Raw genomic sequence first — 56,883 nt, 5'->3', positions numbered from 1 at the left:
GATGACACAAGAAGACTCCGACAAGGCGATCCTGGCGCTGGCACTCGACCATCAGATCGTCACGCGGCTGACCAGCCTCGTCGCAGTCGACAAGACGCCGAGCCGGCCCGAGGGCGCGCCGCTGAAGCTCAGTGAGCTGCCGCTCAACCTGCCCGCGGGATGGGAGTTCGAGAAAGTGTTTGGCGAACGGCCGCAACTGACGCCGACACAGCTGCGCGAACGTCACGCCGATGCGCGCAATCAGCCGACGACGCGAAGGCCGGCGCCTGCTGCGCCCGACGCGATCCGTCTGCCCAAGACCGCGACCTCGGCCGAGCTGAAGATGATCGCGGGTTTCATCCTGATCGTGCTCGCCTTGATCCTGTCCGTGTTCAACCGGCGTCGGACCTTGCTCACCGACGCCGCTTGAGAGAGGAGCCCCCCGAACTCCTCTGTTAGCGCGCGCGGCTGCCCGTCCCCTTCAACGGCCGCGCGCGCCTTTTTTGATCGTCATTGCGAGGAGCGAAGCGACGAAGCAATCCAGACTGCCGCCGCGGAGACAGTCTGGATTGCTTCGCTTCGCTCGCAATGACGGGAGACGAAACACAATGCCCCGCTTCATCTCTCCGCTGGTCCTCGCGCTTGTCGGCCTCATCCTGTTCAGCGACGGCGCCTATATCCACGCCAAGGCGTGGCTGGCGCAGGTGCTGCTGGAGCGCGCTTTCGACCGCAGCATTGCGACGGGCGTCGCGGTGAAGCCCTGGTCATGGGCCGACACCTGGCCGGTCGCGCGGATCGAGGTGAAGCGGATCGGTGCCAGCGCGATCGTGCTGGAAGGCACGAGCGGCCAGGCGCTTGCTTTCGGACCCGGCCATATCCAGCACACGGCTGATGCGGGCGAACGCGGGATTGCCGTCTATGCCGCGCATCGCGACACGCATTTTCGTTTCCTGAGGGATGTTGCCATGGGTGACGTCATCGACGTCACGCGCAGTGACGGTCGACACTTTCGCTATCGCGCGGATTCCTCGGCCGTGGTTCGCTTCGATGCATCGGGAATCGACACCGCGGCACAGGGTTTCGAGCTTGTTCTCGCGACCTGCTGGCCATTCGATGCCGTCACATCCGGCCCCGAGCGCTACATCCTGCATGCGACATTGATTGAAGCCGACGAATAGATCGCCCACTGGGTCGACAACACACCGATGCACGCTTCATTCCACCACACGGCATACCAGCCGCGCAGTTGCCAAAGGACTCGCCATAGAACAGAGTGACGCGACACCAAACAAGAACAACAGGTGAGGTCACGCCATGGAAGCTCAGGTGCCTGCCGGGTCCGTCTCTCAGCGCCCCTGGTCTCCGCCGCCTGATGCGGGAGACGTCGTCAAGGGCATCCATGCCATGCTGCACCCGCACAACATCGTGCTGGTGGGCGCGACCGACAAGCCCGGCAATTATGCCGAGCGCATCTGGAACAATCTGATCAAGTACGGCTACGAGGGTGGGCTTTATCCGGTCAACGCCAAGCGCGACACCGTCTGGGGCGTTCCCTGCTACAAGGATTTTGCGAGCCTTCCCGAAAAGCCCGATCACGTCCTGGTGCTGGTGCCGGCGCGCTTTGCCGTGCAGGTGATCCGCGATGCCGCTGCGGCCGGCGCGCGATCGGCCACCATCGTCACCTCCGGCTTCAGCGAGTTGCAGGATGACGAAAGCCAGAAGCTCGCTGCCGAATTGCAGGCGGCGGTGCGCGAGACGGGGCTTGCCGTCACCGGCCCGAACTGCCTCGGCAATCTCAGCGCCGGGGAAAAGCTCTTCACCAATATCGACGATCGCATCGTCACCATGGACCAGGGCGCGGTGGCGATCGCCGGCCAGTCCGGCGCCATCGTCATGGCGATCCGCCAGGCGCTGGAAGACCGCGGCGTCGGTGTCGGCTACATGGTGACCACGGGCAACGAGGCCGGGCTCGAGACGCCTGACCTGATGCGCTATTTCGCCGAGGATCCGAGCATCAGGGTGATCGTCGTCTACCTCGAAGGCGTGCGCAACACCAAGGCCTTCCGCGACGCCTGCAAGGCGGCGCGCGCGGCGAGCAAGCCCGTGATCGCGCTCAAGCTCGGCGCCTCCGAAGGCGGCCGCGCCGCGGCGATGGCGCATACCGGCGCGCTCGCCGGCTCGATCGAGACGTTCGACGCGATCGCGACGCGCGAAGGGGTGATCCGGGTCGGCGGCCTCGACGAATTGATCGAGACCACCGAGTGCTTCGTCCACGCCGGCTTGCCCAAAGGCGACCGGCTCGCCGCCGTGACGCTGTCCGGCGGCAAGCGCGGCATGCTGATCGACGCCTTCTATGCCGCGGGCCTGAACTTTGCGCCGCTGAGCCCGCATGTCAGCGCGGAGCTGGCGAAGATGCTCGGCCCCGGCTCGATCGTCGGCAACCCGCTCGACGCCGGCTTTGCCGCGGTGGTCGATCCCTCCGTCTACATGAAGTCGATCAAGCTGATGATCGACGACCCCGATATCGACATCGTCATCGTCGACGCCGAGCTGCCGAAGGCGCCGCACGAGCTGCGCGAGCGCAACTTGCGCATCGTCAACGAGATGGCGAGCAAGGCGGGCAAGCCGGTGATCTATATCAGCGCGATGTCGATCGGCTTCACCGACTACACCAAGGACTTGCGAAAGTCGCTGCCGCATCTCGCGGTGATGCAGGGCATGGACCGCGCGGTGACCGCGATCAAGTCGCTGCTCGCCTACGCGAGACTGCGCAAGGAAGTGCCCGATATCGCCTCGAGCTCGAAGCCCGCCGCGCGCGCCGTGCTGGAGAAGACGTTGAATTCGGCGCGAGGTGCCGCGCTCGACGAGGTCGCCTCGAAGAAGCTGCTGAAGGCCTATAGCATTCCGATCTCGAAGGAGGCGATCGCAACGACCGCGGCGGACGCCGTGAAGATTGCCAAGCAGATCGGCTTTCCGGTCGTGGCAAAACTCGTCAGCGCGGAGATCCTGCACAAGTCCGACATCGGCGGCGTGGTGCTGAACCTCAACAGCGCAGCCGAGGTGAAGAAGGCGTTCGCCGACATCACCGCGCGCGTGGCGAAGCTCAAGGGCAGACCGAAGCTCGACGGCATCCTGATCGCACAGCAGGTCAAGGCCGAGCTCGAGCTCGTCGTCGGCGCCTCGCTCGATGCCGAGATGGGGCCGGTCGTGCTGTTCGGCACCGGCGGCATCGACATCGAGCTGATGAAGGACGTCGCGCTTGCCGGCGCGCCGCTCGACGAGAGCGAAGCACGGCTCCTGATCGGCCGCACCAAGGCCGGCATCAAGCTGCGCGGCTATCGCGGCAAGCCGGCCCTGCACGAGGCATCAGTGGTCAAGGCGCTGGTCGGGCTGTCCAACCTGATCGCGGATGCGGGCGATCGGATCGCCTCGATCGACATCAACCCGTTCCTGATCAACACCAGGACCGGCGTCGCCGTCGATGCCCTGATCGTGCTGAACAACGCTGCGGCCAGGCGGGCGGGTAGTAGGGCGGATTAGCGCCAGCGTCATCCGCCAATTTACACGACTGCTGAGGCGAAAGTGGTGGGTTACGCTTCCGCCTTCGCTCTGCGAGCTTCGGCGGACAAGTCGTTAACCCGGCTCAGTTAGCATCGCGGCCTTCTTCCAACCATCCCGCTTTGGCCCTAAACTGAGCCTCATGGCACGCGCGAGCAATCTTGTGATCGGAACGGCAATGCTGGCCGCGATCGCCGTGGCGTTCGGCGGCCTGCTCGGCGTGCAGAAATGGCGCACCATCCAGAGCCGCAGCCAGTTGCGCGTGGTGTTCGAGGGCGGCTCCGCCAACGGCCTGCGCCGCGGCGGACCGGTCAATTTCGACGGCGTGCCCGCCGGTCAGATCCTGTCGATCAAGCTGGAAAGCCCGCGCAGGATCGTGGCGCTCGTCATGCTCGACAATTCCGCGCCGATCCGCAAGGACACCGTCGCCGGCATCGAGTTCCAGGGGCTCACCGGCATCGCCGCGATCTCGCTGATCGGCGGCGTCCCCTCCGCACCGCCGGTGCCGCTGGACGCGGACGGCATCCCGGTGCTGACGGCCGATCTCAGCGACGCCGAAACCATCGTCGAAACCCTGCACAGCGTCGACCGCACCATCGTGAACAACGCCCCGGCAATCAAGGAAGGCCTACACACGTTCGAGACCTATACCGCCGACCTCAGGAGCAAGGGCGGCGAGATCGATTCCGTCATGGCCAAGGTCGACAGCGCGTTTGCGGGCTTCGACAAGGCGGTCGGGAAGATCGAAGGCGCGGTGCCGGGCTTCGTCGACGGCAAGGCCGACGAGCTGTTCGAGAAGATCCAGGGGCTGCACGAGCTCGCCGGCACCATGAAGAAGAAGTCGGCGGCCTATCTCGAAGACATTCGCCGTTCGCTGCTCGACGTCAGCGAGGCCGCCAACAAGATGAGCGGCACGCCGGCGCCGCCGCGGCCCCCGCGCCAGCCCGAGCAGAAGAAGCGGTAGCGCTCTTCCTTACCCTCCCCTGGAGGGGGAGGGTCGGCTCGCAGCGCGATAGCGTTGCGAGACGGGGGGGTGATCTCTCAACGCGGGCAGTGTGAACTGCGGATAGACCGTCACCCCACCTCGGTTCGCATTCCGCTTCGCTGCATGCGAACCGATCCTCCCCCTCCAGGGGAGGATGGCAATCCCGTCCTGGCCGATCAATCGCGCTTACCATGCGTAGCGCACGAGACCCTTGCCGGCATAGGCGCGCGTGACGTTCGAGAACTCGCCCTCGAAGGTCGTCGACGCGGACCAGCCGTTCATCCAGTTTATCTGCGCCGATGCCGTGGTCAGCGCCGAGTCGCGCGCCTGCGCGGCGCCGTTCACGACGAAGGCCGATCCCGGCAGCGCCTGGAACACCGCACCGACCGTGCGGTCCGGATTGTAATCGTGCGCCCAGGCGAGACGGCCGCGCAGGGTCATCAGGCCGCCGGCCGCGGCAAAGGAGCGGTCCGCGCGCAGGCCGAGCTCGGAGCGGGTGCTGGTTACGTCCTTGGCGGCATAGTTGAGCGCGAAGACGTTGCTGCCGACCACGGCCGACTCTGCATAGGATGGAAGGCTGAACATGGTGGCCTGGAGCGCGGCATAGGGTGTGATGCCGACCCATTGCATGGCGTAGCGATAGCCGCCCTCGACGCGGCCTGAAAACGCGTTGGTATTGAACTGGGCGCGCAGCTGGTCGAACCCGGCGGCGGTGACGATGCGATTGGTGGTGACATCCTGCCAGCCATAGGCCAGCGCCGCCGTGACATAGGCGGGACCAGCGGTGTGACGCACGAAGGCGCCGGCCTGGAACAGATCGGATCGGCCCCAGCCGAGGCCGCCAACGCCGAAGCTGGTGCCGCCGCCGGCAAGCGCGAAACCGGCCATGGTGGACGGCGAGACGCGGTAGTCGAGACCGACGGCCGTGCCGTAGACGCTGCTAGTGGTGTCGTTCGAGCCGAGAGCAGCGCGGCCGTCGGTGGTCTGCGAGCCGCCATAGCCGGCCGCCCACACGTCCCAGCGCTGCTCGAAGGTCGCCCCCGGCGCCTTGCGGTGGATCGAGGCGAAGGCGTCGCGGGCGTCCTTGCGGCGTGCGGCATAGGCATTGGCGCTCGCATCATCGGCATATGGCACCGCACCCGACATGCCGCTCCGTCCCGAATTGTAGACATCGGTGAGCAGGCCGAGGAACAGGTTCATCGCGTTGAACGTCGTCTGCTGCGAGCCTGTCGCGGACTCGCCGGAGGCTTGCGTCAGGCCATTGGGACCAAGGCCCGCGAATTCGGCGCGCAGAGAGCCATTGGCGTTGAAGAAATTCTGAAGCGTGGTGGCGACGTTCTTCTGGTTGATGTCGAGTGCGTATTTCGCACCATAGTCGAGCGTGAAATTGAGATAGACAGTGCCGCTGGGATCGACGCTGGTCGTTCCGATAAGACCACCGGGCGCGGCAACACCGGCAAAATTGCCGATTGCGGCGCCGGAAAACTGCATGATCGTGTACTGGGGCAATATCGTGCTGCCGGCGTAGAGCGAGACGCCGACATTGCCGTTCAGGGTGACGTTGCCGAAGACGTTGGCGAAGCTCGCAGTGGATCCGCTGCCGACCTGAACGAGGTACAGCGCACCGGACTGGAAGGCGAGGTCGCCTTGAACCCACATGCTCGAGCCCGGCCCGCCATCGCCGGGCGCATAGATGCCGCCATTGGCGATCATTGTATTGCCGACGATCCCCGCGCCGAACAGCGCGCCGCCCGCGTTCACGGTGGTGAGGCTCGACTGCGAGATGTTGCCGTCGACCCGCAGGATGCCACCGTTCACGGTGGTCGTGCCGGTATAGGTGTTCGTGCCCGAGAGGATCAGCGTGCCGCTGCCGACCTTCTCCAGCGAGCCCGGTCCAGCAGGGCCGCAACCGCAGGGATCGTAATCGCCGATGACGCCGCTGACTTCGGTCGAGCGGTTGTTGCTCCCCACCGTGAGCGTATTGCCGCCGCCGATATAATAGAAGCCGCTGCCTTCGATCGAACCCGCGGTGATGCGGCCGTCGCCGTTCGGGCCAATGCTGACCCCGAAATCGACGATGCCTGTTCCGGTGGTGATGAAGCGGGCATTGCCGCCGGTCGAATTGTCGAAGAACTCGGTCTTGCCGCCGTCCTTGGTGATGATCGTGGCATTGCCGGCGGTCGTGAACGCGCCGAAATTGGTGAGACCATCGGCTTCATTGATGATGGTTGCATTGCCGGCGCTCGCCGTATCGGAGCCGGCCAGCGAGCCGAATATGGTCCCGCTGAAATCCTTGTTCACGATCGTTGCCGAGCCCGCCGAGGCCTGTTCGAGAAAGGTGGTGCCGCCGCCGTTCTGGTTGGTGATGTTGGCCGCGCCGGCATTGGTCCGTGCGAAGAAGCCGACCAAGCCGCCGTCATTGACGATGGTCGCTCGACCAGCCGTCGCCGTGTCGGAACCTCCCAGGTTGGGATCGCCGAAATACAGCTGGCCGTTATTGGTGATCGCGATCGAGCTGGCGGAGCTGGCGTTGAGAAACAGCGTCGTGCCGGAGAAGGCGTTTTGGATCGAATTGATCCCCGACGTGTCGGCATTGACGACGCTGAAGAGGCCCTCGTTGGTGACAGCGCCAATGATGCTGGCGGCATGGGTCGCGTCGCCGAGCTGCAGCGAGCCGCAATTGCAGATGAAGGTGCCGCCGCTATAGGTGTTGGCGCCGAGCAGCGCCAGGAGACCAGGCCCCTGCACCGTGATGCCGCCAACGCCGGTGATGCGCGAGACGATCGCCGCCGACGGATCCCCGGTCCCCGTGACATCGCTGGTGACGAACGTGGTGCCGCCGGGGGCCAGCCTGAGGTCGCCGCCCTGAATCGTATAGATCGAGCCGTCGCCGGTGAGGTCGAAGCCGACGAGACTGGTCAGCTGCACGCCGCTCGGCGTGACCGTGACCGTTCCACCCGTTGCCGGCATCGAAGGGCCGCTGCTGCCGAACATCGTTCCGGCCGAGAACGGATCGTAGGCGGTGCTGATCGAGCCGGAGAAATCCGTCCAGTTGCTGGTGGTGGCGTCCCAAACGCCGCCGCCGCCATTGACGGCACCGTTCGGTGTGGTCTGCGATCCATTGAAATATTGCTGAGCTCCGGCCGGGGTCGTCACGACAGCCGCGCCCAAAGCGAGGCTCACCCCGAATGCCGCACCAATGGCCATGTTACTCCGACGCGAGCAACCCAGCCCGCTCGATGGCAACCAAGCCCTCACGCTATTCCCCTTACCCCGGCCGCTCCCAGCGGCGCCCGGTGGAACTTAGGCCATGAGAACGGCCAGTAGAACTACGGTGTATCGAGAATCCGCCAAACGGGCTGCGTCTTGGGCCGATTCAACGGTCCATGTTGCAACCGCGCCACGGTTTGCGGAATGCCATTTCCCATTCCGCGCATGCACCGACGCCTCAGGCAGTCGATGCATATGGACCGCCCTTCACATCGATGGCCGATCATCCCCGCGGCCAGCTCCGCTCAACCTGTCCTGCCGGCGATCGCCAGGAGTTGGACGCCGCCAATCCATTCGGAATGCCATCGATCGGACATTCATCGGTGCCCGGCGTCGCGCGGGTCATTGCCTCGACCATGTCGGCGATCTTGCGGGCGTTATCGAGCACCTCGGCCTTGGTGTGCAGGCGGGGCATCTTGTAGTTGACCACCGCGACGCCGACGGTGTCGTTGCTGCTGGAGATATCACCGTGAAGCATGTGGAGCGCTCCTGTCTCTATTCGTGGGAGGCGTGAATTAGTGGCTGATCATCCAGGGGCGCGCGGTCGGAAAGCCCTTGGCACCGCTCCTGGTCTTGGTCATCAGCCGCGCGGGCTTTTTCCTGTCGGTCGGGCTCTTGTCCTTCACGGTCTTGCCCGATGAGCAGCAGCCGCAGCCCGGGCCGTGCGAGGCCTTGTATTGCGCCAGCGTCTGCGGCGCGTGGGTGCTGCGCTCGTTGACGGCGTGCGCCTTGCGCTTGTCCGCCGGCATGCAGAAGAAGTTCGGCGCGGTCAGGATCACGCGGGGCGCCATGGTCTCGCAGTGTGGGCAGCTTTGAGGATCGTCGCATTCCGCCATCGGGCGCAGGTCCTTGAAGGGACCGCAATCGTCACAGAGATATTCGTAGACCGGCATCGCATCACCTACGCTGCTGCTTGTTCACAACTCGCTACCCGTTCGCGGGGAGACAGCCCCTCACCCCAGCCCTCTCCCCGTGAGAACGGGGAGAGGGGGCGCGGCGTCATTTGTCCGGCGAGATCGGCATCTGGATGTCGCCAGTGATGTGCTTGATGGGACCTGCCGCCGACGGCATCACGTCGAAATCGAAGATCTCGGTCGGCAGCCACAGCGTGGCGCAGGCGTTGGGCACGTCGACGACGCCCGAGATGTGGCCCTGGCACGGCGCGGTACCGAGGATCGAATAGGCCTGGGCGCCGGAATAGCCGAACTTCTTCAGGTACTCGATGGCGTTGAGACAGGCCTGGCGATAGGCGATGTGGACGTCGAGATAATGCTGCTTGCCGGCCTCGTCGACCGAGATGCCTTCGAAGATCAGATAGTCCTTGTAGTTCGGCGTGATCGGCGACGGCTTGAAGATCGGGTTCTTGATGCCGTACTTGGCGACGCCGTCCTTGATCACCTCGACTTTCAGGTGCAGCCAGCCGGCCATCTCGATCGCGCCGCAGAAGGTGATCTCACCGTCGCCCTGGCTGAAGTGCAGGTCGCCCATGGAGAGACCGCCGCCGGGGACATAGACCGGGAAGTAGATCTTCGAGCCGCGCGAGAGATCCTTGATGTCGCAATTGCCGCCATGCTCGCGCGGCGGCACGGTGCGCGCGCCTTCGGCGCCGATCTTGGCCTTCACATCGCCCTTGGCGCGGCCGCCATGGGCGGTCGGCGCGAACGGCGGATTGGCCAAACCGGGCACGCGGGTCGGGTTGGTCGAGATCAGCTCGGCCTCGCGCTTGTTCCAGGTATCCAGCATCTTCGGATCGGGCAGACACCCGATCAGGCCGGGATGGATCAGGCCGGCAAAGTTAACGCCGGGCACGTGGCGCGACGAGGTGTAGAGACCCTTGATGTCCCAGATCGACTTCTGCGCCAGCGGAAAATGATCGGTGAGGAAGCCGCCGCCATTCTGCTTGGAGAAGAAGCCGTTGAAGCCCCACAGGCTCTCCTTGAGCGGACCGACGTCGAGCAGGTCGACGACCAGAAGATCGCCAGGCTCGGCGCCCTTGACGCCGATCGGGCCGGACAGGAAATGCACGATCGACAGGTCGATGTCGCGCACGTCGTCGGCGGAATCGTTGTTCTTGATGAAACCACCGGTCCAGTCATAGGTCTCGATGATGAAATCGTCGCCGGGATTGACCCAGGCCACGATCGGGATGTCGGGGTGCCAGCGGTTATGCACCATGTCATTGTCGTAAGCCGACTTGGTGAGATCGACCTTGATCAGTGTCTCTGGCATCGAGATGCTCCCCTTTTACACAGTTGGTTAAACGGACAGATATTTCGAGACCTGGGCGGCATCGACGGCATCGCGCGGATCGTCGCGCACGATCTCGCCGTTCTCGATCACCAGCACGCGGTCCGCGATGTCGAGCGCGAAGCTCAGCACCTGCTCGGAGACGACGATCGAGAGCCCCTTCTCGTCGCGGATGCGCTTGAGCGTGCGCGCCATCTCCTTGATGATGGAGGGCTGGATGCCTTCGGTCGGCTCGTCCAGCAGCAGCACCTTCGGCTTGGTGGCGAGCGCGCGCGCGATCGCGAGTTGCTGCTGCTGGCCGCCGGAGAGATTGCCGCCGCGGCGGCCTTTCATCTCCAAGAGCACCGGAAACAGCTCGTAGATGTCGTCAGGCACCTCGGACCCGCCCGACACGACGAGCCCGGTCTCGATGTTCTCCTTCACCGTCATGGTGGAGAAGATCATGCGGCCCTGCGGCACATAGGCGAGGCCCTTGGCGACGCGCTCGAAGCTCTTGAGGTTGCCGAGCTCGGCGCCGTCCATGCTCACCGAGCCGCTTTTGGCCGGCAGGATGCCCATCAGCGACTTCATCAGCGTGGTCTTGCCCATGCCGTTGCGGCCCATGATCGCGACGATCTCGTTCGCCGCGACCTTGACGTTGAGCCCGTGCAGCACCTCGCTCTGGCCGTAGGCGACGTGGAGATCGGAAATAGCCAGCATCAGCGTGCTCCTAGGCTCGGTGCTTCGTCACCTCTCCCCACCGGGGAGAGGTCGGCGCGTAGCGCCGGGTGAGGGGGCGCAGGTCCGACGAGGGAGAGAAACCCCTCACCCGAATTGCTACGCAATTCGACCTCTCCCTATGGGAGAGGTGGACGGAGATCGCCGCGCGTGCTTGCCACTTAATCGCCATCCGTCAATGCCCCAGGTACACTTCAATGACCTTGGGATCGTTCTTGACTTTCTCCATGGTCCCTTCCGAGAGGATCTGGCCCTGATGCAGCACGGTGACCTTGTGCGCGATGTCCTCGACGAACTTCATGTCGTGCTCGATCACCAGCACCGATCGGTTCTTGATGATGCGGTTGAGCAGCTCGGCGGTCTTGGCGCGCTCGGAGACGCTCATGCCGGCGACCGGCTCGTCGAGCATCAACAGGTCCGGATCCTGGATCAGCAGCATGCCGATCTCGAGCCACTGCTTCTGTCCGTGGCTGAGCTCATCGGCATAGGTGTTGAGCTTGTCCTTGAGGAAGATCATCTCCGCGACCTCCTCGACCCGGTCCTTCACCAATTGGTCGCGCTGAAAGGTCAACGAGCCGAACACGGTGCGGCCGCGCGGGAACGAGATCTCGAGGTTTTCGAACACGGTGAGATCCTCGAATACGGACGGCGTCTGGAACTTGCGCCCGACGCCGGTCTGCACGATCTCGTTCTCCTTCATTTTCGTGAGCTCCTTGCCACGAAACTGAATCGAGCCCGAGGTCGCCTTGGTCTTGCCGCAGATCAGGTCGAGCACCGTGGTCTTGCCGGCGCCGTTGGGGCCGATGATGACGCGAATCTCGTTCTCCTCGACATAGAAGGAGAGATCGTTGACCGCCTTGAACCCGTCGAACGAGACGGTGAGGCCGGAGACCGCGAGCAGGAAGTCCTTGGGCTGATGACCGATGAGCATGATCTACCCCCTCACTCTGCCGGCGCGCCGTCGGCGACGGAATTGTCGGTCCAGCCCGCCTTCGCCTTGCGCGAGGCGAACAGCCGGTCGATGCGCGGCTGCACGTAATCAGCCCAGAGCCCGGACAGACCGTTCGGGAAGGCAAGCACGACCGCGATGAACAGCGCGCCGAGGCCGAACAGCCAGAGTTGCGGGAAGGATTCCGACAGGCTGGTCTTGGCGAAATTGACCAGGATGGCGCCCCAGATCGCGCCGAAGATCGACATGCGCCCGCCGACCGCGGTGTAGATCACCATCTCGATCGACGGCACGATGCCGACGAAGGACGGCGACATGAAACCGACATTGAGCGCGAACATGGCGCCGCCGATTGCGGCGAAAACCGCGGCCATGCAGAAGGCGAAGATCTTGAAATTGGCGACGCTGTAGCCGGAGAAGCGGACGCGGTCCTCCTGCTCGCGCATCGCCACCAGGATGCGACCGAGCTTGGTCAGGCGGATGAACTGCGCGATGCCGATGCAGGCAAACAGCAGCACCACCTCGACGAAGTACAGGATGATCTTGGCGTGGTCGGGCCGGATGTCCCAACCCTTGAGCGTGCGCAGATCGGTCATGCCGTTGATGCCGCCGGTATAGCCCTGCTGTCCCACGATCAGGATGGTGAGGATGGCGGCGACGGCCTGGGTGATGATGGCGAAGTATGTGCCGCCGACGCGGCGCTTGAACATCGCGGTGCCGATGATCAGGGCGAACAGGCCGGGGACCAGGATGATGGCGAGGATGGTGAAGGTGAGGCTGTGAAACGGCTGCCAGAACAGCGGTAGCGCCGTGATCTGATTCCAGTCCATGAAATCGGGGATGCCGGGCGTCGACTGGATCTTGGTGTTCTCGACGCTGGAGGCCTCGAGCTTGAGGAACATCGCCATGCAATAGCCGCCGAGGCCGAAGAACACGCCCTGCCCCAGGCTCAGGATGCCGCCATAACCCCAGCACAGCACGAGGCCGAGCGCGACAAAGGCGTAGGTCAGGTATTTCGCAACCAGGTTGAGGCGGAACACGTCCAGCGTCAGCGGCAGGATCACGAACAGCACGGCGGCGAGCGCAATGAAGCCCATGAGCTCGGATCGATTGAAGAAGCGTGAGTTGATGACCATGACTTGCCTGCTTCCAGATTATTTGCGGACCTTGAGGGCGAACAGACCCTGCGGGCGCAGCATCAGGATGCCGACGACCGCGAGCAGCGTGAGCACCTTGGCCATCGAGCCCGACATGAAGAACTCGAGCGTCGATTGCGTCTGCGAGATCGAGAACGCGGAAGCGATGGTGCCGAGCAGGCTGGCGGCGCCGCCGAACACGACGACCAAAAATGTGTCGACGATGTAGAGCTGGCCCGACGTCGGCCCGGTCGAGCCGATCATGGTGAAGGCGCTGCCGGCGACACCGGCGATGCCGCAGCCGAGGCCGTAAGTGTAGCGATCGACTTTCTCGGTGTTGATGCCGACCGCACCGGCCATGATGCGGTTCTGCACGACCGCACGTACCTGGCGGCCCCAGCGCGACATATAGAGAACATAAGCGACGGAGATGGTGATCAGCACGGTGAGGCACATCACGAAGACGCCGTTGATCGGCACCTCGATGCTATCAGTGACGTGGAGCGAACCGAGCATCCATTGCGGCAGCTCGACGCCGACCTCGCGCGCGCCGAACACCGAGCGATAGGCCTGCTGCAGCATCAGGCTGAGGCCCCAGGTCGCGAGCAGCGTATCGAGCGGGCGCTTGTAGAGGTGCCGTATCAGCACCCATTCCACCAGCATGCCCAGCGCGCCGGACGCGAGGAAGGCCAATATCATGGCAAGGAAGAAGTAGCCGCTGAACAGGCTCGGCAAATAGGCCTGGAAGAGATTGGAGGTCATCCAGGTGACGTAGGCCCCGAGGATCATGAACTCGCCATGGGCCATGTTGATGACGCCCATCTGGCCGAAGATGATCGCAAGGCCGAGCGCCATCAGGACGTAGACGGAGAACAGGATCAGTCCGGCAAACCCCTGCATGACGAAGATCGAGCCGAGGTCGCCAATCGAATAGTCGCCGAACATCCATGTCCTCCGTCGGAAAGGGTCCCGCGTCGCGAGCAGGTTCGCGACGCGGGGTCTTGAGGCATGGACTTGCGATCCACGCCAGGGAGCGGTTTGGCCTTGAGGGAAAGTGCGACGGGCGCCGCTTCTTACTGGTAGCCCTTCGGGAACGGATCCGGCTCGACGAGATCGGCGGTCTCGTAGATCAACTCGAACTGGCCATCGAGCTTGGCGCGGCCGACGCGGGTCTTCGACCAAAGGTGATGGTTCTCGTGGATGCGCACATAGCCTTCCGGCGCACCCTTGAACTCGACGCCGGGCGAAGCCGCCGCGATCTTGTCGACGTCGAAGGAGCCGGCCTTCTCGACCGTCAGCTTCCACAGCCAGGGGCCGAGATAGGCAGCCTGGGTGACGTCTCCGATCACGGTTTTCTCGCCCCACATCTTCTTGAACGCGGAGACGAAGGCCTTGTTGTTCGCATTGTCGAGCGACTGGAAGTACTTCATGCAGGCATAGGCGCCCGCAATGTTCTCACCGCCGATGCCGTCGATCTCGTCCTCGGTCACCGAGATCGTGAGCAGCGGCTGCTTGGCGAGGTCGACGCCGGCCGCCTTGAGCTGCTTGTAGAAGGCGACGTTGGAACCGCCGACGACGTCGGTGAAGATCACGTCCGGCTTGGTCAGCTTGATCTTGTTGATCACCGAGTTGAACTGCGTCGAGCCGAGCGCGTAGTACTCCTCGCCGACGACCTTGCCCTTCAGCACGTTCTCGACATGCTTGCGCGCGATCTTGTTCGAGGTGCGCGGCCAGATGTAGTCCGAGCCGATGAAGAAGAACGACTTTGCGCCCTTCTCCTTGGCGATCCAGTTGAGGCCCGCCAGAATCTGCTGGGTCGCTTCCTGGCCGGTGTAGATCACGTTCTTGGACTGCTCGAGGCCTTCGTAGAAGGTCGGGTAGTAGAGCATGCCGTTATACTGCTCGACCACCGGCAGCACCGCCTTGCGCGAGGCCGAGGTCCAGCAGCCCATGATCGCTGCAACCTTGTCGTTCACGAGCAGCTTCTTCGCCTTCTCGGCGAAGGTCGGCCAGTCCGATGCGCCGTCCTCCTGGATGAACTTGATCTTGCGGCCGAGCACGCCGCCGGCCGCGTTGATCTGCTCGATCGCGAGCTTTTCGGCCTGGATCGAGCCGGTTTCGGAGATCGCCATGGTGCCGGTCGCCGAATGCAGGATGCCGACCGTGACCTCGGTGTCGGTGACGGCCAGACCCGTGGTATTGACCGCCGAGGTCGCCGGGGCCTGCGCAAAGGACGCCCGCGGCAGCATCGTGATGGCAGGGACGGCCGCCATCCCCATCAACAATTTGCGCCGTAGCGGCGACAACAGGCCTTTGTTTGCTTCGTCTGACATGAGCACCCCACTTTTGTTCGAGACCACGCGATTGGTGCCCGTGAGGATGGCTCGAATTTATGCAGCGCACGCATACGCAAGATCGCGTATATTGCACCGCAAAATGCCGACGTAGGCTTCTGGTACGGAATTTGCGAGGGGTCCGGGTCCGTATCGGGAGTGGGGTTAAGTGGCAGGGCGGCAGCGAATAGACCGCGTCAGGCGCCAGTACAATCAATGGGTCGCCAACCAGACGCTGGAAGATTACGCCCTGCGCTTCACCGCCAAGAGCGCGCGGCGCTGGTCCGCCGCCCGCGTCGCCAACACGGCACTCGGCGCGATCTCGTTCCTGGCGATGGAGGCGATCGGCGGGACCATCACGCTGAACTATGGCGTCACCAACGCGACTGCGGCCATCGTCGTGGTTTCCATCGTCATCTTCGGCTGCGGGGTACCGATCGCGTATTATGCCGCCAAATGCGGCATCGACATCGACCTGCTGACGCGAGGGGCCGGCTTCGGCTACATCGGCTCGACCGTCACCTCGCTGATCTACGCGTCCTTCACCTTCATTTTCTTCGCGATCGAGGCCGTGATCCTCGCCTCCGCGCTGGAGATGTGCTTCGGGATTCCGCGGCCGGTCGGCTACCTCATCAGCGCCGTCGTCATCATCCCGCTGGTGGCCTACGGCATCACGTTGATCAGCCGCTTCCAATTGTGGACGCAGCCGCTGTGGGTGATCCTTCACATCATTCCGTTCGCGGCTATCGCCTGGCACAATCCGAACTCGTTTACGGAGTGGCGCAAGTTCTCGGGCGACCACGGCGACCTCAACGGACATTTCGACCTGCTGCTGTTCGGCGTTGCCGCCTCGGTCGTGTTCTCTCTCGTGGCGCAGATCGGTGAGCAGGTCGACTTCCTGCGGTTTCTGCCGCGCGACCGGCGCGCTTCGAGGGTGTCCTGGTGGATGGCGCTGATGAGCGCGGGACCGGGCTGGATCGTGCTGGGCGCGCTGAAGCTCCTGGCCGGCTCGTTTCTCGCCTTCTTCGCACTCAGCCACGGCGTGTCGCCCGAGGAAGCCGCCGAGCCGTCGCACATGTATCTCGAAGCCTTCCGCTATGTGCTGTCGCAGCCCGAGCTGGCGCTGGCGTTGACGGGAACGTTCGTGATCCTGTCGCAAGTCAAGATCAACGTCACCAACGCCTATGCCGGCTCGATCGCCTGGTCGAACTTCTTCTCGCGCTTGACCCACAGCCATCCCGGGCGCGTGGTGTGGTTGGTGTTCAACGTCATCGTCGCCCTGCTGCTGATGGAGATCGGCGTCTACAAGGCCCTGGAGCAGACGCTGGCGCTCTATTCCAACGTCGCGATCGCCTGGGTCGGCGCGCTGGTCGCCGACCTCGTCATCAACAAGCCGCTCGGATTGCGGCCGCAGCAGATCGAGTTCAAGCGCGCCCATCTCTACGACGTCAACCCGGTCGGCGTGGGCGCGATGACGATCGCGACCATCGTCTCCATCAGCGCCTTCTACGGCCTGTTCGGCCCGACCGCGAAGGCGTTGTCGGCCTTCATCGCGCTTGCCGTCGCCTTCATCGCCGCGCCCCTGATCGCCTGGGCCACCGACGGCAAATACTACATCGCGCGGAAGCCGAAGCGGAGCTGGCAGAACATCGAGGCGATCCAGTGCTGCATCTGCGAGCACTCGTTCGAGCCGGAGGACATGGCCTCCTGCCCCGCTTACGCCGGCCCGATCTGCTCGCTGTGCTGTTCGCTGGATGCGCGCTGCCACGATCTCTGCAAGCCGCACGCGAGATTCCAGGTGCAGGTGTCGGAAACCCTGGGCAGGCTGATGCCGCAGCCGATCTACGCCCGGATCAACTCGCAAGTCGGCCACTATATCGGCGTGTTCGTGGTCTCAGCCGGCTTGATCGCGCTGGTGCTGGGACTGATCTATCTGCAGACCTCGGCGAGCGTGCACGGCGAGAACGAGCTCGTGTCCGACGTGCTGTGGAAGGTGTTCTTCTCGCTCAGCATCATCATCGGCGTGGTGGCATGGCTGTTCGTGCTGGCGCAGCAGAGCCGCCGCGCCGCCGAGGCCGAGACGCGGCGGCAGACCGCGCTGCTGATCCAGGAGATCGATGCGCACAAGCGCACCGACGCCGAGCTCCAGCGTGCCAAGGAAGTCGCCGAATCCGCCAATCTCGCCAAGAGCCGCTATGTGGTCGGGCTGAGCCACGAGCTGCGCTCGCCGCTGAACGCGATCAGCGGCTATGCGCAGCTGCTCGAGCAGGACACGACGCTGAGCACCAAGCCGCGCGACCAGGTCCGCGTCGTCCGCCGCAGCGCCGACCATCTCTCCGGCCTGATCGACGGCATCCTGGACATCTCCAAGATCGAGGCGGGGCGGCTGTATCTGTCGCGCGACGAGGTGCGCCTCAGCGAATTTCTCGACCAGCTGGTCGGCATGTTCCGCCTCCAGGCTGCGGCCAAGGGCATCGACTTCGTGTTCAGGCGGCCGCCGACGTTGCCGGGCGTGGTCTATGCCGACGAAAAGCGGCTGCGTCAGGTGCTGATCAACCTGCTCTCGAATGCCATCAAGTTCACCCAGTCGGGCAGCGTGCAGTTCGTGGTGCACTATCGCAGCCCCGTCGCCGAGTTCGAGGTGATCGACACCGGCCCGGGCATCCAGGGCGGCGATCTCGAACGCATCTTCGCGCCGTTCGAACGGGGTGCGCTCGGCGCCTCGCAGCCGCAGACCGGCACCGGCCTCGGGCTCACCATTAGCCGCCTGCTCGCCGGCGTGATGGGCGGGGACATCAAGGTCACGAGCACGGTCGGCACCGGCTCGACGTTCAAGGTCAAGATCCTGCTCTCGGAGGTCATCAATCCGCAGCGCATCGCGCCGGTGGAGGCGCCGGTCTCCGGCTATCACGGCGCGCGCAAGACCATCCTCGTCACCGACGACGATCCCGTGCATCGCGACCTCTTGCGCGAGGTGCTGACGCCGCTCGGCTTCATCCTGCTCAGCGCGCCCGACGGCGCCGGCTGCCTCGCACTGGCGCAGCATTGCCGGCCCGATCTGTTCCTGCTCGACATCTCGATGCCCGCCATGGATGGCTGGGCCGTCGCCGAGGCCTTGCGCGCCAGCGGCCATCACCAGGCGCGCATCCTGATGGTGTCGGCAAGCGCGCTCGAGGCCCATGGCGCGCCGCTGGCGCAGCCCTTCCACGACGGCTACCTGATGAAGCCGATCGACATCCCGCGGCTGCTGGAGACGATTCGCCAGCTCCTCAAGATCGAATGGCAATACGGCTCGGACGACGTCGCGGTGCCGTTCTGGCATCCGGAGACCGGATCGAAGCCGCCGCTGCGGCATATCGAGGCGCTGATCGGGCTAGGCCAGATCGGCTACGTCAAGGGCATCCAGCTGAAGCTGGACGAGATCGGCAGCGAGCACCCCGAGCATGCCGACTTCGTCGCGCAGATGCGGTCGCTGGTCGATCGCTTCGATCTCGACCAGTACATGGCCACATTGAAGACGTTGCATGCTTATGAGCATTGAATCGAAGAAGCGCGACATCGCGCTCGTCGTCGACGATTCCCCGGAGACGCTCCGGCTGCTCACCGACGCGCTCGACGGCGTCGGCATGACGGTGATGGTAGCGCTCGACGGCGCTGCGGCGATGCGCATCATCGACCAGATCACGCCCGACATCATCCTGCTCGACGCCGTGATGCCGGGGATCGACGGGTTCGAGACTTGCCGCCGGCTCAAGCGCGATGCGGGTCTCGCCAACGTGCCGGTCATCTTCATGACGGGTCTTGCCGAGACCGAGCACATCGTGCGTGGACTGGAGGCCGGCGGCGTCGACTACGTGACGAAGCCGATCGTGATCGAGGAGATGCTGGCACGCATCCGCGTTCATCTCGGCAATGCCCGGCTGACCCAGAGCGCGCGCGCCGCGCTCGACGTCTCCGGCCGCTTCCTGTTCGCGGTCAATCGCCAGGGCAGCGTGCTGTGGGCAACGCCGCAGGCGCAGAAGCTGCTATCCGATCATCACGGCGCGCAGGCCGACGACTTCGTGCTGCCGCCGGCGCTGCTGCAATGGCTCGAGCAGGCGAAGGCCAAGAGCGGCTCGAAATCCCAGGCCGCCTCGCTGCCCGACAATCCGCAGCTGCGCTTCTACTACATGGGCGAGACCGCGCCGAACGAGTTCCTGCTGCGGCTGTCCAGGGAAGCCGGCACCGCACTGCCGCCCGAATTCACCAGCGAGCTCGGCCTCACCACGCGCGAAGGCGAGGTGCTGGCCTGGCTCAGCAAGGGCAAGACCAACCGCGACATCGCGCAAATTCTGGGTCTCAGCCCGCGCACCGTCGACAAGCACCTGGAGCAGATCTACGCCAAGCTCGGCGTCGAGAACCGGACCGCCGCAGCCGCGATTGCGGCGAATGCGACGAGACGGAATTCTTGATCTCGGCGATATCCAACAACTTGCTCGGCGTCATGGCCGGGCTTGTCCATCCACGGACCCTCTTTTCGAGACCAAGGCGTGGATGCCCGGGACAAGCCCGCCATGACGAGTTCGTAGCAGCGGCTCGCTTCAACTATACACAAACGCCTTGTCGTCCAGGTCCGTCTTCGGGATCTCGTCCTTCTCGGTCCAGTAATCCTGGCTGTGCTGCCATTCCGGCTTGTCGCCGCGCTTGGGCAACAGGTTCATGTTGCGCATCATGTAGCCGGGGTTGAAGTTTTCCGGATCGATCCAGGGCAGGATCGGCATGTTGTGGTCTTCAGGCCGCAGCTTGACTTCGACCTTCCTGGCACCCTTCGCCTTCATGTGGCCGAGCAGCCGGCAGACGAAATCGGCGACGAGATCGACCCGCAGGGTCCAGCTGGCGCGGAAATAGCCGAACACCCAGACCATGTTCGGCACGCCCGTGAACATCATGCCGCGATAGGTGACGGTGTCGCCGAAGGCGAGCGGCTTGCCGTCGATCTCGAACGCGATATCGCCGAGCGCGGCGAGATTGAAGCCGGTCGCGGTGACGATGACATCGGCCTCGAGCAGCTTGCCGGACTTGAGCTGGATGCCGTCCTCGACGAAGCATTCGATCTCGTCGGTGACGACGGAGGCCTTGCCGCTGGCGATGCCCTTGAACAGGTCGGCATCCGGCACGAAGGCGATGCGCTGCCGCCACGGCCGGTATTTGGGCGTGAAGTGGGTCTCGACGTCGTAATCGGGACCGAGCACAGCGCTGATCTGGCCGATCAGCTCCTTCTTCACCTGCTCGGGCTTGGACAGGCAGAGCTTGGTGAAGGCATCCTGCTCGAACAGGATCTTGCGCCGCACGATCTCGTGGATCCAGGCTTCGTCGACCTGCAGCCGGCGCAATTCCTCCGCGATCTCGATGGCGTTGCGGCCGAGGCGGAAATAGGTCGGCGAGCGCTGCAGCATGGTGACGTGCGCGCATGTGTCGGTGATATTAGGCACCAGCGTCGCCGCGGTGGCGCCCGAGCCGATCACGACGACCTTCTTGTTGGTGAGGTCGATGTCGTCGGGCCAGGTCTGCGGATGGACGATGCGGCCCTTGAAGCGGTCCATGCCCTTCCATTGCGGCGTGTAGCCTTCGGAATGGCGGTAATAGCCCTGGCACATCCAGAGGAAGTTCGCGGTGAAGGTCCGGGGCTCGCCGGTGTCGGTCGTCACCGCGTCGATGGTCCAGAGATTCTGCTCGCTCGACCAGCTCGCGGAATTGATCCTGTGCTTGTAGCGGATGTGCCGTGCGATATCGTTGTCGTCGATCACCTCCTTCATGTAGGAGAGGATCTCCTCGGCGGTCGCAATCGGCGGGCCAACCCAAGGCTTGAAGCTGTAGCCAAAGGTATGGAGATCGCTGTCGGAGCGAATGCCGGGATAGCGATGTGTGCTCCAGGTGCCGCCGAAGGTTTCCTGCGTCTCCAGGATGACGTAACTCGTGCCCGGAAGCTGCTTCTGGATGTGATAGGCGCTGCCGATGCCGGAGATGCCGGCGCCGACGATCAGCACGTCGAAATGTTCAGAAGCCTGTTTGGCCGTGGCGTGACTGCGAACAGCGACATTCATTGTTGCTTCTATGCCTTGCTTTTTTTGTGGCCGCCCTTGACCGGACGGCGCGTTTCCTCCGCGACGGGCATGATCACCCGCCGCGCCTCCGCTTCAAAATGACATAGATCAAGTCGCCGTCAAATCACAGCGCCGCACCCCAGCTCCGCGCGGTCTGCAAGATCCAGTCGCGATAGAGCGTCAGCGGCGTCACACCGGTCAGGCCGCCGCAACCATCCCCCGCGTTCGGTCCGGTCGCCCAGCTGATGACACCGACAAGCACGGCGCCATTCGGCCTGTCCTCGAACACAGGACCACCGGAATCGCCGGTACAAGCACCAATTCCGTCGCGAACACCGTTGGTTACAGGATCGACCAGGCGGATCTGAAGCGTCCCGGGCTGGCCCGTGACGACAAGGCTCGCGACGCGCGTTGCCCCGCCGCTCCTGCCATCACCGCGCACGGTGACACCGTTACCGGCAATGACGAAACGGCTACCAACCCGGATCGGAATATTCGGCGCGCCGACCGGCACTGCCGATTTTCCCTTGAGTGGAATTTCCAGTTGCAACAGCGCCACGTCTGCACCGGCGCGATGCACCTGCGCTCTGTAGCCGGGATGGATCGCGACAGTGCGCACGTTCAGCAATTGCGGTTCGCCACCGCTGCGATCGACGATCTTGTAGTCCGCGCCAGGCTGCACGCAGTGAGCGCCGGTCAAGACGATCTTCGGCGCGATCAGAGTGCCGGTGCAGGAATTGCCGCGCGAGCCGACGATGGTGACGACGGCGCGGGCGACGCCATCTGTTTGCGGCGTGCCGCCGCCGACGATGGCGTGAGCTGGCGTCGCGAGCAGCAGCGCAGCTGCGATGAGGGCGGCAGGCTTCGTCATGGGAACACGCATCGGCATCGGTGACGGCGGGCGATTGCTTCGGACTGGCCCTTGCCGATAGCGCATGCTAGCCCTCTTGGAAAGCAATTGACGAGGGCAGGATCGTGGCGATCGAGGCGGTGATCTTTGATTTTGGCGGCGTGCTGACCAGCTCGCCGTTCGAGGCGTTCACGCGATTCGAGACCGAGCGCGGCCTGCCCGCCGACATCATCCGGCGCACCAATGCCGCCAATCATCTGGAAAACGCCTGGGCCAAATTCGAGCGGGCCGAGGTCGACATCGACAAGTTCGACGAATTGTTCGCCGCCGAATCGCTCGCGCTCGGTGCGGAGGTGCGCGGCCGTGACGTGCTGCCGCTGCTGCAGGGCGACCTTCGCCCCGAGATGGTCGAGGCCCTGAAGCGCATCAAGGCGCAATTCAAGACCGGCTGCATCACCAACAATCTGCCGGCCAACGCGATCGGCAGCATGACCGGACGCTCGCTTTACATCGCCGAAGTCATGGTGCTGTTCGACCACGTCATCGAATCCGCCAAGATCGGCCTGCGCAAGCCTGATCCGCGCATCTACCAGATGATGGTCGAGACGCTGAAGGTCGATCCGAACGATTGCGTCTATCTCGACGATCTCGGCGTCAATCTGAAGCCGGCGCGCGAGATGGGAATGACCACGATCAAGGTCACCAGTGGCGCCCAGGCAATTGCCGAGCTTGAGGCCGCGACGGGGCTCAAACTCCGCTAGAGCGTCATTCTCCGTCATTGCGAGCGCAGCGAAGCAATCCAGACTGCCTCCGCGGAAAGACTCTGGATTGCTTCGCTGCGCTCGCAATGACGGTGGGACCATCTCGCTTACGAACTGCCTATTCCGCGGCAGCAACCCGCTCCGGAAACGCCGCCGCCAGCGCGGCGCGATCCGGCTTCAGCACGCCGCGCTCGGTGATGAGACCGGTGACGAGCCGCGCCGGGGTCACGTCGAAGGCGTAGTTCGCGACCGGCGAACTCTCGGGCACGATGCGCACCGTCTCCAGCCGTCCGTCGGCGGTGCGGCCGGTCATGTCGGTGACCTCCACGCCGCTGCGCTGCTCGATCGGGATGTCGCGGATGCCGTCGTGAACGGCGAAGTCGATCGTCGGGGACGGCAGCGCGACATAGAACGGCACGCCATTGTCGTGCGCGGCGAGCGCTTTCAGGTAGGTGCCGATCTTGTTGCAGACGTCGCCGTTGGCGGCGACGCGGTCGGTGCCGACGATGGCGAGATCGACCATGCCGTGCTGCATCAGGTGCCCGCCGGTATTGTCAGGGATCACTGTGTGCGGCACGCCGTGATGACCGAGCTCCCAGGCCGTGAGCGAAGCGCCCTGGTTGCGCGGACGCGTCTCGTCGACCCATACATGGATCTTGATGCCGCGCTCATGCGCAAGATAGATCGGCGCCGTCGCCGTGCCCCAGTCGACGGTGGCGAGCCAGCCCGCGTTGCAATGGGTCAGCAAATTGACCACCTCGCGCGGCTTCTTCGCCGCGATCGCCTCGATCAACTTCAACCCGTTGCCAGCGATGCCGCGATTGATCTCGACGTCCTGCTCGACGATCTCGTCGGCGCGGGCATAGGCCGCTTCCGCCCGTTCCACCGGATCGATCGGCGCGAGCGCGTTGCGCATCTCGTCCAGCGCCCATTTCAGATTGATCGCTGTCGGGCGCGCCACGACCAGCATGTCATAGGCCCGCTTCAGCCCGGCGTCGGAAACATCCTCGCGCATCGCGAGCGCCATGCCGTAGGCGGCGGTGGCGCCGATCAGCGGCGCGCCGCGCACCAGCATGTCGCGGATGGCAACGGCCGCATCTTCACACGAGGTCAGCCGCGCGATGACGAATTCATGCGGCAGCCGGCGCTGATCGATCGCGCCGACCGACCAGCCGTCGCGCTCGCGCCAGATGCTGCGGTAATGCTTGCCGTCGACCTTCATGGCATTCTGCCTTTTCGTTCTTCTTGCGTCTCAACCGCGCAGGATACGCCCGGCCACCGCATCGAGCTTCTTCAGGAGCTCGGGATCGCGCGCCTCGGGGGCCGTGATCAGCGCGGTGTCGAGCGCACGGTCCGACCCGATCGGGCACGGCTCGTGCTCGCGCGGGAAATCCCTGGCCAGCCGCGCCACCAGCGACTTCGCCTTGTCGGCGTTGGAGATCAGCACGCGGATGATGTCCTGCACGGTGACCGCATCGTGGTCGGGATGCCAGCAATCGAAATCCGTCACCATCGCCACGGTGGCGTAACAGATCTCCGCCTCGCGCGCGAGCTTGGCCTCGGGCATGTTGGTCATGCCGATCACGGAATAGCCTAGCGTCTTGTAGGTCATGCTTTCCGCGTAAGTGGAGAATTGCGGCCCTTCCATGCAGACATAGGTGCCGCCGCGCGCGACCGCGATGCCTTCGGCTTCCGCGGCGGCCGCCAGATGGATGCGCAGCCGCGGCGAGACCGGGTGCGCCATCGAGACATGCGCGACGCAGCCGCGGCCGAAGAACGAGCTCTCGCGCTTGTGGGTGCGGTCGACGAACTGGTCGACGAGAACGAAGGTGCCGGGCGGCAGCTCCTCCCTGAAGGAGCCGCAGGCCGACAGCGAGATCAGGCTCGTGACGCCAGCCCGCTTCAGCACGTCGATATTGGCGCGATAGTTGATGTCGGACGGGGACAGCCGGTGCCCCTTGTCATGCCGCGGCAGGAACACGACCGGCAGGCCGGCGATGGAGCCGCGCCGCACCGGCGCCGACGGCTCGCCCCAGGGGCTCTTGATCACCTCTTCGCGCGCACCCTCTAAGCCGGGCAGGTCATAGATGCCCGAGCCGCCGATGATGCCCAATACCGCCTGCGTCATGCCTGCTCCACCCTGTCCGTCACATGTGACATGGTTAAGCTATGCCAGTTTTGCGGCAGATTTGGAACGGGGGTGGGCAGATGCGCCCTTGGTTAAGCCGCGGTCGCCGGCTGCAGCTGGATGGCCACCATCTGCTCCAGCGTCTCGACGGACTGGAAATTCTCCGGCGTGATCTCGGATTGCGGGATGGTGAAGTCGAATTCGGCCTCGACGGCGAGCATGAGATTGACCATGTCCATCGAGGTCAGGCCGATATCGACGAGCTTGATTGACGGCGTGACGTCCGCGGCGAGCGAATTCTGCTCGAGGATGCCCTTCACCAGCTTGATGATGCGATTGCGCAAATTGGTATCGAAGGCCTGCATCGGCAAATTCCCATCTGTCCATAAGGGGTCGTGACCGGACTACCGGCTACGATGGGCGCGGCTGGCCGGTCCTGCAATGGGCGGCACCAATACTTCGCGTTTCTTAGTAAACGATGACTCAGATTGTCCGAAATCCAGGCTTCTTCCAAAATCCTAACGCGATGCCGGAAAATCCGGTGATGCGAACAACCGGCCTTTAACTGTTCGTTCGGAATTGCGTTTTGTTTACCCTCTATTTCATCGACGAATTTGAATTAAATCCGTAGCCTCGTCTCACAAGCAAAGATCGCCGGAGGATCGCATCGAGCGGCATCGCGAATGATGGCGGCGATCTCGAACGGCAAACCGGAGGCGGACGAGCATGAACGTGCGTGAAGCAGTCCTCACTGTCGACGAAACGCAGACGAGCTTTCTCGAGCAGGGTCCATCCCTGATCGAGCGCGCCGCCCGGACGGCCGCGGCTGCCGCGGCCGACGCGGACGGGGTCGATCGCGACGCCCGCTTCCCGCACAAGGCCTTCGACGTCGCGCGGGAGCAGAAGCTGCTCGGCGTGATGGTTCCGGTCGAGTTCGGCGGCTTCGGTGCCTCGATCCACGACGTCACCGACATCTGCTACACGCTCGGACGCGCCTGCGCGTCCACGGCGATGATCTACGCGATGCACCAGACCAAGGTCGCCTGCGTCATCAGGCACGGCCATGGCATTCCCTGGATGGAGACCATGATGCGCCGGGTCGCCCGCGACCAGTGGCTGCTCGCCTCCTCCACCACCGAAGGCCAGAACGGCGGCAACATCCGCGCCAGCGCCGCCGCGGTCGACCATGCCGGCGACACCGTCTCGCTGGTGCGCGATGCCACCGTGATCTCCTACGGCGCCGAAGCCGATGGTCTCGTCACCATCGCCCGCCGGGCCACCGACGCCGCCGCCTCCGACCAGGTGCTGCTGGCGCTCGCCAAGGACGATTATTCGCTGAAGCGGACGCTGGGCTGGGAGACGCTCGGCATGCGCGGCACCTGCTCGACCGGGTTCGAGCTGAAGGTCGACTGTCCCGCCGACCGCGTCTTCCCGGAATCCTACGACAAGATCCACGCCCAGACCATGACGCCGTTCGCGCATCTGTGCTGGTCATCGGCCTGGGCCGGCATCGCCGCTGCGGCGGTGACGCGCGCGCAGGCCTTCATCCGCAAGGCGGCGCGCTCGTCCGGTGGACAGATGCCCCCGGCCGCGGCGCACTTCACCGCCGCCAAGATGTCGCTGGCCAGGCTGCGCGCGCTGATCGCCGCCAATATCGACGCTTTCGCCCGCTTCGAGCATGACGAGCGTGCGCTGACCTCGCTCGACTTCCAGTCTTCGATCACGCTCTTGAAGGTGCAGGCCTCCGAGCTCGCGGTCGAGACCGTGATGCACGCGATGCGCACCGCGGGCCTTGCCGGCTACCGCAACGACGGCGAGTTCACCATGGGCCGCCACCTCCGCGACGTGCTGTCGTCGCCGATCATGATCAACAACGACCGGATCCTGGCCAACGCCGCGACATCGACCTTGATGAGCGGGGTGCCGACGAGCCTTTCCGACTGACGTGCCTCCGCTTCAACAAGAATAATTTTGAGATAGCAGGACATCGAACCATGAATATTGCCGTCCTCCCCGACTCACCCGCCACCGCGCCGCAGATGACCGATCCGCTCGATCATCTCGCCGACAAGCTGTTCCACCGCATGGGCGCCGATGGCGTCTACGCCCGCACGGCACTCTATGAAGGCGTCGTCGAGAAGCTCGCCGCGCTGATCACGGACCATCGCGAGGCCGGTACCGAGGTGATGCGCTTCCCGCCGGTGATGAGCCGCGCGCAACTGGAGAAGTCCGGCTATCTCAAGAGCTTTCCGAACCTGCTCGGCTGCGTCTGCGGCCTGCATGGCACCGAACGCGAGATCAACGCCGCGGTGAGCCGCTTCGATGCCGGCGGCGACTGGACCTCTTCGCTGTCGCCGGCCGACCTCGTGCTGTCGCCGGCCGCCTGCTATCCGGTCTACCCGATCGCGGCGAGCCGTGGCCAATTGCCGAAGGGCGGCCTGCGCTTCGACGTTGCCGCGGACTGCTTCCGCCGCGAGCCCTCGAAGCATCTCGACCGGCTGCAATCGTTCCGGATGCGCGAATATGTCTGCATCGGCAGCCCCGACGACGTCGCCGATTTCCGCGAGCGCTGGATGGTGCGCGCGCAGAAGATTGCCACCGATCTCGGCCTCACCTTCCGTGTCGACTATGCCAGCGATCCGTTCTTCGGCCGCGTCGGCCAGATGAAGGCTGTGAGCCAGAAGCAGCAGCAGCTCAAGTTCGAACTGCTCATTCCGCTGCGCTCGGAAGAGCAGCCGACGGCGTGCATGAGCTTCAACTATCACCGCGAGCATTTCGGCACGACCTGGGGAATCCAGGACGCCGACGGCGAGCCGGCCCATACCGGCTGCGTTGCCTTCGGCATGGACCGTCTGGCGGTGGCCATGTTCCACACCCACGGCACCGATCTTTCCGCCTGGCCTGCCAAGGTGCGGGATGTCCTGGGCCTGCAGCCGACTGTCGCGGCCGAGGCCCATGGCGAAGGCTGGCGCTAACGCAACTCACGAGGCCGACCATTTCCACGGGCAAGACGAGCGTGATCCATACCAAGATCCGATGCCGCGAGATCACCGAGTCCGACGTCGACAAGATCGCGGACTTGCTGACGCGCGGCTTCGTCGGCCGTTCGCGCGACTACTGGATTCAGGGCCTGCGCCGGCAGGCCTTCCGGATCGTGCCGGAGGGCTATCCGCGCTTCGGCTACATGCTCGACGACGACGGCACGCCGGTCGGCGTGCTGCTCTTGATCTACACCGCACGCAACGAGGGCGAAGAGACCGCGATCCGGTGCAATTTGTCGAGCTGGTATGTCGACCCGGCCTACCGCAACTACGCTCCGCTGCTGACCAAGATCGCCCAGCGGCACAAGCACGTCACCTATTTCAACATCAGCCCGGCGCCGTGGACCTGGCCGATCATCGAGACGCAGGGCTTTCGCGCCTATTGCCGCGGCATATTCTTCTCCGTTCCTGCGCTGGCGCCGGTCCCGCGCTGGAGCGAGATCGAGGTCATTCCGCCGCACGCCAAGGAGATCAAGGGGCTTTCCGAGGCGGAGACCGAGCTCCTGACCCGACATGCGCGCTACAATTGCCTCAGCCTGGTCTGCCGCACGCCGAAGGGAACGTTCCCCTTCATCCTGCAACCGGTGCGCATCCGCCGCGGCTTCATCGCACCGCCCGCGATGAAGCTGATCTATTGCCGGAGCGCTGCAGAATATGCCGAATGCGCCGGCCGCATCGGACGGCTGCTGCTGCGGCTCGGCAAGATCGCGGTGGCCATCGACGCCAATGGTCCGGTTCCCGGCCTCGTCGGCATCTACACCGAGCGGCGCGGCCGGAAATATTTCAGGGGCCCGGACCAGCCACGGCTCGGCGACCTCACCGATACGGAACTCGTGCTGTACGGGCCGTAGTTAGGCCCACAGCCAATAGTCCGGCACCGTCATCCTGAGATTGGGCTTCACTGCAGATCGCGACACACGCATCTTCATCATCGCCGGTCACCCTCCGTAAACTACGGCGCTTAAGGGAATTTTCCGGCCTCTTCGCTAGTCTCGGCGGCTGAACTAGGTTGCACCAAGTCTGTTGCCTGCCGAGGCCCCGCCGCCCCATGATGTCGACCCGCGACAGCGAGCTTGGTAAAGGGCGTGAGCAGGGCCCAAGCGCCCTGGTCGCGCTGAGCCAGCTTGCGCTCGACCACATGGAACAGGGCGTCTGCGTTTACGATGCCCACAACCGGATCGTGCTGACGAACCAGCGCTACCTCACCCTGTTCGACATGTCGGCCGAAATCGTGCGGGTCGGCACCAGCTACCGCGAGGTGCTCGCGCACAGCGCAAGCCGCGGTAACTTTCCCCAAGACCAACTCGACGCCTTGTATTCGACGCGGATGGCGCAGATCGCCGCGGGCAAGCCGTTCCGCACCGAGCAGCGGTTGGCGAGCGGCCTCGTCATGTCGCTCGAACTGAAGCCGCTCCCCGGCGGCGGCTGGATGACGATCTGCGACGACGTCACCCGCCTCGCCCGGCTCGAAGCGGAGCTGCGCGTGCAGACCGAGCGCAGCCAGCACGCGCTCGCCAACATGTCGCATGGCCTGATCATGTACGACGTCGACAGCCGCGTCGTCGTCTGCAACGAACAGTTCCTGAAGCTCTACAACCTCGATCCCGAGATCGTGAAGCCGGGCGTCTCGCATTGCACGGTGATCGAGCACTGGATGTCGCGCGGCAACCTGCCGGGCATGTCGGGCGACGAATTCCACCAGAGCCGGCTGGAGGATGTGCGCAGCAGGAAGCCGAAGACGCTGCTGGTGATGCGCTACGACGGACGGATGGTGCAGGCGGTCTCCCGCTTCCTGCCCGATGGCGGCTGGGTGACGGTGCACGAGGACGTCACGGAGCGGCTGCAATACGAGGAAACGCTGCGGCAGCAGAATTTCATCCTCGATGCGGCGCTGGAGAACATGGCGCACGGGCTCGCCTTCTATGACAGCGACATGCGGCTTCGGGTCTGCAACACCACCTACCGCAAGATCTACCGGCTGTCGCCCGAGGAGACCCGGCCCGGCACCCATCTGGCCGAGTTGATCGAGCGATCGATGGCCAACGGCGCGTTCAACTCGGAATATAGCCCGCAGCAGATCCTCGAAGCCGCCCGCGCGCGGATCGGGAGCCGCGACTCCTCGCCGATGCGCCGCCGCATGTCGAACGACACCGTGATCTCGGTGCGCTATTGTGCGCTGGCCGAAGGCGGCTTCGTCGCCACCTATGAGGATATCACCGAGCGCGAGCATGCGATCGAGGAGCTGAGCGAGCAGTACCGCCGGTTCGACGCGGCCCTGAACAACATGAGCCAGGGCCTGTGCATGCTCGACGCCAACCTGCGCGTGATCGTCTGCAACCGCCGCTATTTCGAGATGTACGGATTGTCGCCGGAGATCGTGAAGCCAGGCGTCTCGATGCGGGAGATCATGGAGCACAGCTGCGAGCTCGGTATCCATCCGAACATGACGGGCGCCAGGCTCTATGCCGACTACGTCGAGAGGCTGCGCGAGGGCGAGCACACGCTGCACCGGCATTTGAGCGACGGCCGCATCATCAAGCTGAAACACAAGCGCATGGAGCATGGCGGCTGGGTCGTGACCTACGAGGACGTCACCGAGCGCCACAAGGCCCAGGCCCGAGTGGCGCACATGGCGCGGCACGATTCGCTGACCGACCTGCCCAACCGCACGCTGTTCCGCGAGAAGATGGGCGAGGGACTGAACCAGGTCGCGATCGCCGGCGGCGCCATGGCGGTGCTGTGCTTCGACCTCGACAATTTCAAGACCGTCAACGACCGCCTCGGCCACGCCGCCGGAGATCGCCTGCTGTGCTGGGTCGCGGCGCGCCTCAAGGAGAATGTCGGCGAGCACGACACCGTCGCACGGCTTGGCGGCGACGAGTTCGCCGTTCTCCAGCGCGGGCCGCAGCCGCAATCGGCCGAGGAGCTCGCCCGCCGTCTGGTCGACATCATCGGTCATCCGCCGCCGCTGGAAAACCAGTCGATCCATGTCGGCGTCTCCGTGGGTATCGCGATCGCCCCCGACCACGGGCTCGACGCCGATGAGCTGATGAAATGCGCCGATCTCGCGCTGTACCAGGCCAAATCCGAGGGGCGCGGCGCCTATCAGCTGTTCGAGCCCGAGATGGAGGAAGAGGCGCGCGGCCGGCATGCGCTGGAGCAGGATCTGGTCGGCGCGTTGGAAAGGCGTGAATTCCACCTGGTGTTCCAACCGCAGATGCGGCTCGATTCCTCCGAGCTCACCGGCTTCGAGGCGTTGCTGCGCTGGAAGCATCCCTCGCGCGGCTTCGTCTCTCCGGCCGAATTCATCCCGATTGCGGAGGAGAACGGGCTGATCGTTCCGATCGGCGAATGGGTGCTGCGCACGGCCTGCGCGACGGCTGCGTCCTGGCCCGGCGTCACCGTCGCGGTGAACCTGTCTCCGGTGCAGTTCCGCTCCCGCGCCCTGGTCGCGATGGTCACGAGCGCGCTTGCGGAAGCCGGCCTGCCGCCACAGCGGCTCGAGCTCGAGGTCACCGAGACGGCGCTGCTCGACGACAGCAAGGCCACCATCGACATCCTGCACCAGCTCCGCGCGCTCGGGGTGCGCGTCAGCCTCGACGATTTCGGTGTCGGTTATTCCTCGCTGAGCTATTTGCGCAAGTTTCCGTTCGACCGCATCAAGATCGACCGCTCCTTCGTCGGCACGCTCGGCGAAAGCCCGGAGAGCGTTGCCATCGTCAGAACGATCGCGAGCCTCGGCTCCGTGCTCGGCGTCGAGACCACGGCAGAGGGCGTGGAAACCGAGGAGCAGCTCGACTTCGTCCGCGAATGCGGCTGCACAGCGGTCCAGGGCTATTATTTCGGCAAGCCTTGTCTCGCCTCGGAAGTCAGCCGCACCATCGAGACGCTGAACACGGTCCGGCGCGTGGCCTGACCCCCTTCGGCGCTCAAATTCCGCCTCTCGGCACGCGGCCACACGACGAATTGTCGCATATCTCGGCCCTGCCGAGGTCGCCCGACCGACAGCCGTGCAGCGCTGCGCGCAATGCGCTTTTCTTCTCCGTCAAATTCAGGAACAATCGCCTCACAATTAGAGACGGCGAGCCCAGAGAGGCCGCCGCGAGGGAGGCGTTTCGATGTCGGGATACGGGCTGAAGACGATTGCATTTGCCGCGGCGCACGCCGTGCTGGGCGCGGTGCTCTCCACTGCCGCCAATGCGCAGGACTATCCGACCAAGCCGATCACGTTGATCGTGCCATGGCCGGCCGGCGGATCGACCGATATCTCGATGCGCGCGATCGCCGACAGCGCCTCGAAGGTGCTGGGACAGCCGATCGTGATCGACAACAAGGCCGGCGGCGGCGGCACGGTCGGGCCGGCGACGATGGCGGCGGCGGCAAAGCCGGACGGCTATACCATCTCGCAGATCCCGATCACCGTGTTCCGTCTGCCCTTGATGCAGGAGGTGTCGTGGGATCCGGCAAAGGATTTCACCTACATCGTCCATCTCACCGGCTACACTTTCGGCGTGACGACCAGTGCGGAGTCGCAGTTCAAGAGCTGGAAGGACGTGGTGGAGTTCGCAAAGGCGAATCCGGGCAAGGTGACCTACGCCACGCCCGGCGCCGGCACCTCGCTGCATATCGGCATGGAGCAGATCGCCGGAATGTCCGGCATCAAGCTGACGCAGGTCCCCTTCAAGGGCGGCGCGGAGACCAATGCCGCCGTGCTGGGACAGCACACCATGCTGCAAGCTGATTCCACGGGATGGCGGCCGCTGGTCGACGCCGGCAAGCTGCGGCTCTTGATGGTGTGGACCGGCGCACGCTCGCCCAACTATCCCGACGTGCCGACGCTGAAGGAGCTCGGCTATCCCATGGTCTATGACTCCCCGTTCGGCATCGCCGGCCCGAAAGGGATGGATCCCAAGATCGTCGCCAGGCTGCACGATGCCTTCAAGAAGGCGGTCGAGGATCCCGCGGTGATCGCCACGCTGGCCAAATACGACATGGTGCCGAACTACAAGAACACCGAGGACTACAAGAAATTCGTCGTCGAGGTCACGGAGTCCGAGCGCAAGGTGATCGAGACGCTCGGGCTCGCGAAGAAGTAGGGCTGCATCACGTTCGTGTCCCGGACGCAGTGCAGCGCTTCTTCAGCGATGCACTGCAGAGCCGGGACCCACCCTTCGTCCACACGCATGGGCCCCGGCTCTGCAGCGCACCGGCCATAGCACGTCGAAGACGTGCGTGAACGCACTTATGGTGTTGCGCAGCGTCCGGGGAACGGCCGAGAGAGAATCGATGACCAACCCAACCAACGTCAAGCTCCGCCTCGGCAACTCCGAGCTCTGGGGCGGGCTGATCGGGCTCGCGCTCGGCGGCTTCGTGATCTGGTCGGGCTTGAAGCTCAAGCTCGGCACCATCAACGATCCCGGCTCCGGCTATGTGCTGTTCTACACCGGCATCCTGATGTGCGTGTTCGCAGGCGCGATCATCGTCTCGGCGATCACCGAGGGCGGGCCGACGCTGGCCTCGCGCTGGGAGAACGTGCGCTGGAGCAAGCCGCTCGTCCTCATCGCCTGCCTCGTCGCATTCGCCTTCGCGCTGGAGCTGCTCGGCTTCCTGCTGTCGTCGATCCCGCTGATGCTGCTGCTGTTGCGGCTGATCGATCCGGTGCGCTGGACGCTGGCGATTCCGATCGCGGTGCTGGTGCCGTCGGGCATGTGGTGGGTGCTGAAGCGGCTGCTGTTGATCCAGCTGCCGTCAGGCCTGTTCGGGATCGGTTGACCCCATGGATACGCTCGTCAATGTCGCCCATGGATTCGGCGTCGCGCTGCTGCCGGTCAACCTGCTCTACTGCTTCATCGGCGTCTTCATCGGCACGCTGGTCGGGGTGCTGCCCGGCATCGGCCCGATCTCGGCGATGTCGCTGCTGCTACCCGTGACGCTGTCGGGCACGCCGGAATCCGGCATCATCATGATGGCCGGCATCTATTACGGCTCGATGTATGGCGGCTCGACCACCTCGATCCTGGTCAACATCCCCGGCGAAGCCGCCTCGGTCGTCACCTGCATCGACGGCCACCAGATGGCGAAGCAGGGCCGCGCGGGCCCTGCGCTCGGCATCGCCGCATTCGGCTCCTTCGTCGCCGGCACCTTTGCGCTGGTTGCCCTGATGCTGGTGGCGCCCAAGCTTGCCAGCCTCGCCATCGCCTTCGGCCCGGCCGAGTATTTCAGCCTGATGGTGCTCGGCCTCGTCGTGCTCACCTTCCTCACCCAGGGATCGATGCCGAAGGCGCTGCTGATGGCCTGCATCGGCGTCGTGCTCGGGCTGATCGGGCTCGACAGCATCACCGCGCAGCCGCGCCTGACCTTCGGCCGCATGGAGCTGATCGACGGCATCGGCCTCGTGCCCGTGGTGATGGGCCTGTTCGGCGTCGCCGAGGTGCTGCTCAACACCGAGCTGGCGATCAAGCGCGACATCATCAACACTGGGATCACCAATCTCCTGCCCAGCACGGAGGACTGGAAGGCGAGCGCAGGCCCGGTCGGCCGCGGCACCATCCTCGGCTTCTTCCTCGGCATCCTGCCGGGCGGCGGCGCGGTGATCTCGTCATTCGCGTCCTACGCGCTGGAGAAGCGGCTTTCGAAGACCCCTGAAAGGTTCGGCCATGGCGCGATCGAGGGCGTCGCCGGCCCGGAATCGGCGAACAACGCCGCGGCGGGCGGCGCCTTCATTCCGCTGATGACCCTCGGAATTCCGCCGAACGTGGTGATGGCGCTGCTGCTCGGAGCCTTCGTCATTCACGGCCTGCAGCCGGGACCGCTGCTGATCACGCAAAACCCCGGCCTGTTCTGGGGCATCGTCGCCAGCATGTATATCGGCAACGTCATGCTGCTGATCCTGAACCTGCCGATGATCGGCATGTGGGTGCAGCTCTTGAAGCTGCCCTACAACATCCTGTTCCCCTTGATCATCCTGTTCACGATGCTCGGCGTCTACTGCTCCGGCAACAACGTGTTCGACGTCTACGTCATGATCACGTTCGGGATCATCGGCTACTTCATGCGCAAGCTCGGCTACGAGCCGGCGCCGCTGGTGCTGGCCTTCGTGCTGGGACCGATGATGGAAAACAACCTACGCAAGTCGCTGATCCTGTCGCAGGGCGATCTCTGGACCTTCGTGCAGCGTCCGATCTCGGGCGTGTGTCTCGTGCTTGCCGTGGTGCTGCTGATCGCGCCGCTGCTGCCGTCGCTGCGCAAGAAGCGCGAGCTGGTGGCGCTGGACGAGGGGGCGTGAAAAGCCCGTTGACTTCGTAGGGTGGGCAAAGGCGCACCGCGCCGTGCCCACGATCTGCCTGAGTTGGAGGAGAGGACGTGGGCACGCTTCGCTTTGCCCACCCTACACCATCTACGCTTCGCTAGCTCGCCGCAGGCAGCGCGCTGTCCGGCGGCGCGCCCCACGGGCGCTCGGCCGAAGCCAGCCCGATCAGGCGACCCTGGATGTAGTCGCAGCCCCAGTCGCGCAGCATGTTTGCGGCTTCGTCGTCCTGCACCCATTCGGCGACGGTCTTGATGTCGAGGCGGCGTGCGAGGTCGATCAGGGTCTGCACGAAGGCGCGGTCGTCGGCGGAACGGGTGATGTTCTGCACGAAGGCGCCGTCGATCTTGACGATGTCCACGCCGAGCTTGCGCAAGTTTCGGAACGAGGTGTAGCCGGCGCCGAAATCGTCGATGGCGATACGGCTGCCGAAATGCTTGAGGCGGCTGACGAAGGCGCGAACCTCGTCGATGTCCTGGATCGCGACCGTCTCGGTGATCTCGACGATCAGCCGCTCGGCAACGCCGGGATGAGCCAGCATCAGCGATTCGATTCCCGCCCACCAATCCGGATCCATGGTCGTATCCGGCGAGATGTTGAGGCTGAGACAGATGCCGGGCGCCGCCGCGAGCTCGGCGACCACGAGCTCGAGCACGCGGTGATCGACCAGGCGGATCAAGCCGAGCCGTTCGGCGACCGGCACGATGTCGGGCGCGAGCAGCACCTGGCCGTCGCCCTGGTCCATCCGCACCAGGCATTCATGGAAGGCGCGCTCGCGCGAGACAGCCGAGACGACGGGCTCATAGGCGAGCCTGATGCGGCGCTCGTTGAGCGCGGTGACGATCTCGTCGGTGACGCGAATGTTGACGCGGCGCTGTGCGTCGCGCGCGGCATCCGGACGCCACGCCGCGAACGAGCCGGAGCGGCGGCGCTTGGCGGCATCCAGCGTCTCGTGGGCACGGTTGACGGCCTCATCGGTGTTGCGGGCATAGCGCGGCAGGCTGACGGCGCCGATCGAGGCGGTGACCGAGACCGGACCGGATTTGGTCGGCACCACCTCGTCGCGGATGCCGGCGAGGAAGCGCTCGGCGGCCACGTTCATGTCGTCGACGGTGCAGTTCTTCAGAATCAGGCCGAATTTGTTGCCGGAGAAGCGCCCGAGCACGTCGCCGCCGCGCAGGCGCGCGCGAATGCGCTTGGCGACGTCGAGGATCACGGCGTCGGCGACGTCGAAGCCGAAGGCATCGTTGACGCGGGCGAGATGATCGATGCCGACCAGCATGAAGGCGGCGGTCGAGCGAAAGCGGGTCGTCTCCTCGATGGCCTCGGCCAGCGCCGCGATCAGATGCGCGCGGTTGAGCTCGCCGGTCAGCGGATCGAGCCGGGCCAGCCTGCTCAATTCCTCGTCGCGGGCGTGGCGCTCATTGTTGATGCGGACGGAGCCGATCGCACGCGTGGGACGGCCATCGGGGCCCGCGAACCAGCGGCCGGTCTCCTCGATCCAGATCACGGGATCGGAGGCGCTCATGCGCACGCCGTACTCGACCCGGTAGGGGGTGCCGCCGGCGCCGTGCATCGGGGACGTCAGCGCCAGTGCGGCGGTCCGCAGAGTTTGCGCAGGCTCGATCAGCTTGGCGAATTCGGCGCCGGTCGCGAGCCGCTCGGCGGGAATGCCGGGGAAGACGGCGCCGACCTGCTCGCCCCAGACGATGGCATCGCTGGCGATGTCCCAGGCGAACACGGCCTGGCCGAGCGCGGCAAGGATGTCGGAAGCTTGCGGCAATGCAGGGGTCAAAGTCGCCTCGATTCGGGACAGTGGAGAAGTCCTGAGTCGGCACAGAATAGGGCCAGATTCGCCCTCGACCCTAGGCAAAGTTGATAAACAATTTGGAAACCACGTTTCCGAAGGCGTCGGAACCAAAGCGGCCCGGCCGGCATAGGCCTTGCGAGTACAGGACTCGCACCGGCGCCCGCGTCCCGAAACGCGACAATTTCGCCGGATCAACGGTGATTGCGATGTTGAGTACTGATCGACAGGACGCGGCGGACAACGGCACAGGCACGGCCCTGGTGCCGCTGATGCCGACGTTGCAGTGGGTCCGCAAGGCGTCGCTGCCGCGTCCCGATCCCAGCTTCATCACACAATTGATCGCCAATGCCGAACAGCTGCCGCAAACGAGCCGGCTCCGCCGCGCCTCCTCCGAGGATGCGCTGATGGCCTATGGCAGCAAGCGGCCGCTCGGAACCGTCAGCGCTCGCACGCGTCAGGTGGCTTGAGGCGATCAGCGTGGCGGCGCGTCAGGCGAGGTCGGCGTGCCGTTCCCCGGCTGCAACTGCGGCGAGGGAATTTCCGGCGAAGCGGCGCCTTGCACCGGCTTGGGCGCAGGATGATCCATCAGCACGGATTCGGCGACGGACTGCGCGCTAGGCGCGGGCGGCGCGGCCGGTGCCGGCTGCGGCGCGATCACCGGCTCGAACTTGCGCCCGGACTCCACATCCTCGGCCGGCGCTTCGGCACTGCGCTTGGCCTTGCGCGGCGCCGGCACCGTCGTCTCGGCGACATAGGTGACGCGGCGGCGGGTGCGCTGGGCAATGCCACTGAGGAAGTCGGCCATCGCCAGCAGCACCAGCAGGAAATAGGTGGAGTTGCCGAATTTGGGCCACATCACGAATTCGGCGGCCGCCGCACCGAAGATGATCAGCGACAGCAGATGATCCATCAGGAATTTCGAGCCCGGCCGCGCGCCCTTGACCACCTCGAGCAGCAGCAGCACCACGCCGAGCGCGAGCAGGAGATCGGCGAGCGTGACCGGCCAGACCTCGCCGGACACCATCGGGACCTTGAACAGCACGTCCGTGAAGGACACGGTCGGCATCAGGAAGGCGATGATGTTGTACACCGCGAGCGGTATCAGAAGCAGCGGGAAACCGACCATCGGCTTGATGCCTTCTCGATCAAGATATCCGGACAGAACAATGCAGCGGCGAAGCATTCGCTCCGCCGCCGTCACCGTCTATCTCATGGGTTGGCCGCAATCGGGCGGGTCCGAACTCCCGCCCGAGAAAGATCCTGGTGTCAGGACTCTTTCTTCTTCAGGACCTGGCGGCCCTTGTACATGCCGGTCTTGAGGTCGAGATGGTGCGGACGACGGAGCTCGCCGGAGTCCTTGTCTTCCACATAGGTCGGCTTCTTGATGGCGTCCGCCGAGCGGCGCATGCCACGGCGCGACGGCGAGGTTTTTCTTCTCGGAACGGCCATTTCAGTATCCTCTAGGGATTGGTGTCATCAGGGCATCGTCCGCAAAGGGACGGCTCAGCACCCGCAAATACGAGGCGAGCTGAATGCCGATCAAGGCCGCGCTTATAGAGGAAGGCCGGCCGTAAAGCTAGGCTCTTGGGCCGGAAAATACGCCCGGAACGGGCTAAAAATCAGCGATTTTCGCGCCAACAGGTCATCAGCGAGCTCGCCTGACCCCGCGCCATGTAGGTGGCCGCCAGCCGCCGGACACCCGGCCCCGGGGTCCGGGCGCTGCGCTTGACCGGATTCGGCAGGATCGAGGCCAGAAGCGCCGCCTCGCGGGGCGAGAGCCTTTCGGCCGACTTGCCGAAGGCATAGGCGCTGGCCGCCTCGACCCCGAACTGCCCCTGCGGGCCGAGCTCGGCGATGTTGAGGTAGATTTCGAGAATCCGCTGCTTGGGCAGGACGAGGTCGATCCAAAGCGCCAGCGGGAATTCCAGTGCCTTGCGGACGAAATCGCGCCCCTGCCACAGGAACAGGTTCTTCGCGACCTGCTGGGTAATGGTAGAGGCGCCCCGGAAGGCGGTGCCGTCCTCCCTGGCGTCGTCGATCGCCTCGCGCAGCGCGCCCCAATCAATGCCGTGATGCTTGCAGAAATGGGCATCCTCGGCAGCCACCACCGCGCGCGGCAGAGACGGCGTCATGTCGGCGAGATCGATCCATTCCCGCTGCATCGGCGCGCCCCGCAAGCTGCGCCAGGCCATCAGCGTCGAAACAGGGTGGCCGGCGCGGTAGAACGGCGCAATCACATAGGGCGCGAGGACCACGACCGCGAGCACCACCAGCAGGATTTTGACGATGCGCAAATCGACCTTTCCGGTGCAAACTGACGAGCGGCCACGGGCTGGAGCATTAAGTCTGTGATAATTCGGGCCTTTTCCAGCACTTTTTAGGCCTTCCAAACGATTGACTGGGGCGGGCGCATAAAGGATTGTCCCGCCGAATTTTAGTTCTGGAGCCCCTCTTGATGACCGGCACGTCCCCGTCCGATTTCGCCAAACGTCTGGACAAGACCGCTGATGACACCGAAGCCCTGCTCGGGCGCCTGCTGTCGGACGACATCCTGCACGACGAAATCGCCCGGCCCAAGCGACTGATGGACGCAATGCGCTATTCGAGCCTGAACGGCGGCAAGCGCCTGCGGCCGTTCCTGGTGGTCGAGAGCGCCGCCGTGTTCGGCGTTCCGCGCGAGGCGGCCCTGCTCGTGGGCGCCGCGCTCGAATGCATCCATTGCTATTCGCTGATCCATGACGATTTGCCGGCCATGGACAATTCGGACCTGCGTCGCGGCCGCCCCACCCTGCACAAGCAGACCGACGACGCCACCGCGATCCTCGCCGGCGACGGTCTCTTGACGCTCGCCTTCGACATCATCACCCGCGACGAGGTCCATCGCGACGCCAATGTGCGGCTGCTCTTGACGCGCGCGCTGGCGCGCTGCGCCGGCATCGGCGGCATGGTCGGCGGCCAGATCCTCGATCTCGCCGGCGAAGGCCGTTTTGGCGGCAACGAGCCGATCGACGTCGCCCGTATCCAGCAGATGAAGACGGGCGCGCTTCTGCGCTACGGCTGCATCGCCGGCGCGATCCTCGGCCAGGCCTCGAGTGCGGAATATCAGGCGCTCGACGATTACGGGCGTGCGCTCGGCGAAGCCTTCCAGATCGCCGACGATCTGCTCGACGTCGAGGGCGATGCCGCCGCACTCGGCAAGCCGGCCGGCGCCGATGCCGCGCTCGGCAAGACCACCTTCGTCACCCAGCTCGGCATCGAAGGTGCCAAGCAGCGCGTGCGCGACCTGCTCGCGCGCGCCGACAGCGCCGTCTCGATCTTCGGTGACCGCGCCGCCGTGCTGCAGGCCGCCGCGCGCTTCGTGGCCGAGCGGAAGAACTGACGCATACCCGATGGCGGTCGAGGGCAAAGAAGATCCCGTCCTCGTCCGCTTCCGCCAGATGTCGCGGCCGATGCGGCTGATCTATGCGCGGCCGCGGACCTTCATTGCGCTCGCGGTCGGCATCCTGGTCTGCCTGCTGCTGCCGGGGACTTATCGGCTGGTGATGCGGCTCGTGCTCGGCTGGGACGCGCTGATCGCGGTCTATCTCGTGCTGGTCTACGCGATGATGCTGTGCAACGACCATCAGCACATTCGCCGCGCCGCCGCGATGCAGGATGACGGCCGCTTCGTGATCCTGCTGGTGACGGCGACCGGCGCCTTCGCCAGCATCGCGGCGATCGTCTCCGAGCTCGGCACGCCGCATCGCGGCGCGCTGGAACTGAGCATCGCAGTCACCACGATCACGCTGTCATGGGCTGCCGTGCACACGACCTTCGCGCTGCATTACGCGCATGACTATTATCGACACGGTACGGCAGGTGGCCTCCAGTTTCCGAGCGGCGACAAGGAAGACCACGCCGATTATTGGGATTTCGTCTATTTCTCATTCGTGATCGGCATGACCGCGCAGGTCTCCGACGTCGGCATCACCGACAAGACCATCCGCCGCACGGCCACCGCGCACGGCATCGTCTCGTTCATCTACAACACGGCCTTGCTGGCACTGACGGTGAATATCGCAGCAAGCGCGATCGCGACGTAGCCGTCGCAAGCTCCGCACGGCAGATCAGTTGCAGACCTCGTAATTGGCATCATTGTGCGGGCCGCCGCCGCCACGATAGGCGAGGTGGCAGCCGGGCCTGACCGGCCGGCAAAGCAGAGCATTGCAAAAGATCTGACCGCTGCCGCGCGAGGCACGGCCCGCGCCGGCCGCCGCAGCTGCACCGTAGCCGCCCGCTGCAGCACCGGCCCGCTGCCGCGCGGGGCGGTCCTCGCCGTCGTCGCGCCGCGAGGTCGCAGGCTTTGACGCGGGCTTGGCGGCGCGCTTCTTCTCGCATTCATTGTCGTCGTTCAGCAGATAGCCGTCGCCGCAAACGATCCTGGTGCACTTGTCGCCTTCGGCCTTGAAACCATGCTCGCAGACCAGCGGGCAGACCCGCGACGGCTTGGCCTTGACCGCATCGAGCGCGTCGGTGCTCGCCACCTTCACGTCGAGCTTGGTGCCGGCATAACGGTTGAACTGCGACAGCGACCGCTGCGAGGACGTATTCCAATTGCCGTCGGCCTGCCCGGAGAAGCAGCCGACGCGGCCGAGCTCGCTCTGCACCGAGCGGCTGAGGTCGGCCGGCGCGGTCGCCGGGGTCAGCGCGGCGACGTTGGCGCCGGCGGCGCTCGTGGTGTTGCCCGGCGCAACGCCCGGCGCCGTGGCGGCGAGATTGACGCGCTGCTGCTCGGCGGCAGCCGCCTGCTGCTGCGCCTGCTCCTTGGCCTTCTGCGCGGCAAGCTGCGCCTGCTCGGCGGCCTTCGCATCGGCCGCGGCCTTGGCTTGCGCATCCTTCTGCGCGCCGAGCGCAGCAAGGCGGTCGCGCTCGGCCTCGGCCTGCTTCGCCTTTTCGATCGCCGCCGCATGCGCCCGCTCGGCGCCGAGCTTCTCGAGCTGGAGCTTGGCGAGGCTCGCATAGAAACCGTCGGGATGCTGGGCGAGGAAGGCTTCCCACGCCGGCCGGTTGCCGACCTGGAGCGCGAGCTCATAGTCGCGGCGGACATCCGCCTGGGGATTGGCTACGGGTGCCGCCGGCGCCAGCTTGACCGGCACCAGCGGCACGTCCTCGCCACCGAGCGAGCCGTAGACGAACGGCTCCTGCTTGTTGCCGGTCGACTTCAGCACGTCGTCGCGCACGAAGCCGAAGGCGCGGCGGACGTCGAGGCCCGGCGTCGTCAGATGCTTCGACAGCGCGATGGTGAACGGGCTGTTGGCACCGTCGCCATCCTGCGCGGTGAAGCCGGCCTTGGCCGAATAGGCGATCAGCGTGTTGGGGCTGGTCGGCTCGACCTGAGCGAGGCCGCGGCCGATGCCGCGCGAGGCAACCGTGCGCTTCATCCTCTTGCTGAACGGATTGTCGCGGCAGGCATCGAGGATCACCAGACGCAATTGCTTGGCAGGCTCGACGGCGACCAGGACACGGTCGAGCGAGAGCGCCTCGTCATAGACGTCGGTGTCGCGCTCGAGCTTGGCATCCACCGGAATCAGATAGTTCGAGCCCTCGACCTCGATGCCGTGGCCGGCGTAGTAGACCACGGCGATTTCGGCATCGCGGGTCGCGTCGGCGAAGTCGCGCAGCACGCGCCGCGTGTCCAGCGCCGACAGATCGTGGCGGGACTCGACCACGTCGAAGCCGGCCTCCTTCAGCGTCTTGGCCATCACCGACCCGTCATTGACGGGATTGGCGAGCGAGGCTGCGTGCTGATAGGCCGAATTGGCGAGCACCAGCGCCACGCGCTTTCCGGCGAAAGCAGGCCCCGCCCCGAACATCAGGCCGAGGGCGACGAGAAGCGGACAAAGTCTGAGCAAGCTGCGCATGACACGACTTCCGATAAGTTCCGGGCCGTTCGGCCCCTGGGACCGCTTTAGCAACATCCATCGCCGGCGCTTGTGATGGAGGTCACGAACGGGACCCCGACGACAGGCCGTACGGCCTCTTTGTTTGTCGCGCCAGCGCTGTCGCGGTTCGCCGACGAGCGGCGGTGCGGACCGGGTTCCGTCAGACAACCCCGATGTGCTCCCGATATTGCGGCAGATCGTCCGTAATTTCGTGCCAGGGCGCCTTCGAGCCGACGAAAATATGGGCGCTCGGCCGGATCGAGGGGGCATCGACCAGGGTTCCCATGGCGACATGGACCCATTCTCCTTCCCGGACCCGGGAATAGAGCAGCGAGCCGCAGCGGCCACAATGCGCGTCATGGGTGGTGTCGTCGCCGAAAATCATCCGGAGGTCGCCACCCCTGACAATGCGGAGCCTGTCTTGCCGGATACCGGCGAACGGCTTGAAGGCGGCACCGGTGGTGCGTCGGCAGTTCGAGCAGTGGCAGTTCATCGCATAGGAGAATGCGTCGGCCACCTCGAAGCGCACGGCGCGGCAGAAGCATTCGCCGACAAGGATGCGAGCATTCGAATTTTCTGATTCTGACATCGTGACGCCTTCGCGCAAATCGCTGACACACCCATAGCGTACTTGAACGTGTATGGCTAAGTTGGCCCGCAGCCATCATGCAAAGGAACGATCCATGAGCCAGGACCGGTCGAGCGTCGAAGCCGTCGTGCAATCCTATTTCGACGGACTTTACGAGGGTGACGCCGACAAGCTCGGCGCCATCTTCCATCCCTCCGCCGATCTGCGCTGGGTCGAGAAAGGCGAGCTCCAGGTTCTGACCGTGCCGGATTGGCTCGACCGCGTGCGCAAGCGCGCCTCGGCGAAGGCCGAAGGCAAGCCGCGCGAGGATTTCATCGTCACCATCGACCGTTCGGACGACAAGACCGCCTTCATCAAGGTGCGCTGCCAGCTGCCGCCGCGCTATTTCACCGATTATCTGGTGGCGATGAAGCTCGCCGACGGCTGGCAGATCGTGTCGAAGTCGTACCGATATGATTTGAGGGAGTGACGGGCGCCGTTCCGCTGCCCGAATTCGGACGCACTCGCTATCCAATTCTCCGTCATTGCGCGCGCAGCGAAGCAATCTGGTCTGTCTCCGCGGAGGGATTCTGGATTGCTTCGCTGCGCGCGCAATGACGACGCGGATGAAGCGAACGCTCCATCTCCCACCTCCACACGTGAAAGTTCCCTATGCTGCTCGACCGCCGCTCCCTGCTCGCCTCATTCGCCTGGTTAGCCGCCTCCCCTGCGCTCGCCGGGGATGCCCCATCAGAATTCGAATCCTACGAGCGCGAGAGCGGCGGGCGGATCGGGCTCTATGCGGAGAATCTCGCAACCGGCAAGAAGCTCGCCTGGCGCGCCGACGAACGGTTCGTGATGTGCTCGACGTTCAAGGCCTCGCTCGCAGCCAGTGTGCTGGCGCGGGTCGATCGCGGCGAGGAGCAGCTTGCGGCCATGATCCCCTATGGCCAGGCCGATCTGCTGGAATACGCGCCGGTGGCGAAAGAAAATCTCGCGGCCGGCAAGATGTCGGTCGGCGAGATGTGCAAGGCCATCGTCGAGCTCAGCGACAACACCTGCGCCAATCTGCTGCTGGCGCGGATCGGCGGCCCCGCGGCGCTGACGACGTTCTGGCGGTCGCTCGGCGATACCACCTCGCGGCTGGACCACAACGAGCCCGCGCTCAATCGCTCGCAGCCCGGCGACCCCCGGGACACCACGACGCCGGCGGCGATGGCGGGAAATTTGCGGCGGCTGGTGACTGGCGACGCATTGTCGCCGCCCTCGCGTGCCCTGCTCACCGACTGGATGGTGAACTGCAAGACCGGCGCGAACCGCCTGCGTGGCGGACTCCCCGCAGGCTGGAAGATCGGCGACAAGACCGGCAACAACGGCAAGGACGCCTCGGGCGATATCGCGGTGGCCTGGCCGAAGCCGGAGACGCCGATCCTGATCGCGGCCTACACCCAGGGCGGCACGCCGAGCGCGGCGCAGATCGCATCCGCGTTCGCGCGGATTGGACGGATGGTGGCCGAGCGGCTGGCGTGAGCCGCGCATTGACGTAGCCGTCGCTTCCGGGTCAAGACAGACCATCATGGAAGCGAAGTTTCAGACCTTTCTCATCCTGCTGGCCGTGCTCGCAGGCGTGGCACTGGCGGCACGACGCTTCAACGTCGCCCCTGCCATCCTCTTGATGCTGGCAGGCGTCGGCCTTGCTTTCGTGCCGGGCATGCCGACGGTGGAGCTGCCGCCGGAGCTGGTGCTGCTGGTGGTGCTGCCGCCGCTGATCTACTCGGCCAGCGTCGCGATGAGCTGGCGCGAATTCAAGAAGAACCTGCGCCCGATCGTGCTGCTCGCGGTCGGCGCCGTGATCTTCACCACGGCAATGGTGGCCGCCGCCACCCACTACATGATCGGCCTGCCCTGGACGGTCGGCTTCCTGCTCGGGGCCATCGTCGCGCCGCCCGACGTGGTGGCGCCACTCGCGATCGCGCGCCGGCTGAACATGCCGCGCCGCATCCTGGTCGTGCTCGAAGGCGAAGGTCTCGCAAACGACGCCACCGCGCTGATCCTGTACCGCTTTGCGCTCGCCGCGATCATGGTCGGGCACTTTTCATTGCCGCTCGCGGCCGGCGAATTCCTCCTCATCGTCGCCGGCGAGATCGCCTTTGGCATCGGCGTCGGCTGGCTCTCCTTGCGCCTTCGCAAATGGTCTGGAGATCCACAGGTCGAGCTGACGCTGTCGCTGATCACGCCCTATGTCTCGTATTGGCTGCCCGAGCACGTCGGCGGCTCCGGCGTGATCGCAACGGTGGCCTGCGGACTCTATGTCAGCTGGAACGGCCCCTTGCTGATCTCCTCGGCAACGCGCCTGCAAGGCATCTTCTTCTGGGACCTCGTGGTCTACCTGATCGAGGGCATGCTGTTCCTGCTCACCGGCTTCCAGATGCGCGAGCTCTACGAGAAATCGAAGACTTTTCCGCTCGACGACATTCTCATCGCAACCGCCTTGGTCCTGGTGATCGTCGTGATCGCGCGCTTTGCCTGGCTCTATCCCGCGACCTATCTGCCACGGATGTTCTCCAGGTCGCTGCGCGAGCGCGATCCATCGCCGCCATGGCAATGGCCGTTCGTGCTCGCCTTCACCGGGGTGCGCGGCGCGGTGTCGCTGGCCGCCGCGCTGGCGCTGCCGTTCACGCTGCCGAACGGCGAGGCGTTTCCGTATCGCGACCTGATCCTGTTCGTCGCGTTCGGCGTCATCTTCGTGACTCTGATCGGCGTCGGCCTGACGCTGCCGCCGATCGTGCGGTGGCTCGGTGTCGCCGAAGCCGGCAGTCACGAGCATGCCGCCGAGCACGAAGCGGAGATCGCCGCACGCCGTCAGGCGCTGGAGGCCGCCTTGAAATCGCTCGACGCGCTCACGGCGGAAAAGGACATTTCCGACGAGGTGATGCGGCTGCTGCGCGCCCGCCACGATATCCGCCTCAACCAGCTCCCGGACTCGCTCGATCCCAACCGTCACGACATCTCCGCCGCCGGCACCGCTCTGACCCGCGACCTGATCGCCGCCGAGCGCAAGTTCATCCACAACCTGCTGCGCGACGGCGAGATCACCGACGAGACGCGGCGGCGGATCGAGCGCGATCTGGACCTGGAGGAGGCGAGTTTGGCGAACAGGGAGTATCGCGGCGGGCCGCTGTAGACTTTTGTCATTGCGAGCGCAGCGAAGCAATCCAGGCTGCCGCCGCGGAAAGGCTCTGGACTGCTTCGCTGCGCTCGCAATGACGGGGCGTTGAGCGACCTGAGCCAACTACCGCTTCTCGCAAAACTCCCTCAGTGCCCCCGCAACGGCGCCCGCGACGGCCTCCTGCCGCTCCGGCGAGTTCATCTCCATTTCCTCGTCGCGATTGATGATCGAGCCGGCCTCGAGCAGCACGGCGGCGCTGCGCGTGCGCGACAGCACGACGAGCCCGTCATAGCGGTAGACGCCGACATCCTTGTCGAGCAGCTGGCGCCGGTAGCGGCCCATCACCGGCAGGGTGTATTGGCTCGCATAGTGCAGGCCCTGCTCCTTCAACTGGCGACCGATCATGCGGGCCAGCATCAGGCTGGCGGCAAAGTGCGGATTCTGCCGCGACACGAACAGCGAGTGGCCCGAAAACCGGTCGCTGAAATAGCTGTTTGCGCCGTCGAACTCCCAGGTCTCGAGCAGCTTGTCCGGTACCGAATCATGATGGACCGACAGGAACAGATCGGCGCGGCCTTCGTTCGCAGCACCGACGCGCTTGAACAGGCTCGGCCGTGCCTTGCCATCGGTGACGAGCAGGCGGGTTGCGGCGAAGCCTTCGGATTTGAGCTTGGCCGCGATGAGCCGTGCGAGGCGGAAGTTGAAGCCGAACTCCGGATCGTTGCGCGCGCTCAACGCACCATAGGAGTCCGGCGTGTGGCCCACATCCACGACGATCCGGAATTTGGGCGCCTCGCATTTGGCCGGCGGCGACGGCTTCGGCCCGGGTCTTGCAATCTCGCGCGCGGCAGCAGCAGCGTCGCCGGCTTCGACGAGGACGAACGACGACAGCAGGATCGATGCGACCAGCCCGGCGATGATGCTCCGCAGTTGCCCCAAGCCCTGCTCCGCTGCCGTGATACGCGGGCGACCGGTCAGCCCGCGATTTGATGTTCGGAAGATTGGCGCGGACGTGCGGGGACGTCAACGCAAGAACGGCTCTCGTAGGGTGGGCAAAGCGAAGCGTGCCCACCCTCCCTGATGACGAGAAGACGTGGGCACGGCGCTGACGCGCCTTTGCCCGCCCTACAACACCGTCTCCTAAACCGGCCGCTCGCCCTTCACCGTCACGCGCGTGCCGGAGCGTGTGTGCGGCCAGTAGTCCCACATCGCGCGGTGCTGGGTACAGCGGTTGTCCCAGAACGCGATCGCGTTCTCGGTCCAGCGGAAGCGGCACTGGAACAGCGGGTTTTCGGCGTGCTGGTAGAGATAGGCGAGCATCGCATCGCTCTCGTCGCGCGGGATGCCGTTGATGTGGCGGGTGAAGCCGCGGTTGACGTAGAGCGCCTTCCTGCCCGTCACCGGATGCGTGCGCACCACGGGATGCTCGGCACGGGGATAGGACGGACGGTCGGCGACGCCGTAGTTGGCGTAAAGGCCGCGATAGATCGGCTCGCCGTCATGCAGCGCCGTCAAGCCGTCGAGATAGGCCTTCATGCGCTCCGACAGCGCCTCATAGGCCGCGTACATGTTGGCGAACAGCGTGTCGCCGCCGCGCGGCGGGCACTGCTTGATGTAGAGGATTGAGCCCATCGGCGGCTCGAGATCGCAGGAGACGTCGGAGTGCCAGCCCTCGCCATTGGCGCGCGGCGAGTTCTTGTCGGCGTAGATCTTCATCAAGGCCGGGTCTTCGTCCTCGTGGGGAGCGGCGGGATGAAAATGCAGCTCGCCGAACTTGCGGCCGAAGGCGAGGTGCTGCTGCGGCGTGATGTGCTGGTTACGGAAGAAGATGACGAGGTTTTCGGCGAGCGCGCGGTGGATCTCGTCCATCTGCCTGATAGAGCTGATATCGCCGGAGACGAGCTTGCCGATATCGACGCCCGAGATTTCCGCGCCGATGATCGGCGTGAGCTTTTCGACGGCGATGGTCTCGTAGGACGCGCCGTCTTCGGCCAGGTGCCGATAGCGCGGGCCCTGCTTGCCGGCGAGTGAGCTCATGGCGTGTCTCCCGTTATATTCTTCGTTGGATGCCATCGTAAGCGTTGCGAGAGCGAACGCAAAGGGCGACAGCCACGAACGCCAACCCGACACACTTAACGATTGACACACTTATAAAGCTTTAGTAGCCTTTTGCAACAATGGAGGCTTCCACCATGGGCAAATATGAGCGGCTTGGTGAATTTCTGAAGTCCCAACGGGCCAAAGAGGTGCCGATGACCTTTGCCGAAATCGAGCGGGTCATCGGAAGCAAGCTGCCCCCTAATTCGCCTCAATATCCGGCTTGGTGGAGCAACAATCCGAGTAACAACGTCATGACCAAGGTTTGGCTTGCCGCTGGTTTTCGGACTGAACAGGTCGACACCAAGACACGGCGCGTGGTCTTTCGCCGGGTCGAACAAAGTGCCCCCGGGACATCTGCCGCGCAGGCAAAAAAGGAGGATCGTCATCCGATCTTCGGCGCCCTGAAGGGATCCGTTCATATTCCGGAAGGTGTCGACCTCACGGAGCCGGCTGATCCCGACTGGGGCAAGGTCTATGAGTGAGACGGCGCTTCTTCTCGATACTCACGCCGCGATATGGATCACCGAAGGACTCCCCCTCGCAACGGAGGCTCGCGACGCGATAGATGCTGTCCAGCGCGCAGGCAGCACAATCTTTGTCTCTCCGATCAGCGCGTGGGAAATCGGCTTGTTGGTTTCACGCAACCGCATTGGCCTCTCGATGAGACCTGAACGCTGGTTTCAGAACGTGCTGGCTATCCCGGGGGTCGAGCTCGCCAAGCTTACTCCCGATATCCTGATCGAATCTTCATTCTTGCCCGGCACCCCGCCGCGCGACCCTGCCGACCGCATCATGATTGCGACCGCACGCGATATCGGCGCAACACTTCTCACGCGCGATCGTCTCTTGCTGGACTATGGGGCGAGCGGGCAGATCAAAGCGCTCGCCTGCTGATTCAATTCCGCCGCCCAGACCAGAAAATCTCGTAAACCTCGCCTACTCCGCTGCAGGCGCCGGCACCTTGGCGCCCTGGCCGTAGCGCTGGTCGATATAGTCGATCACCAGCGCCTTGAAGTCGGCGGAGATGGTCGGGCCGCGCAGTGTGCGGAACTTCTTGCCATCGACGAAGACGGGCGCGGCCGGCGCTTCGCCGGTGCCGGGCAGCGAGATGCCGATATTGGCGTGCTTGGACTCGCCGGGGCCGTTGACGATGCAGCCCATCACCGCGACGTTGAGTTCCTCGACACCGGGATATTTCGTCTTCCAGGTCGGCATCTCGTCGCGGATGAAATCCTGGATCGAGCGGGCCAGCTCCTGGAACGTGGTCGAGGTGGTGCGGCCGCAGCCGGGGCAGGCCGCAACCAGCGGCACGAAGGTGCGGAAGCCCATGGTCTGCAAGAGCTCCTGGCCGACCTGCACCTCGCGGGTGCGGTCGCCGCCGGGCTCGGGCGTCAGCGAGATGCGGATGGTGTCGCCGATGCCCTGTTGCAACAGGATGCCGAGCGCCGCGGACGACGCCACGATGCCCTTCGAGCCCATGCCGGCTTCGGTGAGGCCGAGATGGATGGCGTAGTCCGAACGCGCCGCAAGATCCTGGTAGACCGCGATCAGATCCTGCACCGCCGAGACTTTTGCGGAGAGGATGATGCGGTCCTTGGGCATGCCGAGTTCTTCGGCGCGCGCGGCCGAGAGCAGCGCCGACTGCACCATGGCCTCGCGCGTCACCGCGCGCACGTCGCGCGGATTCGGCGAGGCCGCGTTCTCGTCCATCAGCTTGGTCAGGAGCTCCTGGTCGAGCGAGCCCCAATTGGCGCCGATGCGCACCGGCTTGTTGTTCTTGTTGGCGATCTCGATGATGTCGGCGAACTGGGTGTCGCGCTTGTCCTTGAAGCCGACATTGCCGGGATTGATGCGGTATTTGGCCAGCGCCTCGGCGCAGGCCGGATAGGCCGCGAGTAGCTTGTGGCCGATATAGTGGAAGTCGCCGATCAGCGGCGTGGTGATGCCGCGCTTGGCGAGGCCGTCGCGGATGTGCGGAACGGCGGCCGCGGCCTCCTCGCGGTCCACGGTGATGCGGACCATTTCGGAGCCGGCGCGCGCCAGCGCTGCGACCTGGGCGATGGTGCCGTCGATATCGGCGGTGTCGGTGTTGGTCATCGACTGCACGACGATCGGTGCACCGCCGCCGACGGCAACGTCGCCGACCTTGACCTGGGTGGTCCGGTGCCGGGGCGCCGGGCCCGCGATGTCGGAATCGAGAGGGTTTTCGAGCTTGTTCATGGCGGTCCAAATATCAGGTTTTGGTGACGTTCAGCAATGCATCGCGCGGCGCCGCAGCGGATTGGCTGGGACGGTTAACCAGAAAAAGCCCAACAATTACAAGGACCGCTGCGGCCCCGAAGGTCAGGCTGAGGGTGTCGTGCATGATGAAATAGCTACCCACCACGCCAAACAAAGGGGTGATGAAGGTAAAAGCGGACAATTTGCTGGCCGAATACGCCTTCACCAGCGCGAACCAAAGCGTGAACGTGGTTCCCACCACCCAGATCGCCTGGAACGCCATCAGCCCGAGCGAGAGCGGGGCCGGCATGTGCGTGATGGTTTCGCCGAACAGCCAGGCCGCCAGCCCGAGGATCGGAATCGAGGTCGCGACCTGATAGCCCAGCGCCTTCTCGGGCGCGGCGAGGCGCAGCCGCGTACCCTTGGCAACCAGCGTCGTCGCGGCCCACAGCGCGGCGCCCCCGACGATCATGAGATCGCCGAGCAGAACCTGCGAATCGACATTGGGCTGGGGCACGCCGATCGCGAGCGCGACGCCGGCAAAGCTGATGGCAAGGCCCAGCCATTGCGAGCCGCCGAGACGCTCGCCGAGCACCTGGTAGGAGCCGAGCGCAACGAAGAACGGCGCGGTGTAGAGGAACACCACCGCACGGGACGCAGAGGTGAGACGCAGCCCCTGGAAAATCAGCACGAATTCGATGCCGAACATCAGCCCGGCGATCAGCCCGGGCTTCCAGGTGCCGTCACGTTCGAAGAATTTGACGCCGCGAAAGGTGCCGATGAGGAACAGCACCGGCAGCGCGCCCATCGAGCGGATGGTGGCCTGGAGCATGGGCGGAATATCCGGCAGCACCAGCTTCACCGCGATCTGGTTGAATCCCCAGGTCAGGCACAGCATGAGCATCAGGGCGATGGCGCCGGCACTGAGCGGACGACCGGCGGACGGGTTGGCTTGAGGTGCGGACATTTTTCCCAAGAATCCGGCTTCGCGCCGTTGTTGCTTCAAGACATTTTCTGACAATGCGTGCAAACGCCCGTGATCTCCACCACAGACAGCTTTGGCGCGAAGCCCGAGCTGCGCGCGGCGGCGTTGAGGTCCTTGGCGAAGGACGCCGAGGGGATCTCGCCGACCAGGCCGCAGCGCTCGCAGATCAGGAACGCCACCGCGGAGGTCAAATCGTGATCGTGGGCGGCGCAGGCGAGATAGGCATTGCGGCTCTCGATGCGGTGCACAAGGCCGTTGGCCATCAGGAAATCGAGTGCACGATAGACCGTGATCGGCGCCGGCCGCGCCATGGACTTGGCGAGCTCGTCGATGATCTCGTAGGCGCCGAGCGGGCGGTGACTTGAGAGCAAGGCACCCAGCACCTGGCGGCGGATCGGCGTGAATTTCTGCGCACGCTGCTCGCAGACCACCTCAGCATGCGCGAGCGCGTCCGCGGTGCAGCGGCCGTGATCGTGGTCTGGCGCGGGGAATGCCGGCTTTGCGAGGCTCATGTCGCCGTCTTCTAGCATTTCGGCGGGGGAACCCAAAGCACGACGAGCCGCCCGGCTGCCAGCCATGCTCCTCCCGAAGGACTGCACCGCGCGACGGGGCCGTGAAATAATCGTAAGCTTGCTTATTATATCCATGCTTGTTGGAGACGCAGCTCATGACTCGCGGGTCGGTCGACCAGAATTTCCTGTTCACGCTCGGTGAGCTCTACCGCCTGTTGCGCGTCTATGCCGACAAGGAGGCGTCGCGCTTCGGCATCACCCGCGCGCAATGGGCAGTGCTCGCCAAGGTGGAGCGCAGCGAAGGCATGAAGCAGTCCGAGCTCGCCGAGTTGCTCGAAATGCAGCCGATCACGCTGACGCGGCTGATCGACAAGCTCTGCGACAATGACTGGATCGAGCGCCGCAGCGACGCTTCCGATCGCCGCGTCAAGCGCCTGTACCTCAAGAAGGCCGGCCGCCAATTGCTGGGTCGGCTGAGCGGACTGAGGTCCGAGCTTACGGCCAACGCACTCGACGGCATTACGCCGGCCGACGCCCATCGCCTTCTCACTCAGCTCGAAGCCATCAAGGAAAACGTGCGAACCGCGATCCAGGCATCCGGCGCGGAGCAAGCACGAAAGGAGCAGCGCCATGGCTGATCAGGTCGTCAAGTTGCAGCCCGAGCAGAAGAGCGCCAGCGGCAAGCCGACCAAGAAGGCCGGCACCGATCCGCGGCGCCGCCTGCTGGCGGGCCTGCGTCGCTATCGCCGTTTCCTGCTCCTGGTGGTGCTTCCGGTCGTCGCCGCCATCGGCGGCCTCACCTTCTATCTCAATGGCGGACGCTATGTCGGCACCGACGACGCCTATGTCGGCGCGCAGAAGGTGCTGGTGACGCCCGACATCTCCGGCAAGGTCCTGAAGGTGGTCGTGAAGGAAGGCCAGTCGGTCAAGCGGGGAGACGAGCTGTTCGAGATCGACCCTGTTCCATTCCGTCTGGCGGTGGAGGAGACCAAGGCGCAGCTCGCGCAGGCGCGCACGACCTATGACAACCTCGTCGCCAACATCAAGATCTACGGCGACATGCTCAACCTGGCCCAGCAGGGCATCGATTTGAAGCAGCGCGACGTCGAGCGCAAGCAGGCGCTGGTGAAGAACAATTACGGCTCGCAGCTCGATCTCGACAACGCCTCGAATGCGCTGGTCACCGCCGGGGCGCAGGCACAATATATCAAGCAGCAGCTCTCCAACGCAAAGACCCAGTTGCTCGGCAATCCTGACCTGCCGCTCGAGCAATTTCCGCCCTACGCTCAGGCCAAGGCCAAGCTGGATGACGCGCAGCGCAACCTCGACCACACCGTCTTGCGGGCGCCGATGGATGGCGTGGCGACGCAGGTCGAACAGATCCAGCTCGGCCGCTACGTGCCCGCCGGCACGCCGGTGTTCTCCATCATCGACGTGGCGCATCCCTGGGTCGATGCCAATCCGAAAGAGAGCGACCTCACTTACGTAACTGAAGGGCAGCCGGTGACGCTCGTCGTCGATGCGTTCCCGAACCACGTCTTCAAGGGCAAGATCGGCTCGCTCTCGCCCGGCACCGGCGCGCAATTCGCGATCCTGCCGCCGCAGAACGCCACGGGCAATTTCGTCAAGGTGGTGCAGCGCGTGCCGATCCGCATCTATTTCGACGAGACCGACAAATATGTGCGGAAGCTGAAAGCCGGCATGAGCGTCTACGCCACCATCGACACCGGTCACCGGCGCTCGCTTGCCGGCCTGTTCGGGCTGTCCGCGACCGCGGGCCAGGACGGCGACAAAGACTAAGCCAGAGACTGCGACAGGACTGATCCGATGTCCGCCCCCAATGCCAGCCTGATGGTCCCCGGCCTGCGCCGGAACATGGTGACGATCTGCGCCATGACCGCGACCATCATGCAGGCGCTGGACACGACCATCGCAAATGTCGCGCTCCCGTATATGCAGGGCACGCTGTCGGCCTCGCAGGACCAGATCAACTGGGTGCTGACCTCTTACATCGTCGCTGCCGCGATCATGACGGCGCCGGTGGGGTGGATCGCCAACCGCTTCGGCCGCAAGCGCATCTTCATCATCTGCTCGGCCGGCTTCACCATGGCCTCGGTGATGTGCGGCCTCGCGCAGGACATCAACCAGATGGTGCTGTTCCGCCTGCTGCAGGGCGTGTTCGGCGCCGCCCTGGTGCCGCTGTCGCAATCGGTCATGCTCGACTATTACACGCTGCAGGAACGTGCCAAGGCGATGGCGATCTGGGGCATGGGCGTGATGATGGGCCCGATCATGGGGCCGTCTCTGGGAGCCTGGCTCACCGAGACCTATTCCTGGCACTGGGTGTTCTTCGTCAACCTGCCGTTCGGCGTCATCACCGTGCTCGGGCTGATCGTCTTCATGGACGAGACCAGGAAGGACTTCAGCCTCAGATTCGACTGGTTCGGCTTCGCCGCGCTGGCGGTTGCGATCGGCGCGCTGCAGCTCGCGCTCGACCGCGGCGAGCAATTGGGCTGGCTGGAATCCAACGAGATCCTCGCGGAGTTCATCGTCGCCGCCGTCGCCTTCTATTTCTTCCTCGCGCACTCCTTCACGACCTCGACCCCGTTCATCCGCTTCGCGCTGTTCCGGGACCGCAACTTCGTCACCGGCTGCGTGTTCATGGTCGTGATGGGGCTCGTGCTGTTCTCGACCATGGCGCTGGCCTCGCCCTACATGCAGAACGTGATCGGCTACCCCATCATCACTGCAGGCCTGCTGCTGGCGAGCCGAGGGCTCGGCACCTTCTTCGCCATGATGCTGGTCGGACGCATGATGCGTTATTTCGAGGCGCGCACGCTGATCATCGCCGGGCTGGCGCTGACCGCAGGCTCGCTGTTCCAGATGACCGGCTGGACCGACCTGACCCAGGTGCCGGAGATCGTCACCGTCAGCGTCATCCAGGGTTTTGGCTTCGGCCTCGTCTTCGTGCCGCTCTCGACCGTGGCGTTCCTGACCCTCTCGAACGAGCTGCGCACCGACGGCACCGCGATGCTGACCCTGATGCGCAACGTCGCGAGCTCAGTCGGCATTTCCATCGTGATTGCGCAACTGACGCAGGGCACGCGGCGGACCTATGCGATCCTCTCCGAGCACGTCAACCCGTTCAACCACGCACTGCAGATGCCTGGTGTCAGCGGCATGATCAATCTGTCCACCGACGCCGGCCGTGCCATGGCCGACCGGATGGTCAGCGTGCAGGCGCAGATCATCGCCTTCTCCCATGACTACCAGCTGGTGATGATCTTCGTCCTCTGCACCCTGCCGCTCGCGATGCTGATCGGCTCGACCAAGGCCACGCTGCGCAAGCAGGCGGCGGGGCCGGAGCATGCGGTGATGGAGTAGTTATCGGACCTTGGCGCTTCACGCCGTCATTGCGAGCCAACGGGTCCGCGCGGCGCGCGGCCCGATGGCTCGCAATGACGGCTTGCTGCATGAGCCCCCTACAACAGCTCCTCGCAGCCCAAATCCTCCACCGCCATCATCACGCGCTCCAGATTGTTCCACCAAATCCCCGGCGGGAGGTTGATGGCCCATTGCCAGACCGGTTTGGTGATGTGCCAGAGCACCGACCAGCGATAGTCCTGGTCGAGCGCGCCGCGCGTGTAGCCGGTGACGCCGTGTGCGAGCAGCGTCTCGTGGTAGCGGTTGAGCAGCGCCCGCTCCAGCGCCTGCCGGCGTTCCGGATACCATTGGATCGCCATCATGTAGGCAAGGTCGCCGGTGGGCACATTGATTCCCCACAGGTCGAAATCGAAGATGCGCACGGTGTCGGCGACACCCGCGCGCGGCAGCAGGAAATTCCAGGTATGTGCATCGCCATGGACAATGCTGACATGCCGGTGCGAATGATAGCGCTGCGACAGCCGGGCGGACTGTTCGATGAGACGGCGATAGAGGATGCGGCGTTCCTCGCTCAGGCGATCGCCAAGCTCGTCGGCAAAGCGATCGTAGTGCCCGGCGAAGGTCTCCATGCGCGCTTCGCTATCCTCGGTGCTGGCCCAGGTGCCGACGCTCTCGCCGAGTCCGGGATGATTCCACCAGGCCGCATGCATGCGCGCCAGCGTGGTGACGATGGCCGTCGACTGATCTCGCGACGGGGGCAGCGTCGGTACAGTCGCGAGTTCATGGCTGTCGGTGAGGTCTTCGAGCAGGAGATGCCAGGCCCCGCTCTCGGCGTCGAAATGGCCGTCGAAGCAGCGCGGCACGAGCCCCG

At 64.8% G+C, this 56,883-nt stretch carries 50 protein-coding genes and 1 pseudogene (2 of these 51 only partly in view); 25 read left to right on the top strand and 26 right to left on the bottom strand.

What is annotated here, in order from left to right:
* The 4 genes from BDOA9_RS07560 to BDOA9_RS07545 all read left to right on the top strand — a co-directional run.
* Positions 1 to 409, top strand: partial view of a marine proteobacterial sortase target protein gene (locus BDOA9_RS07560; RefSeq protein WP_025033335.1) — the end only. Its footprint begins 1,856 nt before the window's first position; 409 of the gene's 2,265 nt are visible here — the last part of the coding sequence; its start codon lies off the left edge, out of view; it ends in the stop codon at positions 407 to 409.
* A 178-nt stretch (positions 410 to 587) separates the two neighbouring features.
* Positions 588 to 1,157, top strand: coding sequence for a class GN sortase (locus tag BDOA9_RS07555; RefSeq protein ID WP_025033334.1), 570 nt, complete (start codon positions 588 to 590; stop codon positions 1,155 to 1,157).
* Positions 1,158 to 1,293: 136 nt separating this feature from the next.
* Entirely contained in the window at positions 1,294 to 3,519 is a 2,226-nt protein-coding gene (locus BDOA9_RS07550; protein ID WP_025033333.1) for an acetate--CoA ligase family protein, read from the top strand.
* Between the two features lie 160 nt (positions 3,520 to 3,679).
* Positions 3,680 to 4,501 (top strand): MlaD family protein, encoded by an 822-nt coding sequence (locus BDOA9_RS07545; protein ID WP_025033332.1) that lies wholly within the window; start codon positions 3,680 to 3,682, stop codon positions 4,499 to 4,501.
* A 207-nt stretch (positions 4,502 to 4,708) separates the two neighbouring features.
* Here BDOA9_RS07545 and BDOA9_RS07540 read toward each other — a convergent pair whose 3' ends face one another.
* The 9 genes and pseudogenes from BDOA9_RS07540 to urtA form a co-directional block, all read right to left on the bottom strand.
* On the bottom strand, positions 4,709 to 7,729 hold the full coding sequence (locus BDOA9_RS07540) for an autotransporter outer membrane beta-barrel domain-containing protein (RefSeq protein ID WP_244521455.1): 3,021 nt from the start codon (positions 7,727 to 7,729) through the stop codon (positions 4,709 to 4,711).
* A 382-nt stretch (positions 7,730 to 8,111) separates the two neighbouring features.
* Positions 8,112 to 8,270: pseudogene (gene amiE, locus BDOA9_RS37730) on the bottom strand (aliphatic amidase); the annotation flags it as partial.
* A 37-nt stretch (positions 8,271 to 8,307) separates the two neighbouring features.
* Positions 8,308 to 8,685, bottom strand: coding sequence for an FmdB family zinc ribbon protein (locus BDOA9_RS07530; RefSeq protein WP_025033329.1), 378 nt, complete (start codon positions 8,683 to 8,685; stop codon positions 8,308 to 8,310).
* A 106-nt stretch (positions 8,686 to 8,791) separates the two neighbouring features.
* Positions 8,792 to 10,021 (bottom strand): formamidase, encoded by a 1,230-nt coding sequence (gene fmdA, locus BDOA9_RS07525; RefSeq protein WP_025033328.1) that lies wholly within the window; start codon positions 10,019 to 10,021, stop codon positions 8,792 to 8,794.
* Positions 10,022 to 10,048: 27 nt separating this feature from the next.
* On the bottom strand, positions 10,049 to 10,738 hold the full coding sequence (gene urtE / locus BDOA9_RS07520; protein ID WP_025033327.1) for an urea ABC transporter ATP-binding subunit UrtE: 690 nt from the start codon (positions 10,736 to 10,738) through the stop codon (positions 10,049 to 10,051).
* Between the two features lie 193 nt (positions 10,739 to 10,931).
* On the bottom strand, positions 10,932 to 11,687 hold the full coding sequence (gene urtD / locus BDOA9_RS07515) for an urea ABC transporter ATP-binding protein UrtD (RefSeq protein ID WP_025033326.1): 756 nt from the start codon (positions 11,685 to 11,687) through the stop codon (positions 10,932 to 10,934).
* 11 nt (positions 11,688 to 11,698) lie between these two features.
* Complete coding sequence (urtC, locus tag BDOA9_RS07510; RefSeq protein WP_025033325.1) at positions 11,699 to 12,841, bottom strand: urea ABC transporter permease subunit UrtC; 1,143 nt, start codon at positions 12,839 to 12,841, stop codon at positions 11,699 to 11,701.
* An 18-nt stretch (positions 12,842 to 12,859) separates the two neighbouring features.
* Positions 12,860 to 13,786, bottom strand: coding sequence for an urea ABC transporter permease subunit UrtB (gene urtB, locus BDOA9_RS07505; RefSeq protein WP_025033324.1), 927 nt, complete (start codon positions 13,784 to 13,786; stop codon positions 12,860 to 12,862).
* A 128-nt stretch (positions 13,787 to 13,914) separates the two neighbouring features.
* Complete coding sequence (gene urtA / locus BDOA9_RS07500; protein WP_025033323.1) at positions 13,915 to 15,174, bottom strand: urea ABC transporter substrate-binding protein; 1,260 nt, start codon at positions 15,172 to 15,174, stop codon at positions 13,915 to 13,917.
* Positions 15,175 to 15,343: 169 nt separating this feature from the next.
* On the opposite strand from urtA, the gene BDOA9_RS07495 reads away from it, so the two are divergent.
* A complete protein-coding gene (locus BDOA9_RS07495) occupies positions 15,344 to 18,715 on the top strand; it encodes a hybrid sensor histidine kinase/response regulator (RefSeq protein ID WP_025033322.1) in 3,372 nt (1,123 codons plus the stop codon).
* Positions 18,699 to 19,625, top strand: a complete 927-nt coding sequence (locus BDOA9_RS07490; RefSeq protein WP_082847799.1) for a response regulator — start codon at positions 18,699 to 18,701, stop codon at positions 19,623 to 19,625. Before BDOA9_RS07495 ends, BDOA9_RS07490 begins: the two co-directional genes overlap by 17 nt.
* Before the next feature lie 129 nt (positions 19,626 to 19,754).
* On the opposite strand, the gene BDOA9_RS07485 is transcribed toward BDOA9_RS07490, so the two are convergent.
* Both BDOA9_RS07485 and BDOA9_RS07480 read right to left on the bottom strand, forming a co-directional pair.
* The gene (locus BDOA9_RS07485; RefSeq protein ID WP_025033320.1) at positions 19,755 to 21,257 is read right to left on the bottom strand and encodes a flavin-containing monooxygenase; all 1,503 of its coding nucleotides are present in this window, start codon (positions 21,255 to 21,257) and stop codon (positions 19,755 to 19,757) included.
* A gap of 124 nt (positions 21,258 to 21,381) precedes the next feature.
* Entirely contained in the window at positions 21,382 to 22,128 is a 747-nt protein-coding gene (locus BDOA9_RS07480) for a S1 family peptidase (protein WP_025033319.1), read from the bottom strand.
* Between the two features lie 104 nt (positions 22,129 to 22,232).
* Here BDOA9_RS07480 and BDOA9_RS07475 point away from each other — a divergent pair, with 104 nt between their 5' ends.
* Positions 22,233 to 22,868, top strand: coding sequence for an HAD-IA family hydrolase (locus BDOA9_RS07475; protein WP_025033318.1), 636 nt, complete (start codon positions 22,233 to 22,235; stop codon positions 22,866 to 22,868).
* 118 nt (positions 22,869 to 22,986) lie between these two features.
* Here BDOA9_RS07475 and mtnA read toward each other — a convergent pair whose 3' ends face one another.
* From mtnA to BDOA9_RS07460, 3 genes are all read right to left on the bottom strand, one after another.
* Positions 22,987 to 24,090 carry an S-methyl-5-thioribose-1-phosphate isomerase gene (gene mtnA / locus BDOA9_RS07470; protein ID WP_025033317.1) on the bottom strand — a complete coding sequence of 368 codons (1,104 nt, stop codon included), beginning with the start codon at positions 24,088 to 24,090 and terminating at the stop codon, positions 22,987 to 22,989.
* A gap of 30 nt (positions 24,091 to 24,120) precedes the next feature.
* Entirely contained in the window at positions 24,121 to 24,996 is an 876-nt protein-coding gene (locus BDOA9_RS07465; RefSeq protein WP_025033316.1) for an S-methyl-5'-thioadenosine phosphorylase, read from the bottom strand.
* Positions 24,997 to 25,088: 92 nt separating this feature from the next.
* Positions 25,089 to 25,361 (bottom strand): phosphopantetheine-binding protein, encoded by a 273-nt coding sequence (locus BDOA9_RS07460; RefSeq protein WP_025033315.1) that lies wholly within the window; start codon positions 25,359 to 25,361, stop codon positions 25,089 to 25,091.
* A gap of 361 nt (positions 25,362 to 25,722) precedes the next feature.
* Here BDOA9_RS07460 and BDOA9_RS07455 point away from each other — a divergent pair, with 361 nt between their 5' ends.
* The 7 genes from BDOA9_RS07455 to BDOA9_RS07425 all read left to right on the top strand — a co-directional run bounded on the left by BDOA9_RS07455 (position 25,723) and on the right by BDOA9_RS07425 (position 35,322).
* A complete protein-coding gene (locus tag BDOA9_RS07455) occupies positions 25,723 to 26,940 on the top strand; it encodes an acyl-CoA dehydrogenase family protein (RefSeq protein WP_025033314.1) in 1,218 nt (405 codons plus the stop codon).
* 50 nt (positions 26,941 to 26,990) lie between these two features.
* Positions 26,991 to 27,971 (top strand): amino acid--[acyl-carrier-protein] ligase, encoded by a 981-nt coding sequence (locus tag BDOA9_RS07450; RefSeq protein ID WP_025033313.1) that lies wholly within the window; start codon positions 26,991 to 26,993, stop codon positions 27,969 to 27,971.
* A 41-nt stretch (positions 27,972 to 28,012) separates the two neighbouring features.
* On the top strand, positions 28,013 to 28,888 hold the full coding sequence (locus tag BDOA9_RS07445) for an acyl-CoA acyltransferase (protein WP_025033312.1): 876 nt from the start codon (positions 28,013 to 28,015) through the stop codon (positions 28,886 to 28,888).
* Between the two features lie 197 nt (positions 28,889 to 29,085).
* Positions 29,086 to 31,953, top strand: coding sequence for a PAS-domain containing protein (locus BDOA9_RS07440; RefSeq protein ID WP_025033311.1), 2,868 nt, complete (start codon positions 29,086 to 29,088; stop codon positions 31,951 to 31,953).
* Positions 31,954 to 32,155: 202 nt separating this feature from the next.
* The gene (locus BDOA9_RS07435; RefSeq protein WP_025033310.1) at positions 32,156 to 33,133 is read left to right on the top strand and encodes a tripartite tricarboxylate transporter substrate binding protein; all 978 of its coding nucleotides are present in this window, start codon (positions 32,156 to 32,158) and stop codon (positions 33,131 to 33,133) included.
* 190 nt (positions 33,134 to 33,323) lie between these two features.
* The gene (locus BDOA9_RS07430; protein WP_025033309.1) at positions 33,324 to 33,809 is read left to right on the top strand and encodes a tripartite tricarboxylate transporter TctB family protein; all 486 of its coding nucleotides are present in this window, start codon (positions 33,324 to 33,326) and stop codon (positions 33,807 to 33,809) included.
* 4 nt (positions 33,810 to 33,813) lie between these two features.
* Positions 33,814 to 35,322, top strand: coding sequence for a tripartite tricarboxylate transporter permease (locus tag BDOA9_RS07425; RefSeq protein ID WP_025033308.1), 1,509 nt, complete (start codon positions 33,814 to 33,816; stop codon positions 35,320 to 35,322).
* A gap of 121 nt (positions 35,323 to 35,443) precedes the next feature.
* Here the strand turns inward: BDOA9_RS07425 and BDOA9_RS07420 are convergent, their stop codons facing one another.
* Positions 35,444 to 37,138 (bottom strand): bifunctional diguanylate cyclase/phosphodiesterase, encoded by a 1,695-nt coding sequence (locus BDOA9_RS07420; RefSeq protein WP_025033307.1) that lies wholly within the window; start codon positions 37,136 to 37,138, stop codon positions 35,444 to 35,446.
* 221 nt (positions 37,139 to 37,359) lie between these two features.
* Between BDOA9_RS07420 and BDOA9_RS07415 the strand changes: the two genes are divergently transcribed.
* Entirely contained in the window at positions 37,360 to 37,620 is a 261-nt protein-coding gene (locus BDOA9_RS07415; protein WP_025033306.1) for a hypothetical protein, read from the top strand.
* Between the two features lie 5 nt (positions 37,621 to 37,625).
* Here the strand turns inward: BDOA9_RS07415 and BDOA9_RS07410 are convergent, their stop codons facing one another.
* The 3 genes from BDOA9_RS07410 to mtgA form a co-directional block, all read right to left on the bottom strand.
* Positions 37,626 to 38,279 carry a hypothetical protein gene (locus BDOA9_RS07410; protein ID WP_025033305.1) on the bottom strand — a complete coding sequence of 218 codons (654 nt, stop codon included), beginning with the start codon at positions 38,277 to 38,279 and terminating at the stop codon, positions 37,626 to 37,628.
* Positions 38,280 to 38,419: 140 nt separating this feature from the next.
* Complete coding sequence (rpmF, locus tag BDOA9_RS07405; RefSeq protein ID WP_007598106.1) at positions 38,420 to 38,602, bottom strand: 50S ribosomal protein L32; 183 nt, start codon at positions 38,600 to 38,602, stop codon at positions 38,420 to 38,422.
* 170 nt (positions 38,603 to 38,772) lie between these two features.
* Positions 38,773 to 39,447: a monofunctional biosynthetic peptidoglycan transglycosylase gene (gene mtgA, locus BDOA9_RS07400; protein WP_025033304.1), complete on the bottom strand. Its 675-nt coding sequence runs from the start codon at positions 39,445 to 39,447 to the stop codon at positions 38,773 to 38,775.
* Between the two features lie 161 nt (positions 39,448 to 39,608).
* Here mtgA and BDOA9_RS07395 point away from each other — a divergent pair, with 161 nt between their 5' ends.
* Complete coding sequence (locus BDOA9_RS07395) at positions 39,609 to 40,532, top strand: polyprenyl synthetase family protein (RefSeq protein ID WP_025033303.1); 924 nt, start codon at positions 39,609 to 39,611, stop codon at positions 40,530 to 40,532.
* A gap of 10 nt (positions 40,533 to 40,542) precedes the next feature.
* On the top strand, positions 40,543 to 41,235 hold the full coding sequence (locus BDOA9_RS07390; protein ID WP_025033302.1) for a DUF1345 domain-containing protein: 693 nt from the start codon (positions 40,543 to 40,545) through the stop codon (positions 41,233 to 41,235).
* Positions 41,236 to 41,259: 24 nt separating this feature from the next.
* Here the strand turns inward: BDOA9_RS07390 and BDOA9_RS07385 are convergent, their stop codons facing one another.
* Together BDOA9_RS07385 and BDOA9_RS07380 are read right to left on the bottom strand one after the other, a co-directional pair.
* Complete coding sequence (locus BDOA9_RS07385) at positions 41,260 to 43,053, bottom strand: caspase family protein (RefSeq protein WP_025033301.1); 1,794 nt, start codon at positions 43,051 to 43,053, stop codon at positions 41,260 to 41,262.
* Positions 43,054 to 43,234: 181 nt separating this feature from the next.
* Positions 43,235 to 43,663 (bottom strand): GFA family protein, encoded by a 429-nt coding sequence (locus BDOA9_RS07380; RefSeq protein WP_025033300.1) that lies wholly within the window; start codon positions 43,661 to 43,663, stop codon positions 43,235 to 43,237.
* 94 nt (positions 43,664 to 43,757) lie between these two features.
* Here BDOA9_RS07380 and BDOA9_RS07375 point away from each other — a divergent pair, with 94 nt between their 5' ends.
* The 3 genes from BDOA9_RS07375 to BDOA9_RS07365 all read left to right on the top strand — a co-directional run bounded on the left by BDOA9_RS07375 (position 43,758) and on the right by BDOA9_RS07365 (position 46,826).
* Positions 43,758 to 44,132 carry a nuclear transport factor 2 family protein gene (locus BDOA9_RS07375; RefSeq protein ID WP_025033299.1) on the top strand — a complete coding sequence of 125 codons (375 nt, stop codon included), beginning with the start codon at positions 43,758 to 43,760 and terminating at the stop codon, positions 44,130 to 44,132.
* A 182-nt stretch (positions 44,133 to 44,314) separates the two neighbouring features.
* Positions 44,315 to 45,172, top strand: coding sequence for a class A beta-lactamase (gene bla, locus BDOA9_RS07370; RefSeq protein WP_025033298.1), 858 nt, complete (start codon positions 44,315 to 44,317; stop codon positions 45,170 to 45,172).
* A gap of 46 nt (positions 45,173 to 45,218) precedes the next feature.
* Positions 45,219 to 46,826, top strand: coding sequence for a Na+/H+ antiporter (locus BDOA9_RS07365; protein WP_025033297.1), 1,608 nt, complete (start codon positions 45,219 to 45,221; stop codon positions 46,824 to 46,826).
* Between the two features lie 108 nt (positions 46,827 to 46,934).
* Here the strand turns inward: BDOA9_RS07365 and BDOA9_RS07360 are convergent, their stop codons facing one another.
* Both BDOA9_RS07360 and BDOA9_RS07355 read right to left on the bottom strand, forming a co-directional pair.
* A complete protein-coding gene (locus tag BDOA9_RS07360; RefSeq protein WP_025033296.1) occupies positions 46,935 to 47,750 on the bottom strand; it encodes an N-acetylmuramoyl-L-alanine amidase in 816 nt (271 codons plus the stop codon).
* Between the two features lie 201 nt (positions 47,751 to 47,951).
* Positions 47,952 to 48,848, bottom strand: coding sequence for a TauD/TfdA dioxygenase family protein (locus BDOA9_RS07355; RefSeq protein ID WP_025033295.1), 897 nt, complete (start codon positions 48,846 to 48,848; stop codon positions 47,952 to 47,954).
* A 155-nt stretch (positions 48,849 to 49,003) separates the two neighbouring features.
* Here BDOA9_RS07355 and BDOA9_RS07350 point away from each other — a divergent pair, with 155 nt between their 5' ends.
* Both BDOA9_RS07350 and BDOA9_RS07345 read left to right on the top strand, forming a co-directional pair.
* Positions 49,004 to 49,393, top strand: a complete 390-nt coding sequence (locus BDOA9_RS07350) for a DUF7662 domain-containing protein (RefSeq protein ID WP_025033294.1) — start codon at positions 49,004 to 49,006, stop codon at positions 49,391 to 49,393.
* Positions 49,386 to 49,805, top strand: coding sequence for a type II toxin-antitoxin system VapC family toxin (locus tag BDOA9_RS07345; protein ID WP_025033293.1), 420 nt, complete (start codon positions 49,386 to 49,388; stop codon positions 49,803 to 49,805). Before BDOA9_RS07350 ends, BDOA9_RS07345 begins: the two co-directional genes overlap by 8 nt.
* A 42-nt stretch (positions 49,806 to 49,847) precedes the next feature.
* Here BDOA9_RS07345 and ispG read toward each other — a convergent pair whose 3' ends face one another.
* The 3 genes from ispG to BDOA9_RS07330 are packed head-to-tail and all read right to left on the bottom strand — an operon-like array spanning position 49,848 to position 52,628.
* Complete coding sequence (gene ispG / locus BDOA9_RS07340) at positions 49,848 to 51,131, bottom strand: flavodoxin-dependent (E)-4-hydroxy-3-methylbut-2-enyl-diphosphate synthase (protein WP_025033292.1); 1,284 nt, start codon at positions 51,129 to 51,131, stop codon at positions 49,848 to 49,850.
* Between the two features lie 13 nt (positions 51,132 to 51,144).
* Positions 51,145 to 52,098 carry a DMT family transporter gene (locus BDOA9_RS07335; RefSeq protein WP_025033291.1) on the bottom strand — a complete coding sequence of 318 codons (954 nt, stop codon included), beginning with the start codon at positions 52,096 to 52,098 and terminating at the stop codon, positions 51,145 to 51,147.
* Positions 52,099 to 52,133: 35 nt separating this feature from the next.
* Positions 52,134 to 52,628, bottom strand: a complete 495-nt coding sequence (locus BDOA9_RS07330) for a Fur family transcriptional regulator (RefSeq protein ID WP_025033290.1) — start codon at positions 52,626 to 52,628, stop codon at positions 52,134 to 52,136.
* Positions 52,629 to 52,783: 155 nt separating this feature from the next.
* Between BDOA9_RS07330 and BDOA9_RS07325 the strand changes: the two genes are divergently transcribed.
* From BDOA9_RS07325 to BDOA9_RS07315, 3 genes are read left to right on the top strand one after another with little or no spacing between them, the layout of a single operon-like run.
* The gene (locus tag BDOA9_RS07325; RefSeq protein WP_025033289.1) at positions 52,784 to 53,266 is read left to right on the top strand and encodes a MarR family winged helix-turn-helix transcriptional regulator; all 483 of its coding nucleotides are present in this window, start codon (positions 52,784 to 52,786) and stop codon (positions 53,264 to 53,266) included.
* Positions 53,259 to 54,428 carry an HlyD family secretion protein gene (locus BDOA9_RS07320; protein WP_025033288.1) on the top strand — a complete coding sequence of 390 codons (1,170 nt, stop codon included), beginning with the start codon at positions 53,259 to 53,261 and terminating at the stop codon, positions 54,426 to 54,428. The genes BDOA9_RS07325 and BDOA9_RS07320 overlap by 8 nt, the downstream gene beginning before the upstream one ends.
* Before the next feature lie 27 nt (positions 54,429 to 54,455).
* Complete coding sequence (locus BDOA9_RS07315; RefSeq protein ID WP_025033287.1) at positions 54,456 to 56,012, top strand: MDR family MFS transporter; 1,557 nt, start codon at positions 54,456 to 54,458, stop codon at positions 56,010 to 56,012.
* A gap of 98 nt (positions 56,013 to 56,110) precedes the next feature.
* Here BDOA9_RS07315 and BDOA9_RS07310 read toward each other — a convergent pair whose 3' ends face one another.
* Positions 56,111 to 56,883, bottom strand: the 3' portion of a protein-coding gene (locus BDOA9_RS07310) for a phosphotransferase family protein (RefSeq protein ID WP_042335589.1). 289 nt of this gene lie beyond the right edge of the window; the window shows 773 of its 1,062 coding nt (coding positions 290-1,062); the start codon falls outside the window, past its right edge — the gene reads right to left on this strand; its stop codon occupies positions 56,111 to 56,113.

The organism is Bradyrhizobium sp. DOA9, assembly GCF_000617845.2.
GTDB lineage: Bacteria > Pseudomonadota > Alphaproteobacteria > Rhizobiales > Xanthobacteraceae > Bradyrhizobium.
The sequence above is the reverse complement of the archived record's forward strand: the minus strand, read 5'-3'. Positions and strand labels throughout refer to the sequence as shown.

Bases quoted from the DNA above. Each gene is read 5' to 3' on its own strand.
- urtE (WP_025033327.1), bottom strand. From the start codon at position 10,738: ATGCTGGCTATTTCCGATCTCCACGTCGCCTACGGCCAGAGCGAGGTG.
- BDOA9_RS07460 (WP_025033315.1), bottom strand. From the start codon at position 25,361: ATGCAGGCCTTCGATACCAATTTGCGCAATCGCATCATCAAGCTGGTG.
- BDOA9_RS07530 (WP_025033329.1), bottom strand. From the start codon at position 8,685: ATGCCGGTCTACGAATATCTCTGTGACGATTGCGGTCCCTTCAAGGAC.
- BDOA9_RS07320 (WP_025033288.1), top strand. From the start codon at position 53,259: ATGGCTGATCAGGTCGTCAAGTTGCAGCCCGAGCAGAAGAGCGCCAGC.
- BDOA9_RS07435 (WP_025033310.1), top strand. From the start codon at position 32,156: ATGTCGGGATACGGGCTGAAGACGATTGCATTTGCCGCGGCGCACGCC.
- urtA (WP_025033323.1), bottom strand. From the start codon at position 15,174: ATGTCAGACGAAGCAAACAAAGGCCTGTTGTCGCCGCTACGGCGCAAA.
- urtC (WP_025033325.1), bottom strand. From the start codon at position 12,841: ATGGTCATCAACTCACGCTTCTTCAATCGATCCGAGCTCATGGGCTTC.
- BDOA9_RS07365 (WP_025033297.1), top strand. From the start codon at position 45,219: ATGGAAGCGAAGTTTCAGACCTTTCTCATCCTGCTGGCCGTGCTCGCA.
- BDOA9_RS07380 (WP_025033300.1), bottom strand. From the start codon at position 43,663: ATGTCAGAATCAGAAAATTCGAATGCTCGCATCCTTGTCGGCGAATGC.
- BDOA9_RS07415 (WP_025033306.1), top strand. From the start codon at position 37,360: ATGTTGAGTACTGATCGACAGGACGCGGCGGACAACGGCACAGGCACG.
- BDOA9_RS07480 (WP_025033319.1), bottom strand. From the start codon at position 22,128: ATGACGAAGCCTGCCGCCCTCATCGCAGCTGCGCTGCTGCTCGCGACG.
- BDOA9_RS07375 (WP_025033299.1), top strand. From the start codon at position 43,758: ATGAGCCAGGACCGGTCGAGCGTCGAAGCCGTCGTGCAATCCTATTTC.
- BDOA9_RS07325 (WP_025033289.1), top strand. From the start codon at position 52,784: ATGACTCGCGGGTCGGTCGACCAGAATTTCCTGTTCACGCTCGGTGAG.
- fmdA (WP_025033328.1), bottom strand. From the start codon at position 10,021: ATGCCAGAGACACTGATCAAGGTCGATCTCACCAAGTCGGCTTACGAC.
- BDOA9_RS07540 (WP_244521455.1), bottom strand. From the start codon at position 7,729: ATGGCCATTGGTGCGGCATTCGGGGTGAGCCTCGCTTTGGGCGCGGCT.
- BDOA9_RS07440 (WP_025033311.1), top strand. From the start codon at position 29,086: ATGATGTCGACCCGCGACAGCGAGCTTGGTAAAGGGCGTGAGCAGGGC.
- mtnA (WP_025033317.1), bottom strand. From the start codon at position 24,090: ATGAAGGTCGACGGCAAGCATTACCGCAGCATCTGGCGCGAGCGCGAC.
- BDOA9_RS07545 (WP_025033332.1), top strand. From the start codon at position 3,680: ATGGCACGCGCGAGCAATCTTGTGATCGGAACGGCAATGCTGGCCGCG.
- BDOA9_RS07410 (WP_025033305.1), bottom strand. From the start codon at position 38,279: ATGGTCGGTTTCCCGCTGCTTCTGATACCGCTCGCGGTGTACAACATC.
- urtB (WP_025033324.1), bottom strand. From the start codon at position 13,786: ATGTTCGGCGACTATTCGATTGGCGACCTCGGCTCGATCTTCGTCATG.
- BDOA9_RS07390 (WP_025033302.1), top strand. From the start codon at position 40,543: ATGGCGGTCGAGGGCAAAGAAGATCCCGTCCTCGTCCGCTTCCGCCAG.
- BDOA9_RS07550 (WP_025033333.1), top strand. From the start codon at position 1,294: ATGGAAGCTCAGGTGCCTGCCGGGTCCGTCTCTCAGCGCCCCTGGTCT.
- BDOA9_RS07555 (WP_025033334.1), top strand. From the start codon at position 588: ATGCCCCGCTTCATCTCTCCGCTGGTCCTCGCGCTTGTCGGCCTCATC.
- BDOA9_RS07425 (WP_025033308.1), top strand. From the start codon at position 33,814: ATGGATACGCTCGTCAATGTCGCCCATGGATTCGGCGTCGCGCTGCTG.
- BDOA9_RS07315 (WP_025033287.1), top strand. From the start codon at position 54,456: ATGTCCGCCCCCAATGCCAGCCTGATGGTCCCCGGCCTGCGCCGGAAC.
- BDOA9_RS07465 (WP_025033316.1), bottom strand. From the start codon at position 24,996: ATGACGCAGGCGGTATTGGGCATCATCGGCGGCTCGGGCATCTATGAC.
- BDOA9_RS07455 (WP_025033314.1), top strand. From the start codon at position 25,723: ATGAACGTGCGTGAAGCAGTCCTCACTGTCGACGAAACGCAGACGAGC.
- BDOA9_RS07430 (WP_025033309.1), top strand. From the start codon at position 33,324: ATGACCAACCCAACCAACGTCAAGCTCCGCCTCGGCAACTCCGAGCTC.
- ispG (WP_025033292.1), bottom strand. From the start codon at position 51,131: ATGAACAAGCTCGAAAACCCTCTCGATTCCGACATCGCGGGCCCGGCG.
- BDOA9_RS07395 (WP_025033303.1), top strand. From the start codon at position 39,609: ATGACCGGCACGTCCCCGTCCGATTTCGCCAAACGTCTGGACAAGACC.
- urtD (WP_025033326.1), bottom strand. From the start codon at position 11,687: ATGCTCATCGGTCATCAGCCCAAGGACTTCCTGCTCGCGGTCTCCGGC.
- BDOA9_RS07350 (WP_025033294.1), top strand. From the start codon at position 49,004: ATGGGCAAATATGAGCGGCTTGGTGAATTTCTGAAGTCCCAACGGGCC.
- BDOA9_RS07355 (WP_025033295.1), bottom strand. From the start codon at position 48,848: ATGAGCTCACTCGCCGGCAAGCAGGGCCCGCGCTATCGGCACCTGGCC.
- BDOA9_RS07335 (WP_025033291.1), bottom strand. From the start codon at position 52,098: ATGTCCGCACCTCAAGCCAACCCGTCCGCCGGTCGTCCGCTCAGTGCC.
- BDOA9_RS07490 (WP_082847799.1), top strand. From the start codon at position 18,699: ATGCTTATGAGCATTGAATCGAAGAAGCGCGACATCGCGCTCGTCGTC.
- BDOA9_RS07345 (WP_025033293.1), top strand. From the start codon at position 49,386: ATGAGTGAGACGGCGCTTCTTCTCGATACTCACGCCGCGATATGGATC.
- rpmF (WP_007598106.1), bottom strand. From the start codon at position 38,602: ATGGCCGTTCCGAGAAGAAAAACCTCGCCGTCGCGCCGTGGCATGCGC.
- BDOA9_RS07450 (WP_025033313.1), top strand. From the start codon at position 26,991: ATGAATATTGCCGTCCTCCCCGACTCACCCGCCACCGCGCCGCAGATG.
- BDOA9_RS07330 (WP_025033290.1), bottom strand. From the start codon at position 52,628: ATGAGCCTCGCAAAGCCGGCATTCCCCGCGCCAGACCACGATCACGGC.
- bla (WP_025033298.1), top strand. From the start codon at position 44,315: ATGCTGCTCGACCGCCGCTCCCTGCTCGCCTCATTCGCCTGGTTAGCC.
- BDOA9_RS07485 (WP_025033320.1), bottom strand. From the start codon at position 21,257: ATGAATGTCGCTGTTCGCAGTCACGCCACGGCCAAACAGGCTTCTGAA.
- BDOA9_RS07385 (WP_025033301.1), bottom strand. From the start codon at position 43,053: ATGCGCAGCTTGCTCAGACTTTGTCCGCTTCTCGTCGCCCTCGGCCTG.